Origin of the sequence: Mesorhizobium sp. SARCC-RB16n (assembly GCF_008520305.1) — a bacterium.
GTDB lineage: Bacteria > Pseudomonadota > Alphaproteobacteria > Rhizobiales > Rhizobiaceae > Mesorhizobium.
This window is the reverse complement of the sequence record NZ_ML703276.1, coordinates 1-57,671: the sequence shown is the minus strand read 5'-3', so window position 1 is coordinate 57,671 and position 57,671 is coordinate 1. Positions and strand designations below refer to the sequence as shown.

At 59.4% G+C, this 57,671-nt stretch carries 49 protein-coding genes and 3 pseudogenes (1 of these 52 running past the window's edge); 37 read left to right on the top strand and 15 right to left on the bottom strand.

What is annotated here, in order from left to right; translation table 11 throughout:
• The 5 genes from C7I87_RS21955 to C7I87_RS21930 all read left to right on the top strand — a co-directional run.
• Positions 1 to 475: the 3' portion of a nitrogen fixation protein NifQ gene (locus tag C7I87_RS21955; protein WP_149906167.1), read on the top strand. The gene continues 287 nt to the left of window position 1, outside the view; only the last 475 of its 762 coding nucleotides appear in the window; its start codon lies off the left edge, out of view; it ends in the stop codon at positions 473 to 475.
• 130 nt (positions 476 to 605) lie between these two features.
• A complete protein-coding gene (locus C7I87_RS21950; protein WP_188393935.1) occupies positions 606 to 1,784 on the top strand; it encodes a cytochrome P450 in 1,179 nt (392 codons plus the stop codon).
• A 58-nt stretch (positions 1,785 to 1,842) separates the two neighbouring features.
• Positions 1,843 to 2,046 (top strand): ferredoxin, encoded by a 204-nt coding sequence (locus C7I87_RS21945; protein ID WP_149906165.1) that lies wholly within the window; start codon positions 1,843 to 1,845, stop codon positions 2,044 to 2,046.
• A gap of 142 nt (positions 2,047 to 2,188) precedes the next feature.
• On the top strand, positions 2,189 to 4,474 hold the full coding sequence (locus tag C7I87_RS21935; RefSeq protein WP_306440513.1) for an SDR family oxidoreductase: 2,286 nt from the start codon (positions 2,189 to 2,191) through the stop codon (positions 4,472 to 4,474).
• Between the two features lie 218 nt (positions 4,475 to 4,692).
• On the top strand, positions 4,693 to 5,772 hold the full coding sequence (locus tag C7I87_RS21930; RefSeq protein ID WP_149906164.1) for an LLM class flavin-dependent oxidoreductase: 1,080 nt from the start codon (positions 4,693 to 4,695) through the stop codon (positions 5,770 to 5,772).
• Between the two features lie 141 nt (positions 5,773 to 5,913).
• On the opposite strand, the gene C7I87_RS35610 is transcribed toward C7I87_RS21930, so the two are convergent.
• Both C7I87_RS35610 and C7I87_RS21920 read right to left on the bottom strand, forming a co-directional pair.
• On the bottom strand, positions 5,914 to 6,111 hold the full coding sequence (locus C7I87_RS35610; protein ID WP_149906163.1) for a hypothetical protein: 198 nt from the start codon (positions 6,109 to 6,111) through the stop codon (positions 5,914 to 5,916).
• A 561-nt stretch (positions 6,112 to 6,672) separates the two neighbouring features.
• Positions 6,673 to 7,681: pseudogene (locus C7I87_RS21920) on the bottom strand (transposase).
• A 1,674-nt stretch (positions 7,682 to 9,355) separates the two neighbouring features.
• On the opposite strand from C7I87_RS21920, the gene nifH reads away from it, so the two are divergent.
• The 12 genes and pseudogenes from nifH to C7I87_RS21865 all read left to right on the top strand — a co-directional run bounded on the left by nifH (position 9,356) and on the right by C7I87_RS21865 (position 20,570).
• On the top strand, positions 9,356 to 10,249 hold the full coding sequence (gene nifH / locus C7I87_RS21915) for a nitrogenase iron protein (RefSeq protein ID WP_149906162.1): 894 nt from the start codon (positions 9,356 to 9,358) through the stop codon (positions 10,247 to 10,249).
• Between the two features lie 93 nt (positions 10,250 to 10,342).
• Positions 10,343 to 11,845, top strand: a complete 1,503-nt coding sequence (gene nifD / locus C7I87_RS21910) for a nitrogenase molybdenum-iron protein alpha chain (protein ID WP_149906161.1) — start codon at positions 10,343 to 10,345, stop codon at positions 11,843 to 11,845.
• Positions 11,846 to 11,969: 124 nt separating this feature from the next.
• A complete protein-coding gene (nifK, locus tag C7I87_RS21905; protein ID WP_149906160.1) occupies positions 11,970 to 13,511 on the top strand; it encodes a nitrogenase molybdenum-iron protein subunit beta in 1,542 nt (513 codons plus the stop codon).
• Between the two features lie 56 nt (positions 13,512 to 13,567).
• Positions 13,568 to 15,058: a nitrogenase iron-molybdenum cofactor biosynthesis protein NifE gene (gene nifE, locus C7I87_RS21900; RefSeq protein ID WP_149906159.1), complete on the top strand. Its 1,491-nt coding sequence runs from the start codon at positions 13,568 to 13,570 to the stop codon at positions 15,056 to 15,058.
• Positions 15,059 to 15,066: 8 nt separating this feature from the next.
• Positions 15,067 to 16,448 (top strand): annotated as a pseudogene (gene nifN / locus C7I87_RS21895) (nitrogenase iron-molybdenum cofactor biosynthesis protein NifN).
• Positions 16,414 to 16,911 (top strand): nitrogen fixation protein NifX, encoded by a 498-nt coding sequence (nifX, locus tag C7I87_RS36040; protein WP_246696346.1) that lies wholly within the window; start codon positions 16,414 to 16,416, stop codon positions 16,909 to 16,911. The pseudogene nifN and the gene nifX overlap by 35 nt, the downstream one beginning before the upstream one ends.
• 17 nt (positions 16,912 to 16,928) lie before the next feature.
• On the top strand, positions 16,929 to 17,405 hold the full coding sequence (locus C7I87_RS21890) for a NifX-associated nitrogen fixation protein (RefSeq protein WP_149906157.1): 477 nt from the start codon (positions 16,929 to 16,931) through the stop codon (positions 17,403 to 17,405).
• Between the two features lie 257 nt (positions 17,406 to 17,662).
• Entirely contained in the window at positions 17,663 to 18,535 is an 873-nt protein-coding gene (locus C7I87_RS21885) for a universal stress protein (RefSeq protein WP_149906156.1), read from the top strand.
• A 115-nt stretch (positions 18,536 to 18,650) separates the two neighbouring features.
• Entirely contained in the window at positions 18,651 to 18,860 is a 210-nt protein-coding gene (locus C7I87_RS21880) for a CCE_0567 family metalloprotein (RefSeq protein ID WP_149906202.1), read from the top strand.
• Positions 18,857 to 19,180 carry a ferredoxin III, nif-specific gene (fdxB, locus tag C7I87_RS21875; protein ID WP_149906155.1) on the top strand — a complete coding sequence of 108 codons (324 nt, stop codon included), beginning with the start codon at positions 18,857 to 18,859 and terminating at the stop codon, positions 19,178 to 19,180. The genes C7I87_RS21880 and fdxB overlap by 4 nt, the downstream gene beginning before the upstream one ends.
• A 17-nt stretch (positions 19,181 to 19,197) precedes the next feature.
• Positions 19,198 to 19,458, top strand: coding sequence for an exopolysaccharide production repressor protein (locus C7I87_RS21870; RefSeq protein WP_246696345.1), 261 nt, complete (start codon positions 19,198 to 19,200; stop codon positions 19,456 to 19,458).
• 98 nt (positions 19,459 to 19,556) lie between these two features.
• Entirely contained in the window at positions 19,557 to 20,570 is a 1,014-nt protein-coding gene (locus C7I87_RS21865) for a 1-aminocyclopropane-1-carboxylate deaminase (RefSeq protein ID WP_149906154.1), read from the top strand.
• Between the two features lie 110 nt (positions 20,571 to 20,680).
• On the opposite strand, the gene ccoS is transcribed toward C7I87_RS21865, so the two are convergent.
• The 8 genes from ccoS to ccoN all read right to left on the bottom strand — a co-directional run bounded on the left by ccoS (position 20,681) and on the right by ccoN (position 28,760).
• On the bottom strand, positions 20,681 to 20,863 hold the full coding sequence (gene ccoS, locus C7I87_RS21860) for a cbb3-type cytochrome oxidase assembly protein CcoS (protein ID WP_149906153.1): 183 nt from the start codon (positions 20,861 to 20,863) through the stop codon (positions 20,681 to 20,683).
• Positions 20,860 to 23,151, bottom strand: coding sequence for a cation-translocating P-type ATPase (locus tag C7I87_RS21855; RefSeq protein ID WP_149906152.1), 2,292 nt, complete (start codon positions 23,149 to 23,151; stop codon positions 20,860 to 20,862). The genes ccoS and C7I87_RS21855 overlap by 4 nt, the downstream gene beginning before the upstream one ends.
• Positions 23,148 to 23,657, bottom strand: coding sequence for a FixH family protein (locus tag C7I87_RS21850; RefSeq protein WP_149906151.1), 510 nt, complete (start codon positions 23,655 to 23,657; stop codon positions 23,148 to 23,150). Before C7I87_RS21850 ends, C7I87_RS21855 begins: the two co-directional genes overlap by 4 nt.
• Positions 23,654 to 25,219 carry a cytochrome c oxidase accessory protein CcoG gene (gene ccoG / locus C7I87_RS21845; RefSeq protein WP_149906150.1) on the bottom strand — a complete coding sequence of 522 codons (1,566 nt, stop codon included), beginning with the start codon at positions 25,217 to 25,219 and terminating at the stop codon, positions 23,654 to 23,656. Before ccoG ends, C7I87_RS21850 begins: the two co-directional genes overlap by 4 nt.
• Before the next feature lie 162 nt (positions 25,220 to 25,381).
• Positions 25,382 to 26,245 (bottom strand): cytochrome-c oxidase, cbb3-type subunit III, encoded by an 864-nt coding sequence (ccoP, locus tag C7I87_RS21840; protein WP_149906149.1) that lies wholly within the window; start codon positions 26,243 to 26,245, stop codon positions 25,382 to 25,384.
• Positions 26,246 to 26,247: 2 nt separating this feature from the next.
• The gene (locus C7I87_RS21835; protein ID WP_149906148.1) at positions 26,248 to 26,397 is read right to left on the bottom strand and encodes a cbb3-type cytochrome c oxidase subunit 3; all 150 of its coding nucleotides are present in this window, start codon (positions 26,395 to 26,397) and stop codon (positions 26,248 to 26,250) included.
• A 10-nt stretch (positions 26,398 to 26,407) separates the two neighbouring features.
• On the bottom strand, positions 26,408 to 27,139 hold the full coding sequence (ccoO, locus tag C7I87_RS21830; protein ID WP_149906147.1) for a cytochrome-c oxidase, cbb3-type subunit II: 732 nt from the start codon (positions 27,137 to 27,139) through the stop codon (positions 26,408 to 26,410).
• Positions 27,140 to 27,149: 10 nt separating this feature from the next.
• Positions 27,150 to 28,760, bottom strand: a complete 1,611-nt coding sequence (ccoN, locus tag C7I87_RS21825) for a cytochrome-c oxidase, cbb3-type subunit I (protein WP_149906146.1) — start codon at positions 28,758 to 28,760, stop codon at positions 27,150 to 27,152.
• Between the two features lie 147 nt (positions 28,761 to 28,907).
• Here ccoN and C7I87_RS21820 point away from each other — a divergent pair, with 147 nt between their 5' ends.
• Entirely contained in the window at positions 28,908 to 29,405 is a 498-nt protein-coding gene (locus C7I87_RS21820) for a hemerythrin domain-containing protein (RefSeq protein WP_149906145.1), read from the top strand.
• Between the two features lie 16 nt (positions 29,406 to 29,421).
• Here the strand turns inward: C7I87_RS21820 and C7I87_RS21815 are convergent, their stop codons facing one another.
• The gene (locus C7I87_RS21815; protein WP_149906200.1) at positions 29,422 to 30,168 is read right to left on the bottom strand and encodes a Crp/Fnr family transcriptional regulator; all 747 of its coding nucleotides are present in this window, start codon (positions 30,166 to 30,168) and stop codon (positions 29,422 to 29,424) included.
• A gap of 135 nt (positions 30,169 to 30,303) precedes the next feature.
• Between C7I87_RS21815 and hemN the strand changes: the two genes are divergently transcribed.
• Positions 30,304 to 31,677 (top strand): oxygen-independent coproporphyrinogen III oxidase, encoded by a 1,374-nt coding sequence (hemN, locus tag C7I87_RS21810; protein WP_149906199.1) that lies wholly within the window; start codon positions 30,304 to 30,306, stop codon positions 31,675 to 31,677.
• A 100-nt stretch (positions 31,678 to 31,777) separates the two neighbouring features.
• Here hemN and ubiM read toward each other — a convergent pair whose 3' ends face one another.
• Positions 31,778 to 32,947: a 5-demethoxyubiquinol-8 5-hydroxylase UbiM gene (gene ubiM, locus C7I87_RS21805; protein ID WP_149906198.1), complete on the bottom strand. Its 1,170-nt coding sequence runs from the start codon at positions 32,945 to 32,947 to the stop codon at positions 31,778 to 31,780.
• A 187-nt stretch (positions 32,948 to 33,134) separates the two neighbouring features.
• Here ubiM and C7I87_RS21800 point away from each other — a divergent pair, with 187 nt between their 5' ends.
• The 6 genes from C7I87_RS21800 (at position 33,135) to queC (ending at position 38,523) form a co-directional block, all read left to right on the top strand.
• Positions 33,135 to 33,350 carry a hypothetical protein gene (locus tag C7I87_RS21800; protein WP_149906144.1) on the top strand — a complete coding sequence of 72 codons (216 nt, stop codon included), beginning with the start codon at positions 33,135 to 33,137 and terminating at the stop codon, positions 33,348 to 33,350.
• A gap of 622 nt (positions 33,351 to 33,972) precedes the next feature.
• Positions 33,973 to 35,148 carry an MFS transporter gene (locus tag C7I87_RS21795; protein WP_149906143.1) on the top strand — a complete coding sequence of 392 codons (1,176 nt, stop codon included), beginning with the start codon at positions 33,973 to 33,975 and terminating at the stop codon, positions 35,146 to 35,148.
• Positions 35,149 to 35,201: 53 nt separating this feature from the next.
• Complete coding sequence (locus tag C7I87_RS21790; RefSeq protein ID WP_149906142.1) at positions 35,202 to 36,380, top strand: efflux RND transporter periplasmic adaptor subunit; 1,179 nt, start codon at positions 35,202 to 35,204, stop codon at positions 36,378 to 36,380.
• A 445-nt stretch (positions 36,381 to 36,825) separates the two neighbouring features.
• Complete coding sequence (gene queE / locus C7I87_RS21785) at positions 36,826 to 37,461, top strand: 7-carboxy-7-deazaguanine synthase (protein ID WP_149906141.1); 636 nt, start codon at positions 36,826 to 36,828, stop codon at positions 37,459 to 37,461.
• Positions 37,458 to 37,811, top strand: a complete 354-nt coding sequence (gene queD / locus C7I87_RS21780) for a 6-carboxytetrahydropterin synthase QueD (protein ID WP_149906140.1) — start codon at positions 37,458 to 37,460, stop codon at positions 37,809 to 37,811. Before queE ends, queD begins: the two co-directional genes overlap by 4 nt.
• A 4-nt stretch (positions 37,812 to 37,815) precedes the next feature.
• Positions 37,816 to 38,523 (top strand): 7-cyano-7-deazaguanine synthase QueC, encoded by a 708-nt coding sequence (gene queC, locus C7I87_RS21775; protein WP_149906139.1) that lies wholly within the window; start codon positions 37,816 to 37,818, stop codon positions 38,521 to 38,523.
• 1,157 nt (positions 38,524 to 39,680) lie between these two features.
• Here queC and C7I87_RS21770 read toward each other — a convergent pair.
• Positions 39,681 to 40,184 (bottom strand): GNAT family N-acetyltransferase, encoded by a 504-nt coding sequence (locus C7I87_RS21770; RefSeq protein WP_149906138.1) that lies wholly within the window; start codon positions 40,182 to 40,184, stop codon positions 39,681 to 39,683.
• A 310-nt stretch (positions 40,185 to 40,494) separates the two neighbouring features.
• On the opposite strand from C7I87_RS21770, the gene C7I87_RS21765 reads away from it, so the two are divergent.
• The 8 genes from C7I87_RS21765 (at position 40,495) to C7I87_RS21730 (ending at position 48,810) form a co-directional block, all read left to right on the top strand.
• Complete coding sequence (locus C7I87_RS21765) at positions 40,495 to 41,934, top strand: coiled-coil domain-containing protein (RefSeq protein WP_246696344.1); 1,440 nt, start codon at positions 40,495 to 40,497, stop codon at positions 41,932 to 41,934.
• Positions 41,927 to 42,745, top strand: a complete 819-nt coding sequence (locus tag C7I87_RS21760; RefSeq protein WP_149906136.1) for a hypothetical protein — start codon at positions 41,927 to 41,929, stop codon at positions 42,743 to 42,745. The genes C7I87_RS21765 and C7I87_RS21760 overlap by 8 nt, the downstream gene beginning before the upstream one ends.
• Complete coding sequence (locus C7I87_RS21755) at positions 42,745 to 44,058, top strand: hypothetical protein (protein ID WP_149906135.1); 1,314 nt, start codon at positions 42,745 to 42,747, stop codon at positions 44,056 to 44,058. Before C7I87_RS21760 ends, C7I87_RS21755 begins: the two co-directional genes overlap by 1 nt.
• A complete protein-coding gene (locus C7I87_RS21750) occupies positions 44,055 to 45,104 on the top strand; it encodes an OmpA family protein (RefSeq protein ID WP_188393930.1) in 1,050 nt (349 codons plus the stop codon). The genes C7I87_RS21755 and C7I87_RS21750 overlap by 4 nt, the downstream gene beginning before the upstream one ends.
• A gap of 56 nt (positions 45,105 to 45,160) precedes the next feature.
• Positions 45,161 to 45,421, top strand: a complete 261-nt coding sequence (locus C7I87_RS36790; protein ID WP_149906134.1) for a DUF4236 domain-containing protein — start codon at positions 45,161 to 45,163, stop codon at positions 45,419 to 45,421.
• Positions 45,421 to 46,287 carry a hypothetical protein gene (locus tag C7I87_RS21740; protein ID WP_149906133.1) on the top strand — a complete coding sequence of 289 codons (867 nt, stop codon included), beginning with the start codon at positions 45,421 to 45,423 and terminating at the stop codon, positions 46,285 to 46,287. Before C7I87_RS36790 ends, C7I87_RS21740 begins: the two co-directional genes overlap by 1 nt.
• A 379-nt stretch (positions 46,288 to 46,666) precedes the next feature.
• A complete protein-coding gene (locus C7I87_RS21735) occupies positions 46,667 to 47,821 on the top strand; it encodes a type II toxin-antitoxin system HipA family toxin (RefSeq protein ID WP_149906132.1) in 1,155 nt (384 codons plus the stop codon).
• Positions 47,797 to 48,810: a helix-turn-helix transcriptional regulator gene (locus C7I87_RS21730; RefSeq protein ID WP_149906131.1), complete on the top strand. Its 1,014-nt coding sequence runs from the start codon at positions 47,797 to 47,799 to the stop codon at positions 48,808 to 48,810. The genes C7I87_RS21735 and C7I87_RS21730 overlap by 25 nt, the downstream gene beginning before the upstream one ends.
• Before the next feature lie 303 nt (positions 48,811 to 49,113).
• On the opposite strand, the gene C7I87_RS21725 is transcribed toward C7I87_RS21730, so the two are convergent.
• Positions 49,114 to 49,806, bottom strand: coding sequence for a nitroreductase (locus C7I87_RS21725; RefSeq protein WP_149906196.1), 693 nt, complete (start codon positions 49,804 to 49,806; stop codon positions 49,114 to 49,116).
• Between the two features lie 326 nt (positions 49,807 to 50,132).
• Positions 50,133 to 51,353, bottom strand: a complete 1,221-nt coding sequence (locus tag C7I87_RS21715; RefSeq protein ID WP_149906195.1) for an ATP-grasp domain-containing protein — start codon at positions 51,351 to 51,353, stop codon at positions 50,133 to 50,135.
• Between the two features lie 335 nt (positions 51,354 to 51,688).
• On the opposite strand from C7I87_RS21715, the pseudogene C7I87_RS21710 reads away from it, so the two are divergent.
• The 4 genes and pseudogenes from C7I87_RS21710 to C7I87_RS21690 all read left to right on the top strand — a co-directional run.
• Positions 51,689 to 52,553: pseudogene (locus C7I87_RS21710) on the top strand (IS110 family transposase).
• A 1,091-nt stretch (positions 52,554 to 53,644) separates the two neighbouring features.
• A complete protein-coding gene (locus C7I87_RS21700; RefSeq protein WP_246696343.1) occupies positions 53,645 to 54,775 on the top strand; it encodes an NAD(P)/FAD-dependent oxidoreductase in 1,131 nt (376 codons plus the stop codon).
• Positions 54,776 to 55,194: 419 nt separating this feature from the next.
• Entirely contained in the window at positions 55,195 to 56,916 is a 1,722-nt protein-coding gene (locus C7I87_RS21695; RefSeq protein ID WP_149906129.1) for an MFS transporter, read from the top strand.
• 312 nt (positions 56,917 to 57,228) lie between these two features.
• A partial coding sequence (locus tag C7I87_RS21690) for an SAM-dependent methyltransferase (protein ID WP_149906128.1) occupies positions 57,229 to 57,671 on the top strand: 443 nt, incomplete at its 3' end.

The following is a 57,671-nucleotide window of genomic DNA, read 5'->3' as shown; positions in this document are numbered from 1 at the left end:
CGCCTTCGCCTTAGAAGAGGCATCGGACGTCGAACCGGAGATGGAAGAAAAACTGCTGCGCGACCTGTTGTTAATGCAGGCCCGGCCGGGAGACCCGGCGAGCGCCCGGTTTGCCAAAATCATCGCCCGGCGCGCCATGCGCGATGACCATCTCTGGCAGGATCTTGGCCTTTTCAATCGGGCCGAACTCAGCCGCTTACTCGCCACGCATTTCCCGGCACTGGCAGCCGGCAACACCAGGAACATGAAATGGAAGAAGTACCTCTACCGCATGCTCTGCGAGGCTGAAGGTTTTTCAATATGTACCGCGCCCAGTTGCCGCCAATGCACCGATTTCGAAAGCTGCTTTGGCTCGGAGGAAGATGAGAGCCACCTTGCACGGATCAGGAACGACATTGATTTGGATGAAGAGGCGTCTTCAGGAGTTACGAGAGCGCCAGCGCTTGATCCCGCGCTACTGCTGGAACGGGGATGATCATCGCTTGGCGATTTCTTGTGCCAGGGCCCTTGAGACAGAGGCCCAACGCCATGCCGCTCCAAGGAGGCGACATATGACGAAAAACCAGCTTCGGAGCAATCCGGTTCCAGATCATGTCCCGCCCGAAATGGTAAGGAACTTCAGCCTGTTCACGTCGCCTGGGATGTTACCCACGGCCAACGGGGATCCCCACGCAGCCGTGACTTGCGTCCATGCCGGGCCGCCGATCTTTTATGCTCCCAACAACACGCGCGATGGCCGGGGTACCTGGGTCATCACGCGCGCCAGTGACCAACGCAAAGTGCTGCAGGACACCGAAACCTTTTCCAGCCACCGCAGCATCTTCGCCTCCGCGCTTGGCGAAAACTGGCCGATGATTCCCCTCGAACTGGACCCGCCGGCCCACGGCATCTTTCGTTCACTCCTCAACCCACTGTTTACACCCCAGCGTGTAAGGGCACTGGAACCGGCCGTTCGGGAACGGGCGATCGCGCTGATCGACACGATCGCCGCGTCCGGCACAAACTGCGATGTGATGAAGGATTTCGCCTACCCTTTCGCGGTCAACATCTTCCTTCGCTTTCTCGGGCTACCCGACGACCGGCTCGCCATCTTTGTCGGCTGGGGAAAGGATCTGCTCCATGGCGACGCTGTCAAAAGGAAGGCCGCGGCCCAGCGGATTGTCGCTTTCATCGACGACCTTGCAGCCCTGCGCCGCAAGGCACCCGTTGATGACTTCATGACCTTCGTCGTGCAGGCACAGGTCGCGGGCCGCCCGCTGACCAACGAGGAAGTCCGTGGCATCGGCGTGCTTCTGTTCGTCGCGGGTCTCGACACGGTTGCAGCAGCCATAGGCTTTGACTTGGCCCATCTCTCGCGCAATCCGAAAGACCAGGAGTGGCTGCGAAGCAAACCAAACCGCATCGTGGTCGCAGCCGAAGAGTTACTGCGCGCTTACCCGACCGTGCAGATGATCCGCGTGGCAACACGAGACATCGACTTCGACGGCGTGCCGATCCGTAAAGGGGACTATATTTCCTGTGCCACCATGATTGCCAATCGCGACCCGGCGGAATTCGAATGCCCCAACACGATCGATCTGGCGCGCGAGGAGAATCGCCACACCGCCTTTGCCCATGGCCCCCACCGCTGCCTTGGGTCACATCTTGCCCGGCGCGAGATTGTCATTGGCCTGGAGGAGTGGCTGGCGCGCATCCCGGCGCTCCGGATCAAGGAAGGTACGGCCCCCATCACCCATGGTGGCCATGCGTTCGGGATCGACAACCTGATCCTGGACTGGTCCTGAACAATGCCGTCGCGAGTTGGAGAAGATGTCGCGAGTTGGAGAATATGGAGCGAGCGCCATGCGCGTCATCGTCAACAAAGCAAAATGTCAGGGTCACGCGCGATGCTGGGCGCAAGCGCCGGAGATCTTCACGCTTGATGACGAGGGCTACATCGAGCCCGGTGACATTAAGGTGGCGAAGAGAGACGAACTGAAGGCGGCACGAGGGGCACGATCCTGCCCTGAACGTGCCCTGGCAATCGATCGCGCGGCCACTTCTTGAATCGGCGACCGTCTTTCTCGCGACGCGGCCGCATCGAGCTGCTCCAGACACGCAAACAGTCGGCAAGGAGCAGCTCCCGCGTCCGTCGGGCACTGAACAAAAAAACCTCGAAACGCCTCTTCCTCAAACCTGGGACAAAGCGATGGGCCATGCAAAAATCACCGAACTGCTCGACAGGGAGGCCATCCGCGACTGCCTCTATCGGTACTGCCGCGGAATAGACCGCGCTGATGAGGCGGCACTGCGCAGCGCGTACTGGCCCGATGCGCATGACCATCATGGTGCACATTCCGGCTCGGCCGAAGACTTCATCCAGTTTGCGCTGGATGTGTTCAAGACCCAGCCGCGCTACGTTCACCAGGTCACCAACATCCTGATCGATTTCATCAGCCCGACCAGGGCCGCAGTCGAGAGCTATTTCACCGCGCTGCAACGTGGACCAGACACCTCCGGCGAGATACGCCAAGAACTCCTCTGCGGCCGCTATTGCGATTTATTTCAGAAGCGACAAGGGGAGTGGCGGATTGCCGAACGGACGGTGGTCTACGATTGGCTGCAGGAGCAGATCCCGCCGACGGGCTTCGAGCCAGAGCGGTTCGGGCCCCGGCAGCCGATCGGAGCACCGCATCCAGACGATCCAGTCTATGGGTTGGGAACGGCTGCAGCGGAGGCGAAGTATGCTGCAATATTCGGCGATGACCTGTCCGCCTGGCATTCTGCGAATAAGGCAAGAGCGGAGGCCCAGTTCGGAGGGAAATGGAGCGTCCCCAAGGCGAGCAACTGTGGCGAGAAGGATATTTCCTGGCGGCGGCCCGAGCTCGGTGTCCCCGGTGGCAGAGAAGTTCTCAGGAAGCAACTGGCACGACGCATCGTGATCATTACAGGTGCTGCAGGCGGGATCGGCAGTGTCTTGGCCGAAACGCTTGCCGCGGATGGAGACGTCGTCGTTGCCGTGGACCTTCCCGACAGTGGGGTGCTTGAACTGGCCCGCGGTCTCGGCCCTCCGCATCTCGGCCTCGAGTACGATGTTTCGAACGAGGATGACATCCTCGCCCTTTTCCGTCGTGTCGAAGCACAGTTCGCGCCGATCAGCGTTCTCGTCAACAATGCAGGTATTGGGCCCGCCGTGGACGCGACTGTCGAGACCAGTATTGAATCCTTCCGGCGCACACTGGCAGTCAACCTGTTCGGGCCCATCGTCATGGCCCGCGAAGCGGCGCGGCGGATGCAGCCGGGGGCCGTTATCGTCAATGTCGCCTCGATAGCGGGCTTGGTCAGCAATCCCAAGCGCAATGCCTACGCTGCGTCGAAAGCCGGCCTGATCGCTTTCACGAAATCGTTGGGGCGCGAGTGGGCTTCGCGCGGCATTCGCGTCACGGCGGTAGCGCCGGGCTATGTGCGCACGTCCATGACCGCGGCCCTTGAACGCGCGGGCAAAACGGACCTGGAGGCGGTGCGCCGCCGCGTGCCGATGGGCCGCATGGGGCGCCCCGACGAGATCGCCCGGGCCGTACGGTTCCTGGCCAGCCCGCAAGCAAGTTACATCACCGGATCGGTGCTGACCGTTGATGGTGGTTGGACATCCTTCAACCAGCCGGGCGATGCGCATCCGCCGGCGGATGGGACGCCAGGAGCCGAACTCTCCCGTCCGGCCGAGCACACCCGTGAGCGGATCGTACTTGTCACAGCCGGCGCAAACGGAATAGGCGCTGCGGTCGTTCGCCGCTTCGCCGCGAACGGCGACACCGTCGTGATTGCCGACAGGGATCGCAGTGCTGCGACAGAACTCGCTCGATCGCTCGGCGGCAAGCATGTGGCCAAGATCGTGAACGTGGTTGTCGAGAGCGAAGTCGTGGCGCTGTTCGAAGAATTGCAGGAGCGGTTCGGCCGCATCGATGTCCTCGTCAACAGTGCTGTCGCCCCGGACATGTCAGGGATCGAACAAATGCCGGCACAGACCGAACAGATTCTTGATCTCACTCTTACCGGCGCCTTCACTTGCGCGCGTGAGGCGATCAAGCTTATGCGCCCCGAAGGCATGATCCTAAATATCGGATCGACCAATACCCGTCTCCCGAAGGCACCGCGCCTTGCCTATGGCGCATCCAAGGCCGGGTTGGAAATCCTGACACGGTGCATGGCGGCCGAACTCGGGCCGCGCGGCATTCGGACGGCCGCCATCGCTGCTGGCTACATCCGCACGCCAGGGACCATTCAGTCGATGGAGCTCGGCAGCATCGACCAACCGCAGGCGATCAGCCTGCGGATCCCGATGCACAGGCTGGGTCGGCCGGAGGAGGTCGCCGACGCAGCGTTCTTCCTGGCTTCGCCGGACGCTTCATACGTCAACGGCTCAATCCTGTACGTGGACGGCGGCTGCACCTTGTCCGGCGATGCAGGATTGACCAGCGAACCTGGCCAGGAATGAACCGAGTACGGGCAATGGTTGTCGACCCAGCCGGCGGGAGCGGCTGGTGCAGCAAGGCACGCCCCTCGGGCGTGCCTTGCTGCCTCCGGTCGCAGCCGCAATCCGCGGACCAGAAGCAATCTACGGCGATGTAGTCGACAGGATCGACACGCCAAACGCGCTCGAGGCACATCTCAAGAATCCCCGATCAGCCAAATTGCGTAAAACAAGGAACGACCATGGAATTTGCGACATTCATCCTGGCCGCACAGCGCGGCTATCATCAATCGTCCAGCAGTGTGATCCGGAACTCAATCGAACAGGCGGTGCTTTCTGAGCAGGCTAAATTCAACACCGCCTGGTTCGCCGAGCACCACTTCAACAATTACAGCCTGGTTCCGTCGCCCTTGATGATGGTGGCGCACTGCGCAGGCGTGACGGACACCATTCGGCTCGGCACCGGCGTCTGCGTTCTACCGCTCTACCAGCCACAGCGCCTGCTCTCCGAGATAGGCTTTGCCGATGTCGTTTCGAACGGCCGCCTCGAGCTTGGAGTGGGCTCGGGGTACCAGCAGTTCGAGTTCGAACGTTTCGGCGTTGACATCGATCAGGCGCCGGAGGTGTTTTCTGAATATTTGGGGGTTCTGCTCAAGGGCCTCAAGCAGAAGATCTTCGAGCACAACGGCCAGTACGAGAAGATACCACCGACGGCGATCTCGGTGCGCACCCTTCAGAAGCCGACGCCGCCGATCTGGATCGCCGCCGGGTCCGCGCGCAGCATGGGCCGGGCATATCGTGAGGGACACAATCTATTTGTCACCGCGTTCCACGACGGCTTGGAGACCCTGCGCATGCTGCGCGAAAGCATAGAAAAGGCGGCGGCCTCCGAAGGTAAGCATGCCGCGCAAGCCAAGATTTCCCTCCTGCGCTGCTGCTATGCCAGCGACAACGCTGCGGAGATCAACAGCTATCTTGACAACGCGCGCTTCCAGCGCCGGCTATCTGAAGCACTGCACCAGCGCCGCCAACAAAGCCAAGACGGCTACCTGCTGCAGGAAACACCGACGCAGCAGGATCTGTCCCTCGAGGTCATGCGTGAGAACTTGCCGATCGGCAGCGTGAATCGCGTAATCGATCGCCTACTGGAAGAGATGGACATCTTAAAACCGGACCAGATCGCCATTCAGACCCAATTGGGAGATTTCGATCACAAGACGATGCTGCGCCAGATCGAGCTCTGGGGAGACAAGATCATCCCGGCCGTCAACAAGGCACTCGGTCACAGGGTTGCAAGGTCGCAAAGACCTGACTTGAATTGAGCGGCATCTGGCGCGGCGCTGCTCGGCGTCGAATATCCGTGAGCATACATGGTCGATGCCGTCTTCCGGGACGGAATCGGGAAAATCTCGCGGCTTGGCTCATGCTGGAAAGATCCGCGCCGCGCACCTTCTCTCGCGCCGTCAGTCTCGTGTGACTGGGCTGAATGTGTGCTTTTCGGCAGCCAGCGGCTCGCCGTCCACTGCAATCGCGGCAGTGACGCCCGCGGCAACGATCCTGTCCGCACGCGGCTTCGTCAGGATGTCGTCAGCAACAGCCTCTATCTGCTCGTAGAAATCCGCCTGCGAGTCAAAGCCGGCACAGCGACTGTCATCCCACATTGATTACGGAGCCAGAAATGAAAAAGTCCTCGCTGCGGTCTGCGGCCATGATTGGCTTGCTGGGGTTGTTTGTGACAGTGAAATCGTTTGCGGCCGAAGCCAACGACCATCCAGCTACGGCACCTACGTCATCCACGGCACCCACGGCACCAAGCGACGACCGCAAAGATGCCACACCCGCTGCCACTATTGATGATCTTGGGGCCGGCGAAAGACTCCGCTGTCTCCTGCGGCTCGGGAAATGCACGGATCCTCGCTTTTGAGCGATGAATTAGACCTTGCCGTCGGCCATGCTGATCAGGCGAGTCCTGGCGATAGGGGCGCCGAGCGTGTAGCGGCCAGGATCACGCAGCATCTGCTCCGATAGCCCTGATCCGTTATCGCAGCTCCGTCAGGATACCGTCAGCAGCGGTCCCTATCCTTCATCAAGTCCGTCCACCGGCACCTGCGGCTCAACAACCGGCAGGTTGGCTTAAACGCAATTTGCCGCTGCCAAATGGATCAATGGAGACAGAGAAATGACGAAGGCCATTCTTCTGGCAGTGATCGTGATTGGCCTGCTCAGTTTGCTTGTGGCAGCGAGATTGACCTTGCCCCCAGTTTTTTTCCAGTTTTGAGTTCGTTTCCGGCGTGGGTTGTGCCCTGCTGGGCGGGTGAAGCGACTGGCGCTGGCGCGGAGCCTTTGGAATAGCGCAGCGCGAGCGACTGTCGCGGATTGAAGGTGGTGGCGAACTCGGCCGGTGTCTGCCAGGCGATTTGGGAGTCCGGCCGCGCGAAGTTGTAGTCGGCGCGCCACAAGGCTATGGCTACGCGCGCCTGAGCCAGCGAGGTAAACAGCGTCTCGTTGAGCAGTTCATCGCGCAGTTGGCCGTTGATGGGGAAGGCGGCCCCGCCCCGAACCGATTGGCCGTATGATGTCCCTTCAACTTAACAGGGAGCGACGAAGATGAACGCCAGCACGATAGGTCTCGATCGGGACGCAGCGGAACCAGCATCGGCGCCCTGGTCCCGATCGCCCGCTTGCGGCCGCCACGGCGGCGAACGGCGAGTTTCTCCTCCCGATAGAGCCGGAACAGCTTCTTGTGGTTCACAACCAGGCCCTCCCGCCTCAGCATCACGAGAAGACGCCGGTAGCCGAACCGGCGACGCTCCTGCGCGATCGCCTTCATCCGCTCGCGAACCTCGCGGTCGTCCGGCCTGCTGGTCTCGTAGCGAACCGTCATACGGCAACAGCCGGCCCGCCGGTCGCTCATACCGAAGCCTTCCTTCAGGCGAGCGACAGCTTTGCGCTTGGCCGCGGGCGTCGCCACTTCTTTCCCACAAGATCCTTCAACGCGGCATTGTCGAGCATGGCGTCGGCCAGAAGCCGCTTCGGCCGCGTGTTCTCGTCCTCCAGCGCCTTCAGTCGCCGAGCCTCGGAGACATCCATCCCGCCGAAGCGGGCCTTCCAGTTGTAGATCGAGGCGTCGCTGACCCCGTGCTTGCGGCACAGATCGGCAACCGATAGCCGGGCCTCATGTTCCTTCAAAATGCCGATGATCTGCTCTTCGGAGAAGCGGCTACGTTTCATGTCCTGGTCCTCTCGATGGGCCAGAACGAACTTTGAACCGGATTAGATCAGAGGGGCAAGGTCAAGATCGTTTGTGTCCGTCGTTCAATCGGCTCCGGCTGCCTCCAACTCCGCACCAACCGACCAACACCCATGATTCCGCCACAGGTCGCGCCGATGAGCTGGGGCCGGCGAAAGACTCCGCTGTCTCCTGCGGCTCGGGAAGTGCACGGATCCTCGCTTTTGAGCGATGAATCAGACCTTGCCGTCGGCCATGCTGATCAGGCGAGTCCTGGCGATAGGGGCGCCGAGCGTGTAGCGGCCAGGATCACGCAGCATCTGCTCCGATAGCCTGATCCGTTATGGCAGCTCCGTCAGGATAGCGTCAGCAGCGGTCCCTATCTTCGTCAAGTCCGTCCACCGGCACCTGCGGCTCAACAACCGGCAGGGTGGCTTTGACGCAATTTGCCGCTGCCAAATGGATCAATGGAGACAGAGAAATGACGAAGGCCATTCTTCTGGCAGTGATCGTGATTGGCCTGCTCAGTTTGCTTGTGGCAGCGAGATCGTTTGTGTCCGTCGACCAATCGGCTCCGGCTGGCTCCAGCTCCGCACCGACCGACCAACAGCCATGGTTCCGCCACAGGTCGAACCGATGAGCTGGGGTCGGCCAAACACTCCGCTCGGTATGGTTCGGGACGGGCACTGATCCTCGCTGTGAGCGTGTCGGCGATCTCTCTCCACAGGAATGAGCTTGCCGTCAGCCATGCCGACCGGGCCGATATGCACGGTTTTTGCAGCGGCCAAGATCATGAGGATCTCCTCCGGTCCTCCTAGCCCGTGGTGGGCGCTCCGTCAGGATGTCGTCAGCAGCAGTTCCTAATGTTGTCAGATCGATCTGCCCGCCACCCTGCAAGTCAAACCCCGCAATTATGGCTTTGACCCAATTTGCAGTTCCCAATCAACGGAGACAGAAATGAAGAGGACCACTCTACTCGCAACGACCGTAGTTGGCTTGCTTGCTTTGTCGGCAGCAGCGATATCGTTTGGGTCTTTAGTCGCCCGGACTGCCATAACGCCCACGGAAGTAAGCGCTGGGAGGCAGGGTGCCGCCAGGAAATTAATCCATATACCAGACTACACGTTCATCTGGCGGTTCTTGCCACGATGGATCTGGCGGTACTAAATCTGAGGGCGAGACCTTCTGCGTCCGAAGTCCATTCGGCCCGGTGACGGCCGCGGCAACGGGATGACAGCTGGGGTAGGATGCTACCGCCTATAGGGCGGGTGTTCCTGCTGAGAGGCCGACGCCGGCACTGGTCAGATATGGGCCTCTCGCGCCGGCCACCGATCGTTTGATAGATGCCGTCCTTGCTCACGGCGATTGCATGGACGCCGTCCTGCCAGAGGTCAGGGTCAAGGAGTTGCCAGTCCGGATCAGCCGCTGTGGCTCTGGGTCTCAAGCGACATTTACCGATCGACACCTGTGTAGGCTTTGTCGGTTCCGCGACATGGGTGTTCGACCGATCAGCCTCTTGCAGGAGCCTAAACGGCCGAAAACAAACGAAAACTTTTCTTCATCCCGATCAAGGCAGGTTGGCACGAGTTTTGATGCTTCTGTTGCGAGCGGCATGATCCGCCGACCGGTATCGCGTGTATTAGCCACAATTTATGGAACGAAGGAAGGAAAGACATATGTCGGCTTTGCGTCAGATCGCATTCTACGGAAAGGGGGGCATTGGGAAGTCTACCACCTCCCAAAACACGCTCGCAGCCCTGGTCGACCTAGGGCAGAGGATTCTCATCGTAGGCTGCGATCCTAAGGCTGATTCCACCCGTCTCATCCTGAACGCGAAAGCGCAAGACACCGTGCTCCACCTCGCCGCACAGGAAGGGTCCGTCGAAGATCTCGAACTCCAAGACGTCCTGAAGATCGGTTACAAGGACATCAAGTGCGTCGAATCCGGTGGACCTGAGCCGGGCGTCGGTTGCGCAGGCCGCGGCGTCATCACGTCTATCAATTTCCTTGAGGAGAATGGCGCCTACGAAGACGTGGACTACGTCTCGTACGACGTGCTCGGTGACGTTGTGTGCGGCGGCTTCGCAATGCCTATCCGCGAAAACAAGGCACAGGAAATTTATATCGTCATGTCCGGCGAGATGATGGCGCTCTATGCTGCCAACAACATCGCCAAGGGTATTTTGAAATATGCCCATTCGGGCGGCGTGCGTCTGGGCGGTCTGATCTGCAACGAGCGCCAGACTGACCGCGAACTCGATCTGGCCGAGGCTCTCTCTAAAAAGCTGAATTCAAAGCTCATCCACTTCGTGCCGCGCGACAACATCGTCCAGCACGCCGAACTGCGCAAGATGACGGTGATCCAATATGCGCCGGACTCAAAGCAGGCTGCGGAATACCGCGCGCTTGCCGAGAAAATCCACGCCAATGGCGGTCAGGGCACCGTCCCAACACCGATCACCATGGAAGAGCTCGAAGACATGCTGCTCGACTTCGGCATCATGAAGACCGAGGAGCAGATGCTCGCCGAGCTTGCGGCAAAGGAAGCCACCCCTGCGGCCGCTCAATAGTCCCGCTCAGGGCGCCGGCCATTCCGGCGCCTTCACCGAACGGGCGTCTAAAAAGCCAGGCGCCAGCCGAAGAACCTCAAAAAGGGCAGCTTTATGAGCCTTGACTCCCAAAATAGCGGCGCGTTGCACACCAAGCTCATTGAGCAAGTGCTATCGCGATATCCAGACAAGACGGCAAAGCGACGCAAGAAACACTTGAGCGTCGCCACCCGCGGACAAGAGCTTGCCGGAGAGACGCAGGCCCTCTCCGAATGCGACGTCAAATCGAACATCAAGTCCATTCCCGGTGTGATGACGATCCGGGGCTGTGCCTATGCCGGTTCCAAGGGCGTCGTGTGGGGCCCTGTGAAGGACATGGTCCACCTCTCGCATGGGCCGGTCGGGTGTGGCCACTATTCCTGGTCGCAGCGCCGCAACTACTATGTCGGCACCACCAGCATCGACAGCTTCGTGACGATGCAGTTCACCTCCGACTTTCAGGAAAAGGATATTGTCTTCGGCGGCGATAAGAAGCTGGAAAAGATCATCGACGAGCTCGAAGATCTATTCCCGCTGAGCAAGGGCATCACCATCCAGTCCGAATGCCCGATTGGGTTGATCGGCGACGACATCGAGGCGGTCTCGCGGAAGAAGACCAAGGAATACGAAAAGACCATCGTGCCGGTGCGCTGCGAGGGATTCCGCGGCGTGTCTCAATCGCTTGGACACCACATCGCCAATGACGCGATCCGCGACTGGGTCTTTGAGAAAAAGGAACTCAAGTTCGAGGCAGGTCCTTACGATGTCAACGTCATCGGTGACTACAATATCGGCGGTGATGCCTGGGCGTCGCGCATCCTGCTGGAGGAGATGGGCCTGCGCGTGGTTGGCAACTGGTCAGGTGACGCTACGCTCGCCGAGATAGAACGCGCGCCAAAAGCCAAGCTCAACCTGATCCATTGCTACCGATCGATGAACTACATCTGTCGACATATGGAAGAAAAGTACGGCGTGCCCTGGATGGAGTACAATTTCTTCGGACCTTCCCAGATCGAATCCTCAATGCGCAACATCGCCAAGCATTTCGGACCGGATATCGAAGAGAAGACCGAATACGTGATTGCCAAATACCGGCCCCTCGTGGACGCCGTCATCGACAAGTATTGGTCGCGCCTGGAAGGCAGGACGGTGATGCTGTACGTCGGCGGCCTGCGCCCTCGGCACGTCGTCTCCGCCTACGAAGACCTCGGCATGGCGATCGTCGGCACAGGCTATGAATTCGGCCACAACGACGACTATCAGCGCACCGGTCATTACGTGCAAGAGGGCACGCTGATCTATGACGACGTCACCGGTTACGAATTGGAGAAGTTCATCGAGGGAATCCGCCCCGATCTCGTTGGCTCCGGCATCAAGGAAAAGTACCCGGTCCAGAAGATGGGAATACCGTTCCGTCAAATGCACTCCTGGGACTATTCCGGCCCGTATCATGGGTATGACGGCTTCGCCATCTTCGCCCGCGACATGGACTTGGCCATCAACAACCCTGTCTGGGACCTCTACGACGCGCCCTGGAAGAAGAAATCAGCTCAGCCAGCGGCGATCGCAGCCGAATGAGAACCTTGCTTCGCATCTTCAGCGAGACCTCGAACGCCCGCAATCCCTGATCCGCGGGAGATCCGTACGTCTTGACGTCCCTGTGCCGCCGCATGGCGCCGCCACATCAAAAAGGTTACCCCCAATGCCGCAGTCGGCTGAAAAAGTTCTCGATCATGCTCCTCTATTCCGTGAGGCGGAATACAGGCAGATGCTCGCCGCAAAGAAGCTGAATTTCGAATGCCCGCATCCCGATGAGATCGTTACAGACCAACGCGAATTCACCAAAACCTGGGAATATCGCGACAAGAACCTCGCCCGCGAAGCGCTCGTGGTGAATCCGGCCAAGGCTTGCCAGCCACTCGGCGCGGTGTTCGCCGCAGCAGGCTTCGAACGCACAATGTCGTTCGTCCATGGGAGCCAAGGATGCGTCGCCTACTACCGTTCGCACCTCTCACGCCACTTCAAGGAGCCGTCGTCGGCGGTCTCGTCGTCCATGACCGAAGATGCAGCGGTGTTTGGCGGCATGAAGAACATGATCGACGGGCTCGCCAACACCTACAAGCTCTACGACCCCAAGATGATCGCTGTCTCAACCACCTGCATGGCAGAGGTGATCGGCGACGATCTACATTCGTTCATCGAAAATGCCCGGCAGGAAGGCTCCGTCCCACAGGACTTCGAAGTGCCTTACGCACACACCCCCGCCTTCGTCGGCAGCCACGTCGATGGCTATGATGCGATGGTCAAGGGCGTCTTGGAAAACTTCTGGAAGGGAAAGCAACGAACCGTCCTCGCCAACACCGTAAACATCATTCCCGGTTTCGATGGCTTCTGCGTCGGCAACAACCGCGAGCTTAAGCGTTTGCTGAATTTAATGGGTGTGTCCTACACCCTCATCCAAGACGCTTCGGACCAGTTTGACACGCCGTCGGATGGCGAATTTCGCATGTATGACGGCGGGACCAAGATCGAAGACGTGCAGGCGGCACTCAACGCCGAGGCAACGCTGTCGCTGCAACACTACAACACCCGCAAGACGCTGGAATATTGCCAGGAGGTCGGGCAGGAAACGGCCTCCTTCCATTACCCCTTGGGGGTTGAGGCAACCGACGAACTCCTGATGAGGGTATCGGAGATATCGGGCAAGGAAATCCCGGAGGCGATCACCCGGGAGCGTGGCCGCCTGGTTGATGCGATGGCCGACAGTCAGTCATGGCTGCACGGTAAGAAATACGCGATTTATGGCGACCCGGACTTTGTCCACGCTATGGCCCGCTTCGTCATGGAGACAGGCGGCGAGCCGACCCACTGCTTGGCCACCAACGGCACCAATGCCTGGGAAGCTGAGATGAAGAAGCTGCTCGCAACCTCGTCCTTCGGCAAGGATGCCCAGGTCTGGGCAGGCAAGGACCTCTGGGCCATGCGCTCTCTGCTCTTTACAGAACCAGTGGACCTGCTGATCGGCAATTCTTACGGCAAGTATCTGGAGCGCGATACGGGCACGCCGCTGATCCGACTGATGTTCCCGATCTTCGATCGGCACCATCACCACCGCTTCCCGCTGATAGGCTACCAAGGTGGCCTGCGCGTGTTGACGACGATCCTCGACAAGATCTTCGACAAGCTCGACCGAGAGACGATGGATCCGGGCGTGACCGACTATTCCTTCGATCTGACCCGTTAAAGCCGCAGCCAGCACTGGGTTGGCCGCTATCCCGATGGACTTTGGAGACCGGCTTAATGTCCTTGCCGAGCGCGAAACTGCAGGATGTGTTCAGCGAGCCCGCTTGCGAGAAGAACCAGGCCAAGAATGCCAAAACGCGCCAACAGGGCTGTTCCAAGCCGCTCACCCCTGGAGCGGCAGCCGGAGGCTGCGCCTTCGACGGTGCCAAAGTCGCGTTGCAGCCCATCACCGACGTCGCGCATCTGATCCACGCGCCGCTTGCCTGCGAGGGCAATGCCTGGGACAATCGGGGCGCGACGTCATCCGGATCAGCCCTGTGGCGCACAAGCTTCACGACCGATCTCACCGAACTCGACGTCGTGATGGGGCAGGGCGAGCGCAAGCTTTTCAATGCGATTCGCGAGATCAAGCAAACGTATGCGCCGTCGGCGATCTTCGTCTATTCAACCTGCGTGACCGCGCTGATCGGCGATGACATCGACGCCGTCTGCAGGCATGCGACGGCAAAGTTCGGACTGCCCGTGGTGTCGATCAATGCGCCGGGCTTCGTCGGCTCTAAAAATCTCGGCAACAAGCTCGCCGGCGAGGCGTTGCTCGATCACGTGATCGGTACGGCAGAGCCCGATGATGCCGGCCCGTGCGATATCAATATCATCGGCGAATTCAATCTCTCTGGCGAGTTCTGGCTGGTAAAGCCACTCCTGGATCGACTTGGCATCCGCGTGCGCGCCTGCATTCCGGGCGATGCACGCTACCTCGATATTGCCTGCGCGCACCGCGCGCGGGCGGCGATGATGGTCTGCTCGACCGCTCTCATCAATGTCGCTCGCAAGATGGAGGAACGCTGGGAGATCCCCTTCTTCGAGGGTTCCTTCTACGGCATCACCGCGACCTCGCAAGCACTTCGCAACATCGCTGATCTGCTCGTCAGAAGGGGGGCCGATCCGGGGCTCGTCGGCCGCACCGAGGCGCTGATCGCGCAGGAGGAGTCGATTGCCTGGAAGAAGCTTGCGGCCTACCGCCCGAGGCTCGAAGGCAAGCGCGTGCTGCTCAACACCGGCGGTGTGAAGTCCTGGTCGCTCGTCAATGCGCTTATGGAAGTCGGCATCGAGATCGTCGGAACCTCGGTCAAGAAATCGACGGTCGAAGACAAGGAGCGTATCAAACAGACCCTGAAGGAAGAAAACCAGATCTTCGAATCCATACCACCGCGCGAGCTTTTCACCATGCTCTCACAAGGCAAGGCCGACATCATGCTGTCGGGCGGGCGCACGCAATTCGTCGCGCTGAAGGCAAAGACACCCTGGCTCGATATCAACCAGGAGCGTCATCACCCCTATGCCGGCTATGACGGCATGATTGAGCTCATAACTCAGATCGACCGCGCCATTCACAACCCGATCTGGCAGCAGGTACGGGGGCCAGCGCCGTGGGATAGCCATCCTGCCTTGGAGCATGAACTGACGAGCACAATCAGCGTCAGCACGACCGGCCGCGCTCGTGAGAAATTTGCCAGCACCGGTACCAACGCCGTCGGCCTGGGTTGAGGAAACCGATGGCCAGCATCCTTCCCCAAACCAAATCGGCGGCAGTCAATCCGCTGAAATCCTCCCAGCCGCTGGGTGCTGCTTTCGCTTTTCTCGGGGTCGACGGTGCGATTCCGCTGTTCCACGGCAGCCAAGGCTGCACCAGCTTCGCTCTGGTGCTCCTCGTGCGGCATTTCAAGGAAGCAGTTCCCTTGCAGACAACGGCAATGGACGAACTGGCGACAATCCTCGGCGGGGCAGGTCATCTCGAAGAGGCGATCCTGAACCTCAAGAGCCGGACCAAACCAAAGCTGATCGGCGTCTGCACGACGGCGCTTGTGGAAACCCGTGGCGAAGACTTCGCAGGCGACATCGCTACCATCCAGCGCAAGCACGCCGAAGAACTCGCAGGTACGGAGATCATGTTGGCCAGCACGCCGGATTTCGACGGCGCCCTCGAAGAGGGCTGGGCCAAGGCAGTCACCGCGATGATCGAAGGCATGACACGGCCCGGCGAGCGGGCGCGGCACTCGAAGAAGATCGCGGTCCTGCCCGGCTGGAACCTCACCGTGGCCGACATCGAGCACTTGCGCGAGGTGGTGGTAGGCTTCGGCCTCCAGCCGGTGATCCTGCCGGACGTCTCAGGCTCGCTCCAAGGTTCGGTACCAGACCGCTGGATCCCCACCACCCTTGGCGGCACCAGCGTCGAGGACATTCGCGAGCTTGGCGCCGTGGCGCATTGCATCGCCATCGGCGAGCAAATGCGCAGCTCAGCTGAGGCGCTGCAGAGGCTGACGGGTGTGCCTTACATGCTGTTTCACTCTCTCACCGGCTTGAAGGCCGCCGATCGGCTTGTCTCATTCCTTTCGGTCATTTCGGGCGCAGCGTCGCCGGCCAAGCTACGCCATCAACGGGGCCAGTTGCAGGATGCCTTGCTCGACGGACATTTTCATTTCGGCGGCAAGAAAATTGCGATCGCTGCCGAACCAGACCACCTCTACCAACTGGCAAGCTTTTTTGTGGATATGGGCGCCGAAATCGCCGCGGCGGTCACCACAACCGGCACGTCGAAGATTGTCGAGAATATTCCAGCGCAATCAGTCCAGGTCGGCGATCTCGGCGATCTGGAAGCCCTAGCTGCCGGCACAGACCTTCTTGTCACCCATTCCCACGGTCGACAGGCGGCAGAGCGCCTCGGCATTCCGCTCATGCGCGTCGGCTTCCCGATCTTCGACCGCCTGGGCAGCCAGCACAAGCTCACAATCCTCTATCAGGGAACGCGCGACCTCATCTTCGAAATCGCTAACGTCTTCCAGGCCAACCAGCCTGCGCCGAGGCCTGAGACCCTCAACCCATTCCGCAACCGAGAATGCCAGATGACATCCCCTCGTCGCCTCTCGCTCGTCACTGACGAGGTTCACCCATTGCCGCCGGACAGGAAAGCCGGCGCTTTGCGCGTGGCGATCGCCACACAGGACCTGATCGAGCTTAATGCCCATTTTGGATCGGCCAGGTGCTTTGCCGTCTACGAGGTGACGCCCGCCGAATGGAATTTCGTGGAAGCAGTAGAGTTCGACGACGTTTCCGATGAGAGCGGAACGCATCGACCCGAGGGCGATGACCGCATCACCCGGAAGGTCTCGGCACTGAAGGGCTGCCATCTTCTGTTCTGTCTGGCGATCGGCGGCCCTTCCGCAGCCAAACTTGTTGCGGCAAAAATCCACCCAATCAAAGCGCCGCAGCCTCAACCCATCACTGACGTCCTGTCGCGAACCCAGAAGATGCTTAGGGAGGCTCCTCCGCCCTGGCTGCGCAAGGTGTTGGCGGACGCGGGCGTTCGCCGAAAAAAACCGTTCTTTCAAGACGAAAATTGAAATGAGGAGAACCGACAATGGCTGATGCGGTCATCCCCGCTGTCAAAGAAGACCAGGCGGCGCTTGCCACCTCTTTCGTCAAGTGTCTCGTCCGGCTGCTTCGCGCGCAGGACTCCTACGGCTCATGGGAAGGCAAACCGGCCCCAGAGCTGCTGGCCGACTTCATTGTCACCAAAGAACAGCGTCGTGAAATCCCGATCATCGGCGATCCTGATCCGGACGTGCTGTGGAGGCTCGATGTCTATTACGCCGCAGTTGGGCTTGCGATCGAGGAACGCGCCGGCCTGATGGCATCGCCCATGATGAATATCAGCCATGAGGGCTTTGGACGCGTGCTTCTCACCGCTGGGCGATTGGTGGTCCTGTCGAAGACGCTTCGCGACGTCCACCGCTTCGGGTTCGAGAGTTTTCGGCAGCTTGCTGAGGCCGGCACGAGACTGGTCGACGATGCGCTCGCGGCCATCGAAATCTATCCCGACGCGGCGCGGGCTTGATGCCTCACTCTCAGAGCCTTGATGAGTGCAGAAGAACCTCGGCAGCTGCTGTCGTCCCGGAACCGCGAGGTGCGGTAGCTGCGCCATTTAGGCCAGCCCAAGCGGTGCCACGAACTGGCCGGCTACTCCCTCGGGGAGAAGGGCGGCGGACAATACGACGAATGCCGCGCCCTTGCCCATCGTCCCCCTTGGCTGCGGGTAAATGGTGCGGCTTCGAATGCATGTGCAAATACAACGACACTCCGAGTAGCAGTCAGATGACTTTTAAAACCGCATTGTGCGTAACGGAAATGGAACACTCCGATCAGGACGTCAGAACCGCTGCCGATCTGTGCGCCGAGGTTGGTGCACGTCTGTCCGTACTGATCATCAAATTTACCGGGCGTCGGCCGTTCGGCGCAGGTCCCGCCCTATGGCCTGAGCGCATACAAGCTGCATTCAGACTGGAAACCCAGCTTAGCGAAATTCAGACGTTTTCCCGAGAAATCGACAGATTGGTAAAACGGTCCAGGGAAATCCATACCTTGTTGGAGGCCATGGGGATTCCCTCTGACGTTTACACCGACTATTGCGACCAGGCCTGTGTCGGTGACGCAGTGCGGCAGCGGGCGCTCTGTGCAGACCTTGTAGTCATTGGCCCCTCACTCCTCAACGACGATGATCTCGGACCAGCTGCTATTAACGGCTGCCTGTTCGAATCGGGGAAGCCGGTGCTTGTTGTTCCGCGCGGCGCCAAGGCCTCTCTGCGGCCGCAGCGCATCCTGGTCGGCTGGGATACGCGAGTCGAGACGTCGCGTGCCATTCGGGGAGCACTGCATCTGCTGTCCGGTGCCGACCAAGTTCGTGTCACTCTGGTCGATCCAGAGGCAATCGGCAACGGAAATGGCCCTGGGCCGGGGATCGACATCGTGGCCTACCTCGCTAGGCACGGTATTCGGGTGGTTGTCGACCGGCTGCCGAGCGTCGCGCAATCGGTGACCACAATCCTCGTGCAGCACGCGATCGACACGGCCGCCGACATGGTCGTCATGGGCGCTTGGAGCCGCCCTCGGCTGCGTGAGCGGATTTTCGGCGGCGTGATCGGGTGGATGATCGAGAAGCCGCGATTGCCGCTGTTCGCGGCGGCTTGAAGATCGAAGCTGTTGCCGCATGGAGAGATTGAGCCTGGCCAAACGGTTCGGCTGGAGCCAGCCGAAGAGCTGGCAAACAGAGCGGGTCGTGCGATCGGTTCGGAGGAAGGAATTCATGTCGGACCTTGAGAAACTGCAACTGAAAGTCCGCAAGCTGCAGTCGCGCGCGGGAGCCGCGAAGATGGACTTGCACGACGTTGCCGAGCACCTCCCGGTCGCCTGCCGCAAGATCAAGATAAAGACCGTCGCCGGGAAAACGTTCGACGTTTTTGCCGAGTTGGACGCTGCAAAGAGAGAACTCGCAGCGTGGGAGGATTCACGATGACCAGCCCGTCCTTTACCCGCGATGGCTCCAAATGGATGCCCGACTATCTGACCTTTATCGATGGCAGGACCTGCATCGGTTGCGGCCGCTGCTTCAAGGTCTGCTCGCGCGAGGTCATGCATCTCTACGGCGTCGATGACGCGGGTGAAATCCTCGGCGTTTGTGATGATGAGGATGACTTCGACGGCGAGCTCAATCGCATGATCATGGTCGTCGACCACGCCGGCCGCTGCATCGGCTGCGGAGCCTGCGCCCGCGTCTGTCCGAAGAACTGCCAGACCCATCTTGCGGCTGATAACGCCGAAGCATGGTCTGCCTGACACACAGGAGAACGTCGGTGCCCCTCAGAATGTTTTGCATCGCCCTTGCGGTGGTCCTGTCCATCAACGCTTTGATTTTCTACCTCCTCTCGGATTCCATCCGCACGATAATCGTCAAGACGTTCGCATCTTCGCTGATTGCCCAGGTAGGTTATTTCGCAAGCGTGCTCTTTCTTATCTGGTGGTCAGGCCAGAGAGCTACCCAAAAGGCAAAGCATTCCGATGGCGGCAAGGTAAGCCGGCGCCAGTCGCCACCCTGTCGTGAGGACGATAAGTGAACCCTCGGACTTCGCGGTACCCACAAGCGGGCAGCTGACCCCAGGCCGCACACGACCCTTTAGCACCCTATAGCTCAACCCGGGCCCTCGGAGAGAACATGCTGGAAAAATTCGAACGCTACCCGCTCACCTTTGGCCCGACACCCATCGAGAAGCTCGAGCGTCTCAGCCAACATCTGGGAGGAAAGGTGGACATCTACGCCAAACGCGAGGACTGCAACTCCGGTCTTGCATTCGGCGGAAACAAGCTCCGCAAGCTCGAATACATCATCCCTGACGCGATCGCGTCAACTGCCGACACACTTGTCTCGATCGGCGGCGTGCAGTCAAACCACACACGCATGGTCGCTGCGGTCGCCGCCAAGATCGGCATGAAATGCCTCCTGGTACAGGAGAGCTGGGTGCCTCATGAGGATGCCGTCTACTACCGCGTCGGCAACATTCTCTTGAGTCGTATCATGGCAGCAGAGGTGCGCCTGGTCGACCAAGGCTTTGACATCGGCATCCGCCGCAGTTGGGAAGAGGCGCTCGACGACGTAAAGGCAAGGGGCGGCAGACCCTACGCAATACCGGCCGGGGCCTCCGTCCACAAATATGGCGGACTCGGCTACGTTCAGTTCGCCCAGGAGGTGCGCGCGCAAGAGAAGCAGCTTGGATTTGCCTTCGACTATATCATCGTATGCACGGTCACGGGCTCGACGCAGGCCGGCATGATCGTCGGCTTCGCCCAAGACGGACGACAGCGCAATGTGGTCGGCATCGATGCCTCCGCGACCCCCGAGCAGGCCAGCGCGCAAGTGCTAGACATCGCCAAAAACACCGCAAAGCTCGTGGGCCTTGGCACCGATTTAACCAAGGACGATGTGGTGCTGCTCAAGGCGTACGCATACCCGTGTTATGGCATCCCATCGCAGGAAACAAAGGAAGCCATCCGTCTGTGCGCCAGGCTTGAGGGTATGATTACCGATCCCGTCTATGAGGGCAAATCGATGCAAGGCATGATCGACCTTGTCCAGAAAGGCTTCTTTCCAGAAGGATCGAACGTCCTCTACGTGCATCTCGGCGGAGTGCCGGCGATCAACGGCTACAGCTATACGTTTCGCAACGGCTGAGGTTTGCGGGTATCGCCCGCCGTGTAAGGTTGGCGCCATCGGGGGAATTCCAATTTCCAGTCGGGCAAGAGAGCTCGTTCCTCTGTCTCGCCGCGATCAGCGACTGGAATTCAGTTCCACATATTCGCGCGCCGAGTCAAACCGTCCGGCTCGTCGTCCCGATCGATAAGGATGCGCTCTGCCGCACCGTCGAGATCCTCGTATTGGCCGCTACGCACAGCCCACAGGAAACCGGCCAGTCCAAGCGCACCCAGAAAGAGCGCAACCGGTATGAGATAGACAAGGGTCGTCATCTCGACTGATCCCGTATGTCAAGGCATGCCCGCCTTTCGGGCAGACCGTTTCCAGGCACCGCACGCTTTTTGAAGGCCTGCAGCCGCATGGCGTTTGTGACCACGATCAGGGAGGAGGCGGACATCGCGATCGCAGCGGTTAGCGGCGTCACATGCCCTGATATGGCGATCGGCACGGCAAAGACATTGTAGAGAATTGCAATCGCCACGTTCTGACGGATCAGTCGGCCCGCCTGTCGTGAGATGTCCAACGCGAAAGGAACTGCCAGAAGGCTTTCGCGCAGGAAAACAAAATCGGCGGCATTGCGCCCAACGTCAGCCGCGCTGGCGGGAGCCATAGAGACGTGCGCGGCGCCCAGCGCAGGCGTGTCATTGAGCCCGTCCCCTACCATCAAGACCTTGTGGCCGGCCCTGGTCAGCGCCTCGATGCGGTCAACTTTGCCGGACGGAAGAAGCGATGGCACGAAGTTGCCTATTCGCAAGGATTTGGCCAATTCGCGACAAGCCTGGGCGGTATCACCCGACAGCATCTCGATCGAGACGTTAGCGTCCTGCAATTGCTTCACTGCTGCTCCGGCGTCAGCCCGCGCGGCGTCCTGAAAATCAAAGGAGGCGACGATCATCCTGTTCCGCGAAAGCACCGTCCCGCCGTTGCTGCCATACTTACCTTGCCCAACGCTCTGAGCCTCCGATTTGGCCCATTCCCGCCGGCCCAGGCGCCAAATGTTCCCCTCCATGGTGGCCTCGATGCCGAAGCCCGGATGCTCGCTGATCGAAGCCAGTCCCGGTTGGCTGGAAGAGCCTGAGAAAATGCTGATCGCCTTAGCGTACGGATGGCGAGAATGCGTGGCCATGTCGGCGGCGATTGCCAGCAGGGCCGGATCGATCGATGGCGCGTTGACAAGCCGCGGCCTCCCAAAGGTGAGTGTTCCGGTCTTGTCGAACACGGCTGTGTCGATGGCCGCCAGCCGTTCCATGGCAGAACCATCCTTGACCATCACGCCGGCATCGAACAAACGTCGCGCCGCGACCACCTGCACGATCGGCACGGCAAGGCCGAGCGCGCATGGGCATGTAATGATGAGAACGGCGATCGCGATCGTCCCCGCCACATGCCAGTCACCCGATGCGATCATCCATCCAAGGAAGGTCATGAGTGCGGCCAGATGCACCATCGGGGCGTAGAGGGCAGAGACGCGGTCGGCAATCCTGCGGTACTGTGAACGTCCGCCCTCGGCGGCTTCCATCAGCCGAACCATTTCCATAAGGAATGAATCCTTTGCGGCCGCCGTCGCTCGCATGGTGAACGGACCGGTGAGATTGAGCGTGCCGGCCTGGATATCCGATCCTGGGCCAACAGGACGAGGCGTGCTTTCGCCTGAAACGAGTGAGCAATCGATATCAGAGCTGCCGTTAAGGATATCACCATCGACGGGCACGCGCTCTCCAGCGGCAATCACCAGGTCCATGCCCGGCTCGATCTGCCCGACCGGCAGGTATTCTCGTACCCTGCCAGTGCGCAGGACGATGGCGCCGCGCCCGGCCAGCCGCGAAAGGCCACTCACGGCGGTGCGTGCCCGTTCGCGCATCACGTGGTCCAGCGTGCGGCCGATCAAAAGGAAAAAGAGCAGCGACACTGACGCGTCGAAATAGGCATGCTCACCATGGGTGATCGTTTCGTAGAGGCTCATGGCATAGGCCAGTGAAATCCCGACAGTGATCGGCACCTCCATGTTCATCCGCCCATGGCGAAGAGCATTCCACGCCGAACGGAAATAGATGCCGCCGGCGAAAGCAAGGGCAGGGATGGCAATCAGAGCCGAAACCCAATGGAACAGGTCGCGGGTAGCGCCTTCCGCCCCCGACCAGACCGAAACCGACAGCAGCATGATGTTGCCGGCGGCAAACCCGGAAATGGCAACCGCCCGGATCAGCTCCGACAAAGTCTTGTCCCCGTTCGCGATCTCCGGGTCGAACAGATGCGCCTGATAGCCAAGCTGCCCGAGTGTGGCGAAAATCGGTGGCACCTGGTCGCCATGCCAGCGCACCGACACGCGTTTGGTGGATAGATTTACGCGAGCGCTTTCGATGCCCTCCAGCTTCTTCAGGGCTGTCTCAATGGCGTGCATGCAGGCCGCGCAATGAATTGTGGGCAACGACAGATCGGTCTGGTTCGTGTCGCCACCCAGACTGCGGCTGGCCAGTTTGATCTCGGCGCTTGAGGGCAGGGCCGACGCTGTGTCGACGACATCCAATGCCATTTCGGCGCCTGGCGCGCAGCAGCTCATTGCAGCGCTCCCTTCGAGATCATGATGCGGCGGACATCACGAAATGGCAAAGCCAGGCCTGCATCGGCATCGATCTCGACGATCCAGACGCCATCCTTCGGCGTATGACGCGCGGCAAATTCCCCGGCGCTGTCGGGATCTGAAGCGGCTGTAAGTGTCACGGCTTTATCCTGCGCGTCATAGGACGGGTGCCGAAATAGGACGCGCACGCCGTGCAGCGGAACCAGCTTGCCCTTCGCGTCAACAAGGCTGTAGCGAACCTCGCCGGAGGCAATGATCAACCTGCCATCCCAGCCAAGTGCCGCTTGTGCCCGCCCTTGCCTGGCCTTTTTGTTGAACTGCTGGCTAGCCACGTATGTGTTCTCCACCACCAGGCCAGTCCAACTCGTGGTGGCGAGTGTTGCCATGGTCACATTGACGCCGATCACGACGCCAAAGAAACCGAGAATTGTCAGCAGCATGTGCTTGCCAGTGAATTCGCCTGCTCTGTGCATTTTGGCGGTCATCGGGCGATCTCCGGCGCATTGAATCTGGCGGTGTATTCGGCGGACTCAGAGCTCGTCTCATCCGCAATCCGAAACGTGAAACTTTGCATCGGTTTGTTGATTTGGTCCGCCGGTTGGCGGACGAAAACCTTGATCGTTGTGAGCCGGTCGGGCTCCACTGGAATGGCGAATGAACGGCCCGCTGGCGGGTCGACCCCGGCGACACTCATGTCCGCGCCGGCGAGCCCTTCCATTGTGAGCACGATCGTCCTCGGCTCGGCAATCATGTTGAGCAATTTGACCGTGTAGCCGTTTCGGATCGAGCCGTCGGAGAGCGTTACAAATTGCGGATTGCGGTCGTGTAGCACATTCAACTCAAGCCGCTCACGCGTCAGCAGGCCATAGACCAGCACCAACCCGATCGCCGACCATGCGCCAAGGTAGATGAAGGTGCGCAACCGCAGGATCTTCCGCAGATCGAAATGCGCAACACCGTCGACGAAGCTGGTGTTCGAGTTCCTGATCAGCGTCGGGTTGACGGCACCAGTGCCGTTGGCGGTGGCCAGCGCCATGTTGGCATTGTAGTCCGCCAGCGTTGCATAGGAGATCAACCCGCGCGCGCGGCCGAGCTTGGCCATGACACCATCGCACGCGTCGATGCACAGCGCGCAGGTGATACACGCCAGCTGCTGGCCATCCCGGATATCGACACCCATCGGGCAGACCGCCATGCAGGACTTGCAATCGACGCAATCGCCTACAGGCTGTCCAAAGGCCACGGCCTTCTTGGTATGGCGCGAACGTGGTTCGCCGCGCCAGTCATTGTATGTCACGGTCAGGGAATTCTCGTCGAGCATGGCGGCCTGGATGCGCGGCCATGGGCACATGTAGGTGCACACCTGCTCGCGCATCAGGCCGCCGAATACGTATGTGGTTCCGGTCAGGACGGCGATCGTGACATAAGCCGCGGACGCCGCCGTTCCGGCCATGATTTCACCGAGCAATTTCGGCGCGTCGGCAAAGTAAAAGATCCAGGCGCCGCCCGTGGCAACCGCGATCACCAGCCACACGGCATGTTTGGTCATACACAAAAGAATTTTGCGCAGCGTCCATGGTCCGGCATCGAGTTTAATGCGGGCATTGCGATCGCCTTCGATCGCGCGCTCAACCACGAGAAACAAGTCGACCCAGACCGTCTGCGGACAGGTGTAGCCACACCAGGCCCGCCCAACCATAGACGTGACCATGAAGAGGCCGATGCCGGCCATCATCAAAAGGCCCGCCACGTAATAAAACTCCTGCGGCCAGATTTCGATGGAGAAGAAGTAGAAGCGCCGGTTCGCAAGATCGAGCAGGACGGCTTGGTTCGGCGCATAGGGTCCCCGGTCGCACCGCAACCAAGGCCCCAGGTAGTAGATGCCAAGGGTGATGGCCATGACCAGCCATTTGAATTGCCGAAAGCGACCCGATGCACGCCCGGGAAATATCTTCTTGCGTGCTGCATAGAGCGGTGGCCGAACCGTGGCCGAGGTCACTGCCTCGGCTTCGAGCCGTTCCTCCTGCGTTTGATCCAGCACCGGCATCTCCAGTCGAGCAGTCTCCATCTCCCCCTTCGACAAGCTTTGCCGCAGGCTGGCCCGCGCCGCTTTGATGCAAGTCAATCCTGCGGGTTGAAAGGTGTCGAGGCCCGGCCGCAGCCGGGCCTCGTCGCTTGACGGTGGTGGCGGGTGAATAGGCCGCTTCTCCTATTCCCCTCCGCCAAGCGAATGGACATAAACCGCAAGCTCCTTCACCTTTGTCTCCCCCAGACGCGCCCCCCAGGCTGGCATCACACCCTGCCTCGGTGCGCGGACCTGCGCGGCAATAGCGCTTTCGCCCGAGCCATAAAGCCAGATCGCGTCGGTCAGATCGGGTGCGCCTACCTCGCGGCCGCCTTTGGCATTTTCGCCATGACAGGCAGCGCAATTTTCCGCGAACACCTTGGCGCCGGGCTCGATCAGGGTCTTGTCGCGCACCGGCCCTGAAAGGCTTGCCACATAGGCGCTGACCTGGGCAATTTGCTCGGGCTGAAGCACGTCAGCGAAGGCCGGCATTTCCGACTGGCGAGTTTCGGGGTCGGAGGCATACCGGATACCGTGGGAAATGGTCTGCTGGATCTGCTCGGCCTCGCCACCCCATAGCCAGTCGTCGTCGTTGAGATTTGGAAAGCCCTTCGAGCCTTGAGCACCCGAGCCATGGCACTGCACGCAATTGACCTTGAACGTCGCGCCGCCGGCGGCGACAGCAAATTCACGCAGCCCATCATCGGCAGCGATTTCGGATACGGTCTTCTGCTGGATGGCGGCGACGTATTTGCCCTTGGCGGCTTCTGCCGCCGCCAGCTCGTTCTTGACGTCGTTACGGCTGGAATAGCCGAGCACGCCCCTGGTCGCGGAAGACAGCATGGGCCAAGCCGGATAGGCGACCGTGTAGGCCGCCGCCCATGCGATGGTGACGTAGAAGGTTATCACCCACCATCGCGGCAACGGGTTGTTCAGCTCCCTGATCCCGTCCCATTCGTGGCCGGTCGTTGAAATGCCGGAGGCTTCGTCGATATGCTCGCTGCTCATGATCAGTCGTCCTTGAAAAGGATCTGGGCGGCTTGATCGGCCTGTTTTTTGCCGCCAGGGCGCAGGGCAAAGGCAATGCAGCCGACGAAGAACAGCGCCATCACAAGCAGGCCCCAGCTGTCGGCGAATTCCCGCATCAAATCATAGCTCATTGCGTCCTCCTCAGCGGTAGCCGGCGCCTTCGTCATAGGTCTTGAAATCGACCAGTGTGCCCAGCATTTGCAGATAGGCGACAAGAGCGTCCATCTCGGTCACTTCGCCTGGATTCCCGTCGAAGTCGCCCGTCTTGGCCTTAGGGTAACGGGCCTCAAGGCCGGTTGTGTCCGCGGCCGGGTCCGCCTGTGCTTTCAGGTCGGCGTTTGCATTAGCGATCATTTCGGGCGTGTAGGGCACGCCGACGCGAGCATTCGCGACCAGCTGTGTCGAGAAATCCTTCACATCGAGCGCCTTCTCCTTCAGGAACGCATAGCTCGGCATGATGGATTCCGGCACGACCGAACGGGGGTCTGTCAGGTGCTGCGTATGCCACTCGTTGGAATAACGATCGCCGACCCGGGCGAGATCGGGACCGGTTCGTTTCGATCCCCACTGAAAGGGGTGGTCATACATCGACTCGGCCGCCAGGCTGTAGTGGCCGTACCGTTCGACCTCGTCGCGGAACGGCCTGATCATCTGGCTGTGGCAGAGATAGCATCCCTCACGGACATAGATATTGCGCCCAGCGAGCTCGAGTGGCGAATAGGGCCGCATGCCGTCGACCTTCTCGATCGTGTTGTCGAGATAGAAGAGGGGTGCGATCTCGACGATGCCGCCGATGGTCACGACCAGCAGCGACCCGACCAGGAGAAGCGTGGCGTTTCTCTCGATGAGTGCGTGTTTGGCCATCAAGCCCATGTCTGGCTCCTTATTCGACAGGCTGCAGAGCGGATACGGAACCCGCCAATGCTTGCTCTTCGCGCTGGCGGCCACGAATGGTCATCGTGACGTTCCATGCCATGATCAGTGTGCCAGCGAGATACATTGCTCCGCCGATGGCGCGCATGATGTAATAGGGGTGCATGGCGGCGACAGTTTCGGCGAAGGAATAGACCAGAAAACCCTGCTCGTTGTATTCGCGCCACATCAGGCCCTGCGTGATGCCGGACACCCACATGGCCGCGGCGTAGACGACGATCCCGAGGGTCGCTAGCCAGAAGTGCCAGGTGACCAGCCGCAGCGAATAGAGCCGCTCACGGTTCCATAGCTTCGGCACCATGTAGTAGATCGCGCCGAACGAGATCATGCCGACCCAGCCGAGCGCGCCTGAGTGAACATGGCCGATTGTCCAGTCGGTGTAGTGCGACAGCGAATTGACCGTCCTGATGGACATCACCGGGCCTTCGAAGGTCGACATGCCGTAGAAGGCGATCGCCGCGACCATCATGCGAATAATCGGGTCTGTGCGGATCTTGTCCCAAGCACCAGACAAGGTCATCAGGCCGTTGATCATGCCGCCCCAGGAGGGCATCCACAACATAATCGAGAACGCCATGCCAAGCGTCTGCGCCCAGTCGGGCAGGGCGGTGTAATGCAGATGGTGCGGACCGGCCCAGATGTAGAGGAAGATCAGCGCCCAGAAGTGGATGATCGACAGCCGGTAGGAGTAGACCGGCCTGTTGGCCTGCTTGGGCACGAAATAATACATCATGCCGAGGAAGCCCGCGGTCAGGAAGAAGCCGACCGCGTTGTGGCCGTACCACCATTGCGTCAGGGCATCCTGGACACCGGAAAATGCCGAGTAGCTCTTCGATCCGAGGAGCGACGCAGGCATCGACAGGTTGTTGACCACATGCAGCATCGCGATGGTCACGATGAAGGACAGGTAGAACCAGTTGGCGACGTAGATATGCGGTTCCTTGCGCTTCAGTATGGTGCCGAGGAACAGGATGAGATAGGCGACCCAGACGATGGTCAGCCAGATGTCGACATACCATTCAGGTTCGGCGTATTCCCGGGATTCGGTGATGCCGAGCAGGTATCCGGTAGCCGCCATGACGATGAAGAGCTGATAGCCCCAGAACACGAACCAGGCCAGATTGCCGCCGAACAGCCGCGCGCGGCATGTGCGTTGGACGACGTATAATGATGTGCACAGAAGCGCGTTGCCGCCAAAGGCGAAGACGACGCCCGACGTGTGCACCGGGCGCAGGCGGCCGAAGTTGAACCATGGCTGGATGTTGAGCTGCGGATAGGCCAGTTGTAGCGCAATGACCACGCCGACCAGCATGCCCACAACGCCCCAGAACACTGTCGCGACGGCCCCGTAACGGATCGGCCCATCCATATAGGCCGATGGATCCACCGGAGCTGCTGGTTTGAATTCGGTGTTGCGCAACAGAATGGCAGTGAAACCGGTAAGTACGAAAAACAACACCCACATATGTTGCCGGAAAGGGACGTCGACACCGAAGCCTGCGGCGACCAGGGCCGCGAACGCAAACACACTTAAAGCGACGATCTCTGTACCAAATCTCATAACATCTCCCCGACGGCGGGTTTGATGCGGATGCGGGTCCGCTCCACACTTATTTCGCAAAGGGCGTTTTAGCGCCTTGATCCATGTCAAGGTCCCGGTTCGCCAGTCGGACAATCCTGCGTCTCGATTTCGCGCGGAGACGTCCTGATGGCCAGTTGCAAAACCTCAAATGTCGTCAAATGCAAAGCCTGGCCGTTTGTCGAAGGCTGCCTTCATGCCAGCCTGCCGTGCCGGAATGTCTGTTTCTGGCACGATCGGAAATTGCGCATCTGCGACGAGCTGGAGGCGATAGCCGACGGGTTGCCCTTGGCGGATCCGTTGAAGTGCTTGCAGGCGGCAAACCAGCTGCTGCCTCTGCTGCGCATGAGCCATGCCTGCGAGGAAGAGCATGTTTTTCCTGTGTTTGCGAGCGGCGCACATCATGGAGAGCGGAGCGCTTCGATACGTCGCCTGCTGGCCGAGCACATCGAGGATGAGAGCGCAGCAGAGGATTTGACCGACACATTGCTGGCGATCGGGCGTGGGGGTGCTGTCGACAACCCTGAAGCCCTGGGCTTCATGCTAAGAGCCTTCTTTTGTGCGTCGCGGCGTCACATCGCATTTGAGCGCGAGCACATCCTGCCCCTCGTCGCACAGCAGGATTGATCGACAGACCGGCCTTCTAAGTGTCGGAACACTCCCGAGCACCCGAACAGCGTTGCAACCGACTCACGCTATCGACCACGACATGGCGGTTGTTCTTGATCCGGATCACGCCGTCGGCTCGAAGCTCCGTCAGCTGGCGGCTGACGGTCTCCACCGTCAGACCGAGGAAGTCGGCGATATCGGCCCGGGTGAGCGGCAGATCGAAAGTTGCCGCTCGCTTGCTGATCTCTGCCGCCGGATCGATATTCCTCGCGATCAGGAAGAGAAAACTCGCCACCTTCTCGAGCGCTGTCTTCCGGCCGAGCGTCACCATCCAATCGCGAGCCTCGTCCAGTTCCACCAGTGTCTGCTTGAGCAGGCGGTGTTCCAGAGCCGGCGCCTCCCTCATCATTCGCTCGATTGCGGCTTTCGGGAACGAGCACAGCGAGACTTCCGTTGCGCTCTCCGCGTTGATCTGGCTTTCCGACTTGAATGGCCGGCCCAGAAAATCGGGCGGGAATTGAAGCCCCACGATCTGCTGGCGTCCGTCCCAAAGCCCCTTAGTCAGCTTCACAACGCCCGAAAGCACGTTCGAATAGCTTTCGATCGTTTCGGCGTCTCCGACCAGCTCGGTTCCGGGCGGAATGCTGTGTCTCGACGAGGTCTTGGCCAAGTCGGCCAACTGGTTGGGCTCAAGCGCGCCGCACAACCCGCGGTCCCGAACCTCGCAGGATTGGCAAAGCACAGGAATGACAACGCTTTCAACGTCTTGTTTGATGGTCATCGCACGCCCCGAATGAATAATGCTGGCAGCACGATAGCACCGCTGCTCCGCGAGGTGTTGCGTCAGTTTGTCCTGCCTGCGGCACTCTTGATCGAAATCAAGGCAGCCGCGGTTTACAGAGGGCAATTTGCCATGATGCATGAAGCAGCAATCAACCGCACGCGTCCCGAAATGACCGCCAGGCTGCGCGAAAACGTACCGCGTTACACGAGCTACCCGACCGCGCCACATTTTCATTCTGGCGTCGATGCCAGTCTGCTTCGAGGCTGGATCAATGCCCTCAAAGGCGACGACGAGTTGTCGCTCTATCTGCACGTTCCCTATTGTCACAGGCTGTGCTGGTTTTGCGCCTGCCACACCAAGCACACGCGTCATTATGCGCCGGTGGCCACCTTCCTGCGCGCTCTGCACAGCGAGATCGAAACGGTCGGGCGTCTCATGAGCGGCAGGGGGCGCGTGCGTGCTGTGCATCTTGGCGGCGGCTCCCCGACCATGCTGGAACCCGACGATATGCTTACGCTCGGAAAAGCCTTGCGGGACCAATTCGACCTTCGGTCCGATGCCAGTGTCAGCGTCGAGATCGAACCTCGCGACATCGACGAAGCCCGTCTGGATGCGCTGGCGGCAATCGGCATGACCAGAGCAAGTCTTGGCGTGCAGGATTTCCATCCCAAGGTGCAGAAGGCCATCAATCGCGAGCAGAGTTTTCGGTCGACCAAGAGTGTGGTGGACGGCGTCCGCGCCCGCGGCGTGAAATCGGTCAATCTCGACCTGCTCTACGGACTGCCTCACCAGACGCTTGACAGCGTGGCCGCGACGGTCGCGCACGCCTTGACGCTGCGGCCCGACAGGATTGCGCTGTTCGGTTATGCCCATGTGCCGTGGTTCAAGAAGCATCAGACGATGATCGACGACGCCTGGCTGCCCGATTCCGCCGAACGGCTGGCGCAGTCGCAGCGTGCCGCTCGGCTGATCGCAGACGCCGGATACGAGCCAGTGGGGCTGGATCATTTTGCAAAGCCCGACGATGCGCTGGCGATCGCGGCGCGCAATGGTGGCCTGCATCGCAATTTCCAAGGCTACACCGAGGACAACTGCGAAACCCTGATCGGTCTTGGCCCATCTTCCATCAGCCGCTTCCGGCAAGGCTACGCCCAGAATATCGTATTGACGGGCGGGTATGAGAAGGCTGTAGTTACCGGACAATTGGCGACGGCGCGCGGCATAGAACTCAGCGCCGATGATCTGGCAAGGGGCTGGGTGATCGAGCGCCTGATGTGCAACTTCGCTTTCTCGGCGATCGATTTGGTGGAGCGTTTCGGTGAGGTCGGCCAAAGGCTCGTCTGTCAGGCAAGCCGCCTGGCGATTGCCGGCTCAGGCAGCCTGCTTGGAAGGGACGGCAATGATTTTGTCGTGCCGCAGGAGAGCCGACCTCTCGTCAGGACCGTGGCGGCGAAATTCGACAAATATCTTGAAATGGGCACAGCCAGGTATTCCGTGGCCGTCTGAGTGCGTGGTGTGCATACCTGGGCCAGAGGCGCTCGCATCAAAGTCGGATCGTCGATCGAGGTGACCGGCGGGCAGCCGGCCCAAGCTAGAAAGATCGAAGTCAACGCCTCAGCGCAGCAGAAATTCCACGTCGGATAAATGGCAAATGCTGTCCGAGCCGAAGGCCCACATGCCTTGCGGCCCGCGCCAGCGGGCGCTCGTCCGTGTAAAGTTTAACCAGCATGTTAGTGGCGTGGTAAAGCGGCGCGGCGCTGAGCCTTAGCCGGGTTTCGTATTGGCGCAGCAAGGTTGGATCGGCAATATCTGTTCCTTTGCCCCAGGCTGCCAGAATTCCCTCAGCGAGCCGATGTTGACCGCCAAGGCCGATGTTGAAGCCATGCGCTGTGACCGGATGCATGCCGACGGCCGCGTCCCCGATGAGCGCGGCGCGCGGCATCCAGAACCTGTCTGCCCACGTCGTGACGAGTGAGTAGGCATGCCGGCTGCTGGCCAGCGACATTTTACCCAACCGCCCGTGGCAGCGCTGAGTCATTTCTGCGAGAAAAGCAGCATCGTTCATCACGACAAGTCTGGAAACCTCGTTTGCGGGAAGTGTGACAAGCAGCGACGACACGCCTTGCGCAAGCGGCAGCATTGCGATCGTCTGCCTGTGATCAAACCATTCCGTCGCGATCCGGTGGTGGGGCAGCTCATGCCGCACGCGGCAGATCAGCATCGAGCAGCCGAGCCGATTGATGTCGGCAGCGATGCCCAGCAGATCGCGTAGCGCAGACAGGCGTGAATCCGCCGCCACGAGCAGCCCGGCCGTGAGCTGTCGACCATCTGAAAGGGTCACCTTCGCGTTGCCGGGCCTGACTTGGGCGCCGACCACCTTGCAGCCGGAGAACACGCGGACATGCTCCCGTTCACGGACAATGCTGAAAAGCGCACTACGAATGCAGTGGTTTGGGACCAGAATTCCCAGTGGCTTCGCGCTTCCGTGAGGCGCATCGAAGCTCAGCGCGAAAGGATTCGATCCGTTGAGCACCCGTGCACCGCGCAGGGGGGATTTCTCCGAACAGGGAATGGCATCCCATGCACCGAGCTCTTGTAGAATTTTGACGGAAGCGTGAGTGAGTGCAATCTCACGTCCGTCGAAGGCGGGCTGCGCCAGGTCTGCCATCGATCGGCGTTCGATCAACGCGACCTTGAGGTCACTTGCGGTGAGCGACGCCGCAAACGCCAGCCCAATCGGGCCGGCCCCCACCACAACGATATCGAAGCTGGTCATCTTGTTACACGCCGGCGCGGTGCCACGGCCAAGAGAGGTGAAACCAGCAGAGTTCTTGGCAGCCCTCAGGATACGGTTCGACATTTCGGCCTCCCAAGAACAAGAATTTTGGCGAACTTGATCGAGGTCAATGCGGCCCCGCGCGTTCGCGCGATCCTTGCAAAAAACAACATTGCATGGGTGATACATGGCCGACATCGTCTCGAAGCTTGTCCGCGAGTGCAACAAAGCGCGGGCCATGGGTATGGATTTTTCCACGATCTGGCAGACAACGTTGAAACAACATCCCTACGTCGCAGGCCTGCCGCTGCAGGATCACAGCGAATCCGGCCCCGCGCTCATGATCCCGTTGATCACCGGTCGCCATCTCATATTTGACGATTCAGGTTTTCGGCTCGGCTAATAGCGGTGGCGGCGACTTGCCGCCCGGTTCCGAACAGGGACGGCCACCGCTTGCGTGCGTGATGACAAAATTGCGAAGGAGCACAAGCTCATCATTGTCATGTAAAGTCCCATAACCAGTAAGTTGTCCACGGCCATAGCATTCTCCTTTGAAAACGGGTCGAGGAAAGCATGCCGGCCATGGACAATCCTTGATCTGGGTCAATCACAACCGAAAACATTCGTCGACAATCTTGTCAGAAATGGCCAGGCGTCAACGTTCAGGTCGAGCCTCGTGCACATGGCGTGTACCGAACTCCACCTGACTGCCCCCCTTTCTCCATGCATGTGATAGCAATTGCTTTGCCGCCAGGTCGCGTCAGGTGGGTCAGTGTAGCGGGGGCCCTGCGGTTTAGGTCTGCGCGGCTCGGTCGCAAACGAGCATGGATACTGAACCGGAGGACGGTCTTCTGGCGTGCGGAGCGAGCGCTGGGGGAGACTGCCTATCGAGGCCGCATGTCCGACAATGTTGGACATGCGACGGAGCTGCTCAGCCCTATGGTCTTGTTCTACACGACCCTTCATTTGGAACGGTACATGCTTGGCTGTCCGCGAACCTTCACCGATTCAAGTCCGGACCTCCCATGCCTTTGCCAATCCTTGCGCTTGCCATTGCGTCCTTCTGCATCGGCACCACCGAATTCGTCATCGTGGGCCTGCTGCCGGAAGTAGCCGCCGATCTCGGCGTGTCGGTCGAGTTAGCCGGCCTGCTGGTCACCGGCTATGCGCTGGGCGTTGCGTTCGGCGCGCCCATCGTGGCCATGGCCACCGCGCATTTGCCGCGCAAACCCGTGCTGGTCGGGCTGGCCGCGCTGTTCGTCGTGGGCAATCTCCTCTGCGCCATGGCGCCCAATTACCGGCTGCTGATGGCCGCGCGCGTCTTCACCGCTTTCGGCCACGGCGCCTCCTTCGGCATCGGCTCGGTCGTCGCCGCAAGCCTGGTGCCGCGCAACAAGCGTGCCAGCGCCATCGCGCTGATGTTCGCGGGCCTGACGCTCGCCAACATCCTCGGCGTTCCGGCCGGCACTGCACTCGGCGAGGCCTTCGGCTGGCAGGCCACCTTCGTGGCGGTGGCCGGCATCGGCCTGATCTCAGTCGCGGCCATCGCTTGGCTGGTGCCGTCCGACGTCACGGAACCGAGCGGCGGCGGTCTGCGTGCCGAAGTCCGCGTGCTCGGCAAGCTGCAGGTCTGGCTGGCGATGCTGATCGCGGCGCTGACCTCGGCCAGCCTGTTTGCCGTATACACCTACATAAAACCCTACCTCACCGACGTGTCTGGCCTGTCGACCGCGGCGGTCATCTGGGTGCTTTTGCTGTTCGGCGCCGGCATGACCATCGGCAACATCATCGGCGGCAGGCTGGCCGATTGGAAGCTGATGCCGACAGTGATCGCCACCCTACTGCTGATGGCGCTGCTGTTCGTTTGCTTCAAGCAGTTCGGTGCGATCCCCCGCGTTGCCATCGGCATGGTGTTCCTGTGGGGCCTGCTCATCTTTGTCGCGGTGCCGCCGCTGCAGATTCGCGTCGTCGAGGCGGCGTCCGAAGGACCGAACCTTGCCGCCACGCTGAACCAGGGTGCCTTCAATGTCGGCAATGCCGGCGGCGCCTGGATAGGCAGCGTGGCGCTGTCCGCGGGCGTTTCCTACGCCAATCTGCCGCTGGTCGGCGCGGTGCTCGCCCTGCTGGCGGTCACTGTGGCGGTGCTGTCGCAGGCGCTAGAGCGCCGGACCGTTCTGCCGAGCGGCCCTTCCCCCCCTTGAACAGCATGAGCCGGGACTCGGATCAGAACGATAGGTGGAATTTCTAGCAGCAGATGAGTGACTGGATCATGAGACCAAGTGTTTTCTTCTTTGGGATTTTCGTGTGTGTCGCCGGGGTGATTGGTTGGTTCGCGTCAGCGCCAAATAGGCAGCCGTCCAGTTCCGCCCCGGACGCTATTGTAAAAAGGGGCTCGCTGACGGACACAGTAACGGCAACCGGTGTCCTGGAACCCTCCCAGCTGGCGCAGATCCGTGCGCCGGTCTTCGGTCAATTGACGATGTTTCACGTTAGAGTGGGGGACAAGGTTCACGCAGGTGATCTTATTGCGGAAATGGATTCGTTCGGGCAGCAGAACCGATTGCGTCAGGCGACGGCTTTGCTCTCCCAGAGACAGGCAGCCCAAAGTTCGAGCCAGGTCAAGCTCGACTGGGCCAAGCATACCTTGGCGCGTCAGCGGCAACTCTCTGCAAAGCAAGTCATTTCGAGTGCTGCTCTTCAGGAGGCCGAAGTCGCCGTCCAGATTGCCAGCGCCGATCGGGACTTTTCGACAGCGCAGGTCGACGAAGCGACTGCAGGTGTCGAAAAGGCCCGAAAGGATCTCGCAGACACAAGGATAACAACTCCGATAGACGGGCGAGTGATCGATATCGTCAAACCTGGACAGACGCAGCCCTCAAGCGTGGTTGCTGTCGTCGCACAGACCGACATGATGAGGGCGCGAGTGCAAGTTTCCGAGGCAGATGTCGAACGCATCAAGGTCGGGCAGCCAGTGCACTTCACCACAGTCGGAAACAGAAAGGCGAACCGAGCTAGCGTGCTGACGGAAGTAGGGCCGGCTCTATCCACCCTTCTTTCGAACCAGGAACCTTCGGGTGGCCAGGTAGGTGGCCGCTCAGGGGAGGCGCAGCCGGTCTGCTACAATGCGTTTTTTGAGGTGCCCAATAAGGACGGGAAGCTTCTACCGAGGATGACGGTCGACGCGACGATTACGGTGAGCGCGGTTGATGACGTGTTGCTTGTCCCGAGGAGTGCTCTCGTCGGCCCCGATCCGAAGGGCTCCTATAGTGCACAGGTAGACAGGGGGGCAGGGGCGACCGAGAAACGCCGCGTGCGTGTGGGGCAGGTGAATCAAACCGAGGCCGAGATCGTTGGTTGTCTCTCCGAGGGCGAAGACATCATCCTGCCAAGGACAGCGGCGCTACACGGACAGACTGCGCAACGGCAGAATTGAAGCGATGTGGCGATCCTCGGCACGCTTGGGAGCACCCTATGAGCGCCAAATCGCCCATCCTGTAGGCGAGGTGTTCTGCAAAATTCCATTTGGGAGTTAAGGGCTTCCAACCACCTCCAAGTCGGGATCGCAGAGGCAGCCCCGTTATATCCCAAGCTGCCCAAAATGGAGAAGCTTCCATGCAGGATTGTGTGTTGCCTTTTGCGAGAGAACCCTGTCGCTAAGAGGTATGCGGTTCAGGTGCTTCATACGATGACAGGTTACCCAGAGCGAGACGTGTTCGCTCGGCTGCCGCTATTTGACTTTGGCTCCGCATGTGGGTCAGGGGGTCGTCGGGAATGGACAGCGACGCGGGAGCGCTGCCAGAGCGTGCCTCGGACATACGCCAATCTCGCCATCGTTTGGCGTCGGGAACGGCACTTGCTCGATCGAAGGTAGCTTAGCCATGTCATACGCCATCAAGGAGATTTTCTATACGCTCCAAGGTGAGGGGCGCAATGCGGGGCGTGCCGCTGTCTTTTGTCGCTTCGCGGGATGTAACCTTTGGTCGGGCCGTGAAGCCGACCGCGCTACGTCAATCTGCAGCTTCTGCGATACCGATTTTGTCGGTACGAACGGCTCTGCAGGCGGACGCTTTGCGAGCGCACAGGGGCTTGCATCTGCCATTCAACGGGCTTGGCGCGGGTCTGGGGCAGGGGGGCGCCTTGTTGTCCTTACCGGAGGGGAGCCCCTTCTGCAGGTTGATGAAGAGCTGATAGAGGCACTGCACGCTGCCGGGTTTGAAATTGCTGTGGAGACCAACGGCACCATTCATCCGCCGGCTGGCATCGACTGGCTGTGTGTCAGTCCGAAGGCCGGTGCCACACTCTTGGTCAAGGCCGGGGACGAACTTAAGCTCATTTATCCGCAGCTTAATGCCAAGCCAGAGTGCTTCGAAGGCCTGGCATTCGACCACCTGCTGCTCCAGCCAATGGATGGACCTGAGCGCGACGCGAATACCGCGGCCGCGGTCGCCTATTGCCTAGCCAATCCACGCTGGCGGCTCACCCTTCAAACCCACAAGCTTCTAGGAATTCCATGAAAATCACGCAGGCTTTCACCTTCGAGGCAGCTCACCGCCTCCCCCGAGTCCCCGAATCGCATCGCTGCCACCGAATGCATGGCCACTCATATCGTGTGGATCTTCGTCTCTCAGGCCCAGTCGATCCGGACACGGGTTTTGTCGTGGACTTCTTCGATGTAGAGGCTGCTTTCGCCCCCCTTTTGCTGCGCCTTGACCATCACTGCCTCAATGAGATCGAGGGTCTAACAAACCCCACCGCCGAAAATATCGCGATCTGGATCTGGGACCGTATAAAGCCCGTTCTGCCGCAAATTGCATCAGTAACAGTTTGGGAGACCCCGCACTGCTGGGCCGAATATGAAGGCTGAAACAATGCGACATGATTCCGAGACTGCGCTCGTCCTCTTCTCCGGGGGCCAAGATTCAACCACCTGTTTGGCTTGGGCGCTCGAGACATTCGCGCGCGTCGAGACGATCGGCTTTGACTACAGGCAGCGGCATCGGATCGAGTTAGACGTCCGCCCGCGCGTGCTCGATCAAATGCGGAGGGACTTCGCCGATTGGAGCGCTCGAATCGGCGACGATCACCTGGTCGATATTGCGGTGCTTGCAGAACTAAGCGAAACGGCGCTCACCCACAGTGTTGAAATCGCCATGCAGGAGAATGGACTCCCGAATACCTTCGTGCCCGGCCGTAACCTCCTCTTCCTGACGTTTGCGGCCGCTGTCGCCTATCGGCGAGGCATAAGGCATTTGGTAGCTGGTGTCTGCGAGACGGATTACTCAGGCTACCCCGATTCCCGAGACGACACCGTCAAAGCGATGCAACTCGCTCTGAACCTTGGAATGGAGGCGCGCTTTGTCATCCACACTCCATTGATGTGGATCGACAAGGCGCAGACTTGGGCGCTGGCGGAACGGCTGGGAAAGGAGGCACTGGTCAGGCTCATCTGTGAGGAAACCCACACCTGCTACAATGGCGACCGTGAGCACGCTCATGCCTGGGGTTTTGGTTGCGGAACCTGTCCGGCATGCGAACTGCGCGCCCAAGGGTGGGAACGCTTCGTCTCCTCCAGATAACGCGGAACGCTGGCCGCAAGGCATTTGACCGTCAACCTTGGGGTTCGTTCCCTCTCGTCCCACGTGCCGACATTTTCGGAGCTTGAGCTGCTGGAATGTCATGGCAGGTCTTGGCTCGCAAACAATGGCACAGTCAAGCAGCATGGCAGGACACTGAGCAGCATTGTGCGAAGTGCAATGAATGTTGGACATCTGACATGGCGGATTCGGTGGACCCCGTTGTAATTGAAGGGGTTCTCCTTTGGCACGACAGATGCAGGGTATCCGCAACAAATCGCCGACGACGGTGAGATCGCACGAGGAAAGTCTACGACGCTGTCCTAGCATGATCCACCGTCGAAGACAGAATCGCTGCATCGTCTACAGGATGGTCGAGCTGCAGCTAACGCCGGGCCGGCGCCGGCGTCTCGCAATAGAACTGGAGACGCCATGACGGTGCAGAGCGAACCTTTCGAGGAAAAAACACAGGAAACGCCGGCAATCCGGCCCCAGCGTTTGAAGCCCGAGTGTTCTGGTCACGAGAACGAACAGAATTCACGCGAGTTCGGCGTTGAGGTCATGCTCAGCCAGTGGTTTTCTCCTTGGAATTCTTGTGTGTGGCGTCGGGGCGCGATCTGGGGATCGTCGCGGAGCCAAGCAGGCTCGCGCCTTGAACGTGCAACCCGACCTGGTGCTGATGTGTTTTCGTCGGACCCATCGCCTCTGTCGGGATCGGGGAGCTCTCCTTGACAGACGGCGCATATCCCTTCCACCGCTGTGATGTGAGAGAACTCCTTTCCCCCAGCTAGAATCTCGTCGAAATACTTACTCCATAGGACAGGGTCGGACTGCTATCTTATGGTATGGTCCTCCGCGTTGTGGTTCGCGAGGTTTTTGTGCCAACGACGACAGATCTATTCCGAGCGGCAGTCGAACTCAGCCGGTTGAGTAAGGTCCATCACGCCTGCCCCCCACGGATGCGTCCCTTGATCTCATAATGAGGAGCGGGTGACGACCCGGAGCATGGTGGGCCGCCAGAAAGCTCGCGCATGGAGCACACGTTGTGCTCCATGCGCGGCCCCTATAGCAAGGGGCTTCCACGCCATTCGGCCCTGGTGTCAAGCGATGAGTCGATGTTTCATCTGGGCGCGCTCAATCGGTATGTGCGTCGCATCGACTTACCCGCGCTCCATTTCGCCAAGAAAGATGACATCGTCCGGCGGTTGATATTCTGGGTTGGAAATTTGCCTCCGCATCGCTGAATTCTTGGCTTCCATTCCTTCTCCTGTAAATCGAAATCCGCTCTTGTAGAAAAATACTGAAGCTTCTTCAGATTGAGAACGAAGAGTCAGACTGCGGAGGTCGTCCATGGCTCGGAACCGATCGGCAGTATTGACCATAGCCGTCCCGAGCCCTTTGTACCTTGACCGGTGATTATTGTTTATCCAGCCAATTCGCATGCTGCCATCCTGCGGCAAAATGGTCAAAAGCCCCACTTCGGCTTGGTCAGCGGCAGAGGAGAAAGTAATATTGCGGGCGCCACCGATGTACACTGTTGTAATATTCAGTCCTATTTGCTCTCCACGGCGCTTGTCAAAGATAGTATCCACTGAGCGGCTGGTTTGCCTAAGGTCACCGCGATCGCGGTCTTCAGGTCTATGTCTACTTGTATAGCGATCCATTGTTCAGACTCCTTTGAGTTCTAATCATACCCCCTAGGAGCGATCAGCCGAACTGATTTTGCGTTACATTTGCCATCTAGCAGGCTTCTCTGGTTATGGCCCTTGTTTGGATGACGTCGCCCCGCGGGCCACTCTCTCTTCGTGTCGACATCGCCTTATGGTCGCGTGAGTAGCGAGCCGCCTCAATCTGGTGGCCGATTTGGGAGAGTTCGCACACCAACGACGGTCGTACGCCCATGGTTGCCCTTTAGCGCTACTGTGCATAGAAAGCATTCTGCTTGGGGCCGAAAAAAAGTGGGATATGAAGGGCGTGAGCTCTAAATTCGAAAAGCTAAATAGGTTGCGCGAGTCTCTCCGCGAGTCCAACCATGATTTCCGAGCGAGCACCCAGCTCTTCAGCAGCTTGGATGTCACCAAGATTGACCGGGACATGAATCTGGCAGGTCGCGGCAAGGAGCGTGGCGACGCAAACCAGCCCCCTAGGAGCGCCAAAAATCTCGACGATGTTGAACATGCCATCATCGAACGCGTCGAGGACGAGAAAAAGGCATCGTATCATACTCTTGAGGACAACCTGCATCTTCTGAGCGGGCGTCTTGCCGGACTCGACTTCGAAGAACAATTTGGTCTCATTCGTCAAGCGAACGCAGCCAGCGTGTCGGATTTCAAAGCTTCGGTTGCGGTCGGGCTGGATGAACTCCATGGGTTGAGGCGCGCTCTTAGCGACGCTGAGAAAGAGCACGCCTGGTTCAAGGGGAAGCACGGACTGTTTCGCGCGGCGCGGGTTCAGCACGGCGCGGCTCACCTTTTACGGATTTCGCTGCTGCTGTTCCTATTTCTCATCGAGACAGCAATGAATGGCAGCTTCCTTGCCAAGGGAAACGAACAGGGGTTTTTTGGCGGCATCCTGGAGGCTGCAGCATTCTCCTTCATCAACATCGGCGCCGCTTTGCTCCTGGCGCTTTTCTGTGCCCGCCTTGTCACCCACCGATCGATTTTTGGGAAGCTGGTCGGGATGTTCTCGATCCTTGTCTATGTCAGTCTGGCCGTGACCTTAAACCTGGCGCTGGCGCACTATCGCGAGGTGAGTGGCTCGCTCGCTGACGGTGCCGGTGCAGAGGTCATCCGAAACATGATCGACAATCCGGCCGGGCTCACGGACGTGAAGTCATGGCTACTGTTTGCGATCGGCCTCATGTTTTCGATTTTCGCATTTATCGACGGCTGGTTCGTACTCGATCCTTATCCCGGCTACGCCGGCGTCGAAAATCGCTTGGTCCGTAAGCGGGAGGACTATATCGACCGCAAGCGGGAGTTGATTGAAGAGCTGCAAGACGTTCGCGACGACCACAACGAAAAGGTTGAGGACATCGTCAAGGAACTCGGCAGTCGTCGCCGAGAGCATCGTGCCATCGTCGATCATCGCTCGCGGCTTTTGGCGCTCTTTGCGCAGCACCAGGACCAGCTCGAGCGAGCCTGCAGTCAGCTTCTCTCCAAGTACAGGGAGGCGAATATCCAGGCCAGAACGGAGCCTGCGCCCAAACATTTCGGGGTGCCATACAAACTCGAGCGCATCAAACCCCATGTCTCGGCCGACGGGGAATGGAGCGAGGGAGACGTTGGCGCATCGATCCGCCAAGCGCAGGAGGAGCTCAACGCTCAAGTCCGCCTGATTGGGCAGGAATGCGAGCGAGGAATTGAGCAGTATCGCGACCTCGACAAGCTTCATCCGGACAGTGTGAATGGCTAGGCGGGTTCGTAGGCGCAAGAAGGGCCAAGTCGGCACAATCGTTGCGGCCCTCGCTGTTGGTGTGCTCTCGATTGCAATGCTGGGCGGCTTTGCCTGGATGTGGTCAAGGTCTGGCAAGGGTCAGATCGAGGCAAACACAAATTGCCCGCTGGACGGCCCCGTTAGCCTGACGGCGGTTCTGATTGACGCCACTGATCCCATCTCGGCAACGACCATGGCCGATCTGAAAAACGAGTTCCGCAAGACCATCGGGCGGGTCGAACCGGGCGGCTATGTGAGAATTTATACGCTGAACTCGGCCCCCGGCGACCTGACGGTGATGTTCGACGGATGCAATCCAGGCGACGGGTCCACCGTGGACAGTTGGACAAACAATCCGGCGCGGCGTCAAAAAAAGTGGGAAAACGCGTTCGGCGATCCGCTGAACAAGCTTCCTGACGAAATTCCGAATGCTGACTCCGCCAGCCAGTCTCCGATCATGGCCGGCATCCAGAAAATCAAACTGTCGCTGTTCGATAGCAGCCTGGAAAAACAGGGGCGCGCAAAGCGGTTGGTGGTCGCCTCCGACATGATCGAGCATACGGCACTCTATTCGCAGTACCGATCTGGTCTGGATTACCAGAAATACCTCAATAGCGCCGCCGATCGGACCTACGGGACGTCGCTCGACGGGGTGGCAGTTACGATCCTTTATATCGACCGGAAAAAGAAGCCGTTTCAGTCGCTGGATCACGCTGAATTCTGGACGCAATGGGTCCAAAACCATCACGGCGAGTTCGAAAAGCTGGTTGGCTTGGAGGGGTTAAACTGATGGCGAGGAAGCACGACAATTCCCTGGTGGGGCATCGAGGCTTCCCACTCCTCGTGTTTGCGATATTGACCCTCGGCGGCTGCGTCTTTATCGCCGTCGCCAAGCTCTCGGGGGTAAACCCGATGGTGGCGGCGGGTGCACCTGTCTGCCTGATGCTTCTTTATCTCGGTGTGTCCATCTTCACCGGGAAGCTGCGCCTTAGCGATGAGCAAACCGGCGACAATCTCTACTATATGGGTTTCCTGTTCACGCTGACGAGCCTTGGAGTGTCGTTGTTCCAGTTCGGGTCGGAAGACTCGACCGATGCCATCGTCAGGAACTTCGGCATCGCGATTACGTCCACGATCACCGGCATCGCGCTCAGAATCTTCTATAACCAGATGCGGCGCGACCCTGCGGATATCGAGCGAACGGCCCGGCACGAACTCGCCGATATGACTCGGCGAGTAAGAGCCGAGATGGAGAGCGTCACCAGAGAGTTCGCCGACTTTCGCCGCGTTAGCCATCAGATGCTCGAGGAAGGCTTTGCTGAGATTGCAGTCCAAGCCGAGCGAAACGGCGAGCATATCAGATCAGCCTTGGACAAGATCGCCATGGAATCGATCAAGCCGGTCCAAGAGGCGTCTGGCAAGCTCAGCGACGCGCTGAAAGATAACTTCGGGCAGATCGAAAGCCAGTTCTCGTCGATTGCGCAACGTGTCGAAGCCGCTGCTGATTTGCTTGACAAAGCCAACAGCACCATGTCCTCGTCGGTCGGTAAGCTCGGCGAACAAGCCGACACGGTGGCCACGAAGCTGGAAAAAGTTGTCGTTCCTGACGAGGTGCTGAAGAACGATCTTGCGCCTATGGTAAAGCTCCTTGGCAGCGCTGTCGCCCAGTATGCGGTCAAAACCGAGACGGCCTCGCAGGAACAACAAGCGCGTATGACCGGCCTCGCTGATGCAGTGGCGAAGGTGGCGAGCGGCGTAGAGCGGGCAGCAGCCGCGGCTGAGAGGACAGCCGGGAGTGTTCAAGCACAGCAGCGCTTGACCGAGGCGCTTGCGGCGGTGGTGCAAAAGCAAAGTAAGGACACGAGTGACCTCGTTGCAACCATAGCAGAAAAGAGTTTTCAGGTCGCTCGCGCAAACCATACCGCCAACGCCGAAATAGAAATAGATCCAGCACGCGTTGTGACACCCGCCGCCAGTGACAGTGAAGAGGCGACGATCAAGATCTCCGACGGTGCGCAAGATGATTCGTTCCAAACCTTGAACGGTGCGTCGCAGCCGGAGAAGGCTGAACCGCCGAGAAAAAGCGGTTGGTGGGGCAGGTGAGCGAGACGGGCGCAACAGCAGTCGCTTATGAGCGCAAGGGCTACGGCCGTGGGCTGATCCTGGGCCTGACCATGGCCGAGACGATGCTGCTTCTGGTGTTTTGCCTTTTGCTCGCAGCCGGCGCGATCATCGCCAAGAAGCAGAAACAGACCGCAGAGGCGCAGAAGATTGCCCAATCCCTCAAGCTGGAATCGCGTAAGCTGGACGAGGAAAACAAGCGGTTGCTTGCTCAGCTGAATGAGATGGTCAAGCCTGCGGCAGGGCGCAACCTGCCCGATCAGCAATGGCGCGAGTTGGTGTTGGCGAAGGAGACCATTGAAACAATCAAAAGGGCAGGAGTTTCGGTCCAAGAATTGGTGAAAAACGCCCCGGTCACCAAAATCCTGTCCGACAACGATGTCGACGCCGAGCAAGCCCAGGCGATGATCGAGCGCACGAAGGTGTTGAAGGAGTTTGGCTACGTTGGTACGGCCAAGACCTTGAAGGACCTGTCGGATGCCCTGAGGAAGGCAGACGCGCCTGTGGCGGCCGCCAAGCCGCATGATTGGCCACCGATCATCAGCCTCAGCGAACTCGATGGCTACAATTTCGATACCGGAAGTGCGCAGCTTTCCGATCGTTTCAGGACGCGGCTGCGCGACCTGTCCAAGACGATTGCGGGCATTGCAACGTCGTACGGCGTCGACGTCATCGAGGTGATTGGACACACGGATGAGCAGGTCATGTCCGGTCAGTCGTCGAACATGGACAAAGGGCTCCAACCGGTCCTTGCTGGCAAGGTGGAAGTTGGTACGCTTCATCCCGCCGATAACGCCGGCCTTGGACTGGCGCGCGCAATCTCGGTCACGAGCATACTTCGCGAGATGCCTGAGCTGAAAGGGTTCACCATTCTGCCGATGTCAGGTGGCCAGCTGATACTTCCTGGCGACCATCTGACCAACGGAGAGCAGGTTGGCGATGTGAAGGCAAGGCGACGAATCGAAATCAGGGTGAGGCAGCGCTCCCGCGAAACCGACCTCGCGGCGGGTGTCGGATCAAAGTCATGAGCGCGGAAAAATGCTGGTGAATTAGCTCACAGCATTGAGTTGGGGGACCCAAGGGAATGGGGTTTTATGTTCGCAAATCGATCAGCGCGGGGCCGTTCCGCTTCAATTTTTCATCCGGCGGGGTCGGCGTCTCGGTTGGCGTGAAAGGTCTGCGGATCGGAACGGGTCCACGCGGCCATTATATCCACGCAGGCGTAGGCGGCCTCTATTATCGCGGCACGCCGGCGCGAAAAAGGGTGTCCAACAGCCGAGCCCTTACATGCGGCAAGCTCAACCGCAACCGTCGGCTCCTCAATACGTGGCTGATGGCGTCGTGATGAGAGAGATCGAGTCCGGCGACGTTATGGACATGCGCGATGAGACGTTTGCCAATGTGATCGATGAAATCAACGCCAGGCAATCGCAGACGCGGCTCTCTGTGGTGCTGGCAATTCTATTTGGGATCGCCGGCTTCCTCGTTGGGAAAGCGCTCGGAGGTGCCGCCCCTGTGCTGGGGGTTATGGCATTTCTACCGGGCATGCTGATCGGCAAATGGCTGGACGGCTATCGACGAGTGAGTGTGCTCTACTACGATTTGGAACTAGACGCCGAGGCTGCCTATGGCAGGCTGGTTGGCGCATTCGAAACGCTCACTCTTTGCGCTGGAAGGTGGCATGTAGCTGCCGGGGGCAAGATCCAGGATCTGACGACTTGGAAGCGCAATGCCGGGGCCAGCATGCTGGTCGACAAAAAGCCTACGACACTTGCAAGTACCTTGCCGCAAGTTGTTCGCAGCAACGTTACACCCCCTTCGATCCAGGTGGGACGGCAGGTGCTGTATTTCATGCCAGATCTGGTCCTTGTGAAAGACGGTAACCGGTATGGCGCCGTTGGATATGCTGATCTTCGCACCCAGTTTGCGCCGACCAATTTTATTGAGACAGGCAGGGTTCCGTCCGACGCTGAGGTGATCGGACATACCTGGGCTCACCCTAACAAAAGCGGTGGGCCAGACAGGCGATTCAAAAATAATCGGCAGATCCCTATCTGCCGTTACGAAGCCTTGCGCCTTTCCAGTGCAACTGGACTGAACGAACTGCTGGAATTCTCCAGGACGAACGTCAGTCAGGCGTTTTGCCAGGCGCTCTCGGCCATCGCCCAATTGCATCAAGACTCCAGTCGTCAAACTCTTTCCGCGGATTAAAAAGCGGTCGAGGGAAATCAAAGCCCAAGCCGGGTACGCGCCTGCCGATCAGACGGCGCGGAATGGTTGGCCGATTGAGCATTTGGACGAAACGCGATCTGGCTTGCCAGCATTCCTGCTCAGTCGGAAGGGAAGCTGACATTCACGAGTCGGGATTGCTTCAAGCCTTAGCCCGGATCAATTATCCTTTATCCAAGCGGGATTCCCAGCCGCCGGGCAGGCGGATAAGAAAGGTATGATAGCAATTATCGGGCGCATTTTGCCGCAATAAAATAGTAGTTGCCTTTTTTCTCATAACGATCCATATATCGAGCTATGGTTTCGCTTAAGGGCGGATCAATGCGCTAGATACGGCAAAGGAAAAACCATAGCTTCTGAATTGCGCTCTGCCAAGGTCCTTTTCAAGGACCGCCTCGCCGGTACGTTGTCAGAGACCCTTACCGGAGGAACGCGCTTTGCTTACGAGCGGGGTTGGACGGAGGATATTGCCTGCTGCTACCCAGTCACGCGCAACGAGTATGACTGGCCGTCTGGCCTACATCCATTTTTCCAACATCTCGGACCCGAAGGCTGGCTGCGCGAGCAGCAGGCTCGCGGGGCTCATGTTGACGGCCAGGACGATCTTGGTCTGCTGTTGCGATACGGTTCAGATTGCATTGGTGCTGTGAGCGTTTGTCCGCCGGAAAGTTCCGAGCTTCCCGTAGCGGCCGCGGAAGCCACGACCAATCCTGGCCGTACGGTTTCGGGAATACAGAAGAAGCTCCTTGTAGTGCGCGGCAGAGATGGCTTTGTCCCTGCCGGAGCAACCGGCCCCGCTCCCTATATCGCGAAATTCAACTCCGAAAGCATTCCGACGCTTGTCCGTAACGAAGCCTTGAGCTTGCGGTGGACCGGCGTGGTGCTCGGCGCGAAAGAAGTCAACGAGTTCCAATCCGCACCCGTGGGTGACGAGTATGCCCTCATTGTGACCCGGTTCGACCGCGGGCCGAAAGGCGAAAAGCTCCGACTGGAAGATTGCGCGCAAATCCTCGCCAAGCCCCGCGGCCAGGACTATGGAGGTAAATACGATGCCGCTTACGAAGATGTGGCCACGATCATCAAAAGTCACTCATCGCGCCCAGTCATCGACATTCAGCGGTTTTTTCACCGCTTGGTGGCTTTTGCGCTTGTTGGAAACTGCGACGCTCACCTCAAGAATTTCTCGCTATTGGAAACGCCGACGGGGCTTAGGCTTTCACCCGCTTATGACGTCCTCAATACCGCTATCTATGACGGTTTTGATCAAACGCTGGCACTGTCTATCCGCGGAAAGCAGATCAACCTTGGCGCTGCCGACGGCGAGCTGCTCAGAGGATTCGGGCGCGACATCGGTCTTTCGGATCGCGTCATCGACCGCACGCTGCAGGAGCTAAAGAGACAGGTCGCCAAAGCTTCGGCAGTTATCAAGCCCCCTGCAGCCGAAGGACCCGATGGTTTTGTCACCAGATATTCTGAAATCGTGAGTAATCAATGCCTGAGAATCCTCGGGGAATAGGCCCGCTGAGCTGGCGCACGCTTGTCGACGAAGCGCTCGCCCGCCGAAAAGAAGAACGCATGACACAGCGCGAGCACGCAGCGCTCGCTGGTGTCAGCATCCCGACCATTGCAGCCTTTGAACGGGGCGAGCACACCCTCACGCTCGCAAAGGCATTCGATATCCTTCGTGTTGTCGGACTTTTGGACGAGCCTCCCGAAGGCGGGGCGCAGGAGCGGTTCGTGCGGGAGTCATTTGACCGGTGGCGCGCCCTAACGCATGATCTGCCCAGCGATAGCCCTGCCAGGTTTCCAAACGGCTCATATCGGTTCGACTACTGCCTGGAAGGCGATCTGAAGCCATTTGCTCTGACGGAGTTCGAACACATCCTAGACAATGCGGTCACCAAGCACACTGGTTGGCCGCTCTTCATGATGTTGACCCGCGAAGATCTTGCTCCCCGCGAGGTCGGCGGTGCCATTGAGGTTTGGCTGCCGCCGGAGAGTGACGGGATCAAGCGTAACATCTTGGGCGATCCCGCGCATTGCGACTTCTGGCGTGCCGTACCCTCAGGACGGTTGTTCCTGATACGTGGCTATCAGGAAGACGGTCAGGAGACTTTTCCGCCGGCGAGTGTATTCGACACGACATTGCCTGTGTGGCGGATGGGTGAGGCGCTTCTTCACGCCGAGCGACTAGCCGGTCTCATGCGGAAGGCCCCGGAAAGCCAGATCTCGGTTCGGTTTCGTGCGCTCTATACTGGACTGACCGGTCGGCTTTTGCGGAACTGGGCCAACCCGATCAGTGAACTTATGTTTGAGGGAAGGCCTGCTCGCAGCGACGAGGTATTGCTGGAGACGGAGGTCGCCGCTGTCGATATCAGTTCCCGCCTTGCGGACATTCTGTTTCCTATGGTGTCCGCGATCTACGAACGGTTCGGCGTTGTTGGCCTCACCACAAATCGCATCCAGGCGGAGGTCGGACGCCTTCTGAGCAGCAGGATGCGATAGATCGCAGGCGAACTTTGTGTCGCCCGCCAGGCCATGACGTGATCGCGCTTGCAGGCGGCCCTCAGCCTCGTCGCGGAAGGCAGAGGAAGCCAATCCCTGATCTTCTCGCCGCTCAGCATACGGCCCGACAAGGCGCTGCCGTCCGCAAATCATCGATGAGCCACTGAAGACGGCCCACCTTCGCGACAGTCGCCCGTCCAGCAGCTCGCACGAGGAGTCCTCGCCAAGAAATTTTCCTATGCCGGCGTGTATGGCAAGATCCTCTCTGCTGCTCTGACAGTTTAGCTTAGAGACAATACTCCGTTACGTGCCGCGGAATGTGGTGAACTCTTGCGGGGCTTGGCGCTCGGTGGTCAGGCTATTTTCCGGAGCATGCTCGTCAGCAATTCCGAGCGCCATTCCCGACAAGATGATCTCGTCATCGGGGATCGACAGTTCGCTATGCAAGAGCGCGCCGTATTCGCACCACGCCTGCTGCGGACAGGTTTCGAGGCCATGCGCTCTCGCGAGGATCATGACATTTTGCATGAACATTCCGCAATCGAGCCATGAGCCGAGAAGAAGATCGCGATCCATGGTAAAGAACAATCCAACGGGAGCGTCGAAGAACTCGAAATTCCTGAGCATAACCCGCTTGCGCCCAGCCACGTCCTCGCGCGCGACCTGATGGAGCCGGTAGAGATCAAAGCCAACTCGGCGTCGACGCGACAAGTATGGCTCCTTAAGAGGCGAGGGCATATAGGCGTATTCGTCGGAACGAGCGCCCAAATTTGCTGCCTCGAGAACGGTTCGACAGAGACGATCGCGAGCAGGTCCCGTTACCACATAAACTTTCCATGGCTGCATGTTCGTCGCGGAAGGCGCGCGCGCAGCTTCCGCGAGAATAGCTGAGACAGTCTCCGAAGGAACTGGGGTCGCAAGAAATCTTCTCACGGACCGACGCCCAACGACCGCTTCCCTCACACCAAGCGGCCCCTGCGAAACTGCGTTTCGCATCCCTCCGGTATAGCCCCCCTTGCTATGCTTGCACCTCTCAGAATCTTCTTTATCCATCGGCACGGCCCTTCAATGTAGGGAGTTCTTTCCGTCGACTCTGTCTGAGAACGAAGCGCTGAACCTTGCCGCTCACCACCTTTGGAAGCGATCCGACGAAATGTATTTCGCGCGGATAAGCGGTAACACCAGGGTGACCAATGCTTATCGATGGCTCCGCCAAACTCGTGGCGGCCGTCATCGCGCCGCAAAATTTACGGAGCTCCAGAGCGAAGACCCGGAATCTGGACAGACAGAACGTTTCCTCTATTACCTCCACGGGAATACGCTCACGGCGGAAATTGCGTGAGCGACAAACCGACCAAGTCAACGGCACGTTGGAGAATGGCGTTGGTCTCACCATGGCTCGGGGAAGCGGCGATGACATGTCCGAGCCAGTCTCGGTTATCGCCTTGCCTGATGATGGACGTCTTAGACGACACATACAATTTGATCTCAGCAACACCCGGTACTGCAGTCGCAAGACTGACATCACCGGCCCAATTGAGAGTGCCATCGCGATCAGGAAGGAGGAGGCGGCCGGCCGCAGTCTGCGAATGGCTTCTGCGCAAATTCCATTCTTCGCCGATGACAAGCTTGATGTGCTCGGTGATGAGATCAATGCCGTAAGCCAATTGAACCAACTGAGGAACGGGCGTGCCAGCGGGACGCGGATTGACTTCAATGACGACTGCGCCACGCTTCGTCCACCGGAGTTCTATGTTTGTAGGCTCCCAGCCAAGGCTGAGAGCTCGCACACAGCTCCGCGAAACATGGGCGATACGCTCATGCTCCTTATCAGTCAGAACGGCGGGAAAGGTGAACTCGCGATACACGAAATGCGGTGGGGCCCCGAACTTAGCGGCAGCAATCCCAACGAGCTCATCGCCCATCATCGAAGCAACATACTGGAGGCCTTCTGCGTACTCTTCGACCAGGATCCTCGGCAAAGACTGCCATATGTGCTTTCCCCCCAACAAATAGATTGTATGTTCGGCTAACTCTTCTGCGGTGCGGCATAGCCGGACACCCCGGCTGCCGCAGCCGACGGCGGGTTTAAGAATCACCGGAAGCCCGATCTCGGCGGCAGCGTCTTCTACGTCCCTTGCATTCTGGGCCAAGCGATACGCAGGGATTGGAATCCCGGCGTCCGCAAGAAGCTGGCACTGAGTCAACTTGTCACAGCATTGTTCAATGGATGCGGGATTCGGTCCCGGTAGATCGAAATGCCGGCAGAGCTTCCCGGCTGTCACATAGACGAACTCCTCACTGGTGGTAATTCCAGCAATGTCATACGTGGCGCCGAGCCGCGAACATTCTCGGATGACCGCAGCGAGATTGTTTGTGTCGACGCGGACCGTCTCAATTTTTTCGGCGTCAAGGTAGTCATACCGAGTTGGATCCGCCGAAAGGTTGATTGGATATAGACCAAGGCGCCTGGCCGCTTGGACGTAGAGCAGACCAACACCCCTTGTATTGCCTTCAAGCAAGATGAGCGCTCTCTTTGACATTTGGGCTATAGCCTTCCTTCGGTGTACCGTGCGGCGTTCAAGGGCCGCTTGCAGATTGCTCTGCATGCGCTGTGCCAAACGGAAAAATCGTTCTGAAACAAACTGTCGGCCCCGGTATGTCGCATGTCCGACGACATCGCGGAGCGCGGTTGACGGCAATGTTATGATCACGGTTTTGAGTCACTCTGTCGGTGAGATGGCTCGGCCCGCCCGAGCAACCCTCGGCACGAGGCCCCTCCGGACCAGATCATGATCCTGGAAGGTGGCTGCTCCCCGATATGATGAAATACGGGCTCACGACTTGACGCCGGCCCCAGCATCAACGGAGAACAGCCATGACAGAATATATCGGTCTTGACGTGTCGATGAAAGAGACGGCGGTGTCGATCCGCCGTGGAGGCGAACGGATCTGGCGCGGAAAGTGCGCATCTGATCCCAACATCATGCCGAGCTTGTCCGCAAGCGCGCCGGCCGCAAAGCGCGTCGTGTTTGAAACCGGCCCTCTGTCGGTGTGGTTCTATCATGCGCTGTGCGCCGAGGGATTGCCATATGTTGACACGCTCGTGGGAGCACGCACCCGACTGATCCGGATCACCGTCGAGCTTTCCAACCAGATCCGCGGGATCATGAAAACGTTCGGCCTGCTCGTCCCAGCAGGTAAGGGAACTACATTCGAAAAGAATGTCTGGAGCCATCTTACCGATCAGAACGAGCTTGCTCCTGTCGTCTTGCCGATGTTGGAGCCGTGGCGCAGCATTCGCATTCGTGCCGCCGAGCTCGGCCGCCAACTGGTTGCGGATGCTCGTCAAAGCCAAGCCTGCCGCACCCTCATGTCGATCCCCGGCATCGGCGTGATCACCGCGACCTTTTTTCGTCAGCGCCATTGAGGATCCAAACAACTTCAAGAAGTCCCGCTCTGTCGCCGCTTGGATCGGCCTGACAACCCGCCGATACCAATCGGGAGAAAGTCGATTATGACGGCCATATGTCCCGGCGCGGGGATCGGCATCTGCGAGGGCTTCTCTGCGAAGCCGCACCGGTCATGCTGATACGCTGTTCGCCCGAAAGCAGCCTACGCACATGGGTCTCTAGCTCCTTCAAACGAGCCGCCGTGCCCGTGGCGCGCAAATGGCGGTGATCATGCACACGATGCTCAAGACTGGCGAGCTCTTCAATCCGAGTCCAGGAGCCACAGCGTAAAATCCAGATAGCGTTCAGAATCTGAGCGCCTGAGGCGTCCCTGCCGGGACGTGAGCCGAGCCACTCCGCTGATGGGGTTGCACCACTGTCTCAGCAAAGTGCGTCGTCCACATTGAAGGCTCGTCCCGCGAAGCTCCATCATGCGGCGGCCGACGCCGACCGCGAAGACAACCATGCACCCGGCAGCGCCATATCAACGCGATAGATGCTTGACGCCGGGCTGCGATTAGACAACACCATCAATCGAGACGGCTTACTCAATACTCAAGACGCGGCTGCGAAAGAAGGCAGCCATAACCTTCGATGCACTCAGCGACATCTGTCACCTGTTCGAGCCATCTGAATGCAGAAACTTCTTCAAAGCTGCGGGGTATCAAGCCAATTTATCACGACACACTTTAGGGGCGAGTTTCCCGTGGCCGATCGCCGTGTTGCTCTCGTCGATCGATCCGCTCGATGCTCAATTTGAGCGCCGCGACGGTCCTTCGTTAGATTCGCAGCGGTGCGCAGGCGCGGATCAATTCCACCCTTTCAGGCTCGACGGTCCGACGGTGCACCGACGGCGATCAGAGAACCTCTCGCCGACGTCCTGGCCGGCACAGCCGATCTTCCCGCCTTGTGTCTGCTGCAACTACTGCCCGGGAATACGCCTCAGTCAGGCCGACAAGCTCGCTGATCGCAGCCTGAACTTCACGGCGTCACCATAAACCTCCAGAGTCCCGGGTGTGCGACAATCCCGTGGCCTTATTCGTGTTCGGACTTGAAGCTCGGTGGTGATCCTGACAAGCCTGTTGCGTACCACCACGAAGGTGCGCGTCAGGATTTTAAATCAATTTGCAATAGATACTTCAAATAAAATTACAGAATATGCCAGACATCGGACGAGGAATAGTGGTAATGTTCTTAAAAACGGACGTGGACGGGTAGATGTGCGTCTACGCTTGACCGTGAACGGGCACACAACACGGGAGTTAACAGCTAATGGCAAGAAGAGCATTTATCCTGACCGAAAGCGACACGACGAGCAAATTTTGCATGCGCCCAAGCGGCCGGCATTTTGGTCTTAAAAGCACACTATGCAGGGTGTGATCATGAGCTTCAATTCGGGTCTCGATATCGAGCGCTCCTACCATACGGCAACGGCCGAGCCGGAGCCGCGCCATCCGATACTCACGGCCAAGATTGACGCCGACCTTGTTGTCATTGGTGGCGGGTGTACGGGGCTGTCGGCTGCACTGAATGCCGCCGAGCGCGGGCTGAAGGTAGTACTCGTAGAGGGCGGTCGGGTCGGTTGGGGCGCCTCCGGCCGCAACGGCGGCCAGATGATCGTTGGTTTATGCAAGACTGCGTGCGAACTGGTTAAGCTCCTTGGCCGCGAGCGCGCAAGAGCGCTGTTTGATCTCGCGCTCGAAGCCTGGGGTCTGGTATTGGATCTGATCAAGCGTCACGCGATGAACTGCGACCTTAGGAAGACTGTCCATCCGATCGGCACTGCCAGCGCCGGCGACATGACCAGGTTCGAGCACGAGATCGAATGCCTGGCCACCATTATGAACTGTCCGCTTATGCGGATTCTCTCAGCTGCAGAGGTGCGGGTGGCGGTTGACGCTCCTTATCACGGGGGCCTGTTCGACGGCGGCCATATGCTTCCGCTGAACTACACCCTCGCTCTGGCGCAGGCTGCGGCTGCGGCTGGGGTGATGTTCCACGAAAGGTCGGTCGTTCGGCGGCTTGATAGCCGCAACGGTATCAGGGCGGAGACGGCGTTCGGCGCGGTTCGCGCTCGTCGTGCCGTGCTTGCCGGCCATGCGCTGCTCAAGCGCATCCACCTACCGATCGAAAGCCGCATCATGCCTATTGGAAGCTACATAGTCGATAACGAGCCGCTCGCGAATGCAGCGGCGGTCATCCCGAGCAATGCTGCGGTCTCCGACACCCGCTTTATCCGCTGTCGTCCGACCGCCGGCTGCTGTTTGGCGGAGAGCGCTACATGCCCTGCCCGCCGACCGACATCGGGGACTTCATTCGCCCATACATCGAGAGGACTTTCCAGCAGCTCAAGCATCAGCTACGCATGCGGCGGACTGGCGTCTGTTACCACCTCGCGCCTTCCACATGTCGGCCGGGACGGCGACATGTACTTCGCGCATGGTTGTTCCGGTCTGGGCGTCATCTTATCAACGCTTGTCGGCAAGCTTCTTGTAGAAGCCATTGCCGACTAAACCGCGCGGTTCGCCTTGTTCGAGGGGCTCAGTCCGATGGCGTTTCTAGGCGGCTCAGTGTTTGCGCGGGCCGCTCTTTGTACTCGGCATGCTGGGGTACGCGATGCGTGATCGGCTGAGGCATTAACAGGTCAGGACCTTGGGGACCGCTCCGTGATCGCTTAAAGGTGCCTTCCTAGCCTTTGTGAGAGCGACTTTGGTTTGATCGAGCCATCATAGAACAGTTCTCCCTGGCTGGGTCCTAGACATTCTCCATGATCCGCACTGCCAAGGCGCTTTGGCTATAAGAGTGATTTCCAGCAGGGTTCGTTTCGGCCTATAGGAACCATCGAAAATTGCTTGGACGGGTACTCATAGCAAGTGCACCAAGGCAGAAATCATTCAGTGCGTCGAGTACACGAAATGAGAGGCCCGATCCAATGAGCAGGGTGGTGCGCGCTGACGCGGATTCAGTTTTGTCGGCGACGTTCGCGCCGCTGGCGAACCCCACTTTCCGTGCGATCTGGCTTGGCGCACACGCATCTAGCCTGGGCTGGCTGATGCAAACCGTTGCGATCAGCTGGCTGATGGCTACCATCTCGACGTCAGACGTAATGGTCGCCTTGGTGCAGTCGTCCGCGACCCTGCCCGTATTCATCCTGTCGATCTGGGCCGGGGCCATCGCCGACAATTTCAGCCGTCGCAAGGTGATGGCCTTCGGCTGGTGTCTGATAGCCTTGTCCTCGACGATGCTTACTGCTCTTGTGGCGCTTGGCTTTTGCAATCCATGGATAATCCTTGCATTTAGCTGTTTGGGCGGTTGTGGCGCCGCCTTTACTGAACCGGCCTGGCACGCCTCGGTCGGCGACATTTTGCGCAAGCGCGAAGTTCCGGCTGCGGTCACGCTGATCTCGGTCGGGTACAATGCCGTGCGAAGCATCGGTCCGGCGCTCGGCGGCATTGTCGTTGCCTCGCTTGGACCACTGACGGCTTTCGCCGTGGCGACGCTGGCCTATTTGACAATGCTGTGGGCCATCGGGCGCTGCAAATGGAGCGGTCGCTCCTCGCCTCTTCCACGCGAGCCCTTGGCTACCGCCATTCGTGATGGAGCGCGCTTCACGGCGCTGTCGGGAGAGATCAAAGCGGCCATCGCGCGCGGAACGCTTTTTGGCCTGGCAAGCATCTCGATACTGGCGCTGCTGCCGTTGGTCGCCCGCCGTCAGCTGGAGGGAGGGCCGATTGCTTACGGCGTCCTGATGGCCGGCTTCGGGGCGGGTGCCTTGTGCGCCGGCATCTCCAACAACGTGCTCCGAAGGTCGCTGTCGCAGGAGCGGCTGACAACACTGGCGTGCATATCCTGCGCGGCGTGCTGTCTGGCGCTTGCATTCACGCCGTCGCTGGCGGTGGCGGCACTCGCCTTGACGTTCGGTGGCGCAGGCTGGGTTGTCACCTGGACGGGGCTAGACGTCAGCGTGCAATTGTCGAGCCCACGCTGGGTCGTTGGCCGGACGCTCTCGATCTACTCTGCCTTGTCGTCGGGCGGCATGGCGGCCGGCAGCTGGCTATGGGGCATGGTGGCCGAGAACCATTCGCTCACCTTGGCGCTCGAAAGCTCCGCTGGCGCTCTGCTGTTGGTCGCCGCCACCGGGTTGCTGCTGCCAATCCGGCAATGGAAAGAGACCGACCAGGATCCCTTTGGCTTTGAAACGCCGCAGCTCGCCCTTGACCTCAAGTCAAAAAGCGGCCCGATCGTCGTCAAGATCGAGTATTCGATACCTGAGATGAACGTCGAAGCCTTCCTGGACCTGATGCGGAAACGTCGCCGGGTGCAAAGCGGCGTCGGCGCACGGAACTGGAACCTGCAACGCGACCTGCAGGAGCCGTTGCTGTGGACAGAGACATTCCGTACTCCGACCTGGATGGACTACCTTCGCCTCAACCATCGCCTCACCGCGGCGGACAAGGAACTGGATCGGCACCTCCTTGAATTGCACGCGGGAGAGGGGCCACCTCGCATCAGGCTTTCGATTGAGCGTCCGACCGGAGCAAATCGCAGGCGTCATGAATCGACGGGCTTTTTTTGCGGCGTTGATCTCATCCGAGCCGCAATGAAGTACGAGGACGGCAATGAGCCAAGGCTCTCGAATTTCGCACAGACATAGTTTCGCATCTATTTGCGTCGGTTGGAGGCAGTTTGCGTCGGTTGGAGGGCAGTTCCGAATGTGCCTTTGGTGATCGCGCGCTACTGCCTCCGAGGGCTGATCGGCTTGCCTTCAATTCCACCCTGCTTAACGGACACCATAGGCTAGCGGGCGCAGAAGCGAAGGGCGGCAGTACGGGCTCGATGTAATCGAGCGACTGTCTATCGTTCCCTCTGCTGTCCCGGTTCGACCGCAGCAAAGGCTTGTAAAATGCCACAGAACTTGTCCGAACCTTGTCGGTCAACGATCCACGACAGGTATCAGGGAGTAGATATGGTCTTTCGCTTGAAAGAGCGTCTCGGCCGAAAATTTGAAGAAGAAGTGCAATTCTTCAGGTGTTGGCAAAAGGACAAAAAAGCCGTGGGCGCTCTTATGACGACGTCTGTCCATGCCGCACGCCACATGGCAAGGATCAGGCGCCGGCAATGCCGGTTCTTGAGCTTGGTGCCGGAACCGGCGTCATCACCAAGGCTATTTTGGCAAGGGGGTGTCGAGCCGCAGCACCTGGTGTCGATCGAGTATTCGAAGGATTGCTGTGACCGCTTGAGGCAACGTTGTCCGGATGTCGATGTTCGGCTAGGCGACGTGTTTTTGCTGGATCTAGTCCTGCCGGAGCGCAACGCGGATAAGTTCGACTGCGTCATCAGCGCGGTTCCGATGTTGAGCTTTCCGATGGAGCGGCGTACGCCTCCGGCGAAGGCCGCCTTGCGCGAACA

Coding starts and splice junctions, on each gene's coding strand:
- C7I87_RS21950 (WP_188393935.1), top strand. CDS start 606: ATGGTAAGGAACTTCAGCCTGTTCACGTCGCCTGGGATGTTACCCACG.
- C7I87_RS21945 (WP_149906165.1), top strand. CDS start 1,843: ATGCGCGTCATCGTCAACAAAGCAAAATGTCAGGGTCACGCGCGATGC.
- C7I87_RS21935 (WP_306440513.1), top strand. CDS start 2,189: ATGGGCCATGCAAAAATCACCGAACTGCTCGACAGGGAGGCCATCCGC.
- C7I87_RS21930 (WP_149906164.1), top strand. CDS start 4,693: ATGGAATTTGCGACATTCATCCTGGCCGCACAGCGCGGCTATCATCAA.
- C7I87_RS35610 (WP_149906163.1), bottom strand. CDS start 6,111: ATGTGGGATGACAGTCGCTGTGCCGGCTTTGACTCGCAGGCGGATTTC.
- nifH (WP_149906162.1), top strand. CDS start 9,356: ATGTCGGCTTTGCGTCAGATCGCATTCTACGGAAAGGGGGGCATTGGG.
- nifD (WP_149906161.1), top strand. CDS start 10,343: ATGAGCCTTGACTCCCAAAATAGCGGCGCGTTGCACACCAAGCTCATT.
- nifK (WP_149906160.1), top strand. CDS start 11,970: ATGCCGCAGTCGGCTGAAAAAGTTCTCGATCATGCTCCTCTATTCCGT.
- nifE (WP_149906159.1), top strand. CDS start 13,568: ATGTCCTTGCCGAGCGCGAAACTGCAGGATGTGTTCAGCGAGCCCGCT.
- nifX (WP_246696346.1), top strand. CDS start 16,414: ATGACATCCCCTCGTCGCCTCTCGCTCGTCACTGACGAGGTTCACCCA.
- C7I87_RS21890 (WP_149906157.1), top strand. CDS start 16,929: ATGGCTGATGCGGTCATCCCCGCTGTCAAAGAAGACCAGGCGGCGCTT.
- C7I87_RS21885 (WP_149906156.1), top strand. CDS start 17,663: ATGACTTTTAAAACCGCATTGTGCGTAACGGAAATGGAACACTCCGAT.
- C7I87_RS21880 (WP_149906202.1), top strand. CDS start 18,651: ATGTCGGACCTTGAGAAACTGCAACTGAAAGTCCGCAAGCTGCAGTCG.
- fdxB (WP_149906155.1), top strand. CDS start 18,857: ATGACCAGCCCGTCCTTTACCCGCGATGGCTCCAAATGGATGCCCGAC.
- C7I87_RS21865 (WP_149906154.1), top strand. CDS start 19,557: ATGCTGGAAAAATTCGAACGCTACCCGCTCACCTTTGGCCCGACACCC.
- ccoS (WP_149906153.1), bottom strand. CDS start 20,863: ATGACGACCCTTGTCTATCTCATACCGGTTGCGCTCTTTCTGGGTGCG.
- C7I87_RS21855 (WP_149906152.1), bottom strand. CDS start 23,151: ATGAGCTGCTGCGCGCCAGGCGCCGAAATGGCATTGGATGTCGTCGAC.
- C7I87_RS21850 (WP_149906151.1), bottom strand. CDS start 23,657: ATGACCGCCAAAATGCACAGAGCAGGCGAATTCACTGGCAAGCACATG.
- ccoG (WP_149906150.1), bottom strand. CDS start 25,219: ATGCCGGTGCTGGATCAAACGCAGGAGGAACGGCTCGAAGCCGAGGCA.
- ccoP (WP_149906149.1), bottom strand. CDS start 26,245: ATGAGCAGCGAGCATATCGACGAAGCCTCCGGCATTTCAACGACCGGC.
- C7I87_RS21835 (WP_149906148.1), bottom strand. CDS start 26,397: ATGAGCTATGATTTGATGCGGGAATTCGCCGACAGCTGGGGCCTGCTT.
- ccoO (WP_149906147.1), bottom strand. CDS start 27,139: ATGGGCTTGATGGCCAAACACGCACTCATCGAGAGAAACGCCACGCTT.
- ccoN (WP_149906146.1), bottom strand. CDS start 28,760: ATGAGATTTGGTACAGAGATCGTCGCTTTAAGTGTGTTTGCGTTCGCG.
- C7I87_RS21820 (WP_149906145.1), top strand. CDS start 28,908: ATGGCCAGTTGCAAAACCTCAAATGTCGTCAAATGCAAAGCCTGGCCG.
- C7I87_RS21815 (WP_149906200.1), bottom strand. CDS start 30,168: ATGACCATCAAACAAGACGTTGAAAGCGTTGTCATTCCTGTGCTTTGC.
- hemN (WP_149906199.1), top strand. CDS start 30,304: ATGCATGAAGCAGCAATCAACCGCACGCGTCCCGAAATGACCGCCAGG.
- ubiM (WP_149906198.1), bottom strand. CDS start 32,947: ATGACCAGCTTCGATATCGTTGTGGTGGGGGCCGGCCCGATTGGGCTG.
- C7I87_RS21800 (WP_149906144.1), top strand. CDS start 33,135: ATGGCCGACATCGTCTCGAAGCTTGTCCGCGAGTGCAACAAAGCGCGG.
- C7I87_RS21795 (WP_149906143.1), top strand. CDS start 33,973: ATGCCTTTGCCAATCCTTGCGCTTGCCATTGCGTCCTTCTGCATCGGC.
- C7I87_RS21790 (WP_149906142.1), top strand. CDS start 35,202: ATGAGTGACTGGATCATGAGACCAAGTGTTTTCTTCTTTGGGATTTTC.
- queE (WP_149906141.1), top strand. CDS start 36,826: ATGTCATACGCCATCAAGGAGATTTTCTATACGCTCCAAGGTGAGGGG.
- queD (WP_149906140.1), top strand. CDS start 37,458: ATGAAAATCACGCAGGCTTTCACCTTCGAGGCAGCTCACCGCCTCCCC.
- queC (WP_149906139.1), top strand. CDS start 37,816: ATGCGACATGATTCCGAGACTGCGCTCGTCCTCTTCTCCGGGGGCCAA.
- C7I87_RS21770 (WP_149906138.1), bottom strand. CDS start 40,184: ATGGATCGCTATACAAGTAGACATAGACCTGAAGACCGCGATCGCGGT.
- C7I87_RS21760 (WP_149906136.1), top strand. CDS start 41,927: ATGGCTAGGCGGGTTCGTAGGCGCAAGAAGGGCCAAGTCGGCACAATC.
- C7I87_RS21755 (WP_149906135.1), top strand. CDS start 42,745: ATGGCGAGGAAGCACGACAATTCCCTGGTGGGGCATCGAGGCTTCCCA.
- C7I87_RS36790 (WP_149906134.1), top strand. CDS start 45,161: ATGGGGTTTTATGTTCGCAAATCGATCAGCGCGGGGCCGTTCCGCTTC.
- C7I87_RS21740 (WP_149906133.1), top strand. CDS start 45,421: ATGAGAGAGATCGAGTCCGGCGACGTTATGGACATGCGCGATGAGACG.
- C7I87_RS21730 (WP_149906131.1), top strand. CDS start 47,797: ATGCCTGAGAATCCTCGGGGAATAGGCCCGCTGAGCTGGCGCACGCTT.
- C7I87_RS21725 (WP_149906196.1), bottom strand. CDS start 49,806: ATGCGAAACGCAGTTTCGCAGGGGCCGCTTGGTGTGAGGGAAGCGGTC.
- C7I87_RS21715 (WP_149906195.1), bottom strand. CDS start 51,353: ATGTCAAAGAGAGCGCTCATCTTGCTTGAAGGCAATACAAGGGGTGTT.
- C7I87_RS21700 (WP_246696343.1), top strand. CDS start 53,645: ATGAGCTTCAATTCGGGTCTCGATATCGAGCGCTCCTACCATACGGCA.
- C7I87_RS21695 (WP_149906129.1), top strand. CDS start 55,195: ATGAGCAGGGTGGTGCGCGCTGACGCGGATTCAGTTTTGTCGGCGACG.